The organism is Saccharothrix luteola, assembly GCF_020859565.1.
GTDB classification, from domain to species: Bacteria; Actinomycetota; Actinomycetes; order Mycobacteriales; family Pseudonocardiaceae; genus Actinosynnema; species Actinosynnema luteola.
Genome location: NZ_JAJHUO010000022.1, coordinates 83,886 through 139,880 on the forward strand (window position 1 = coordinate 83,886; position 55,995 = coordinate 139,880).

54 protein-coding genes and 1 pseudogene (1 of these 55 cut by a window edge) are annotated in these 55,995 nt (G+C 73.6%); 35 read left to right on the top strand and 20 right to left on the bottom strand.

All coding sequences use genetic code 11. The annotated features are described in order from the left end of the window. The 4 genes from LNK82_RS29130 to LNK82_RS29145 form a co-directional block, all read right to left on the bottom strand. The coding region (locus LNK82_RS29130) for an acyl-CoA dehydrogenase family protein (protein WP_504947829.1) at positions 1-1,552 on the bottom strand (1,552 nt) is incomplete at its 3' end. Continuing rightward, entirely contained in the window at positions 1,549-3,726 is a 2,178-nt protein-coding gene (locus LNK82_RS29135) for a xanthine dehydrogenase family protein molybdopterin-binding subunit (RefSeq protein ID WP_230570137.1), read from the bottom strand. The genes LNK82_RS29130 and LNK82_RS29135, both read right to left, overlap by 4 nt. Next, the gene (locus LNK82_RS29140; RefSeq protein WP_230570138.1) at positions 3,723-4,718 is read right to left on the bottom strand and encodes an FAD binding domain-containing protein; all 996 of its coding nucleotides are present in this window, start codon (positions 4,716-4,718) and stop codon (positions 3,723-3,725) included. The genes LNK82_RS29135 and LNK82_RS29140 overlap by 4 nt, the downstream gene beginning before the upstream one ends. Next, positions 4,715-5,197: a (2Fe-2S)-binding protein gene (locus tag LNK82_RS29145; RefSeq protein ID WP_230570139.1), complete on the bottom strand. Its 483-nt coding sequence runs from the start codon at positions 5,195-5,197 to the stop codon at positions 4,715-4,717. Before LNK82_RS29145 ends, LNK82_RS29140 begins: the two co-directional genes overlap by 4 nt. A gap of 178 nt (positions 5,198-5,375) precedes the next feature. Here LNK82_RS29145 and LNK82_RS29150 point away from each other — a divergent pair, with 178 nt between their 5' ends. Genes LNK82_RS29150 through LNK82_RS29160 form a run of 3 tightly spaced genes read left to right on the top strand, consistent with a single transcriptional unit; the run spans position 5,376 to position 8,037 of the window. Then, entirely contained in the window at positions 5,376-5,825 is a 450-nt protein-coding gene (locus LNK82_RS29150) for a GNAT family N-acetyltransferase (RefSeq protein WP_230570140.1), read from the top strand. A gap of 38 nt (positions 5,826-5,863) precedes the next feature. Then, positions 5,864-6,952, top strand: a complete 1,089-nt coding sequence (locus LNK82_RS29155; RefSeq protein ID WP_230570141.1) for an epoxide hydrolase family protein — start codon at positions 5,864-5,866, stop codon at positions 6,950-6,952. Beyond that, complete coding sequence (locus LNK82_RS29160) at positions 6,949-8,037, top strand: winged helix DNA-binding domain-containing protein (protein WP_230570142.1); 1,089 nt, start codon at positions 6,949-6,951, stop codon at positions 8,035-8,037. Before LNK82_RS29155 ends, LNK82_RS29160 begins: the two co-directional genes overlap by 4 nt. Positions 8,038-8,088: 51 nt before the next feature. Here the strand turns inward: LNK82_RS29160 and rox are convergent, their stop codons facing one another. Further along, positions 8,089-9,513, bottom strand: a complete 1,425-nt coding sequence (gene rox, locus LNK82_RS29165) for a rifampin monooxygenase (protein WP_230570143.1) — start codon at positions 9,511-9,513, stop codon at positions 8,089-8,091. 244 nt (positions 9,514-9,757) lie between these two features. Between rox and LNK82_RS29170 the strand changes: the two genes are divergently transcribed. The 4 genes from LNK82_RS29170 to LNK82_RS29185 all read left to right on the top strand — a co-directional run bounded on the left by LNK82_RS29170 (position 9,758) and on the right by LNK82_RS29185 (position 12,873). Further along, on the top strand, positions 9,758-10,198 hold the full coding sequence (locus LNK82_RS29170; protein ID WP_230570144.1) for a MarR family winged helix-turn-helix transcriptional regulator: 441 nt from the start codon (positions 9,758-9,760) through the stop codon (positions 10,196-10,198). An 8-nt stretch (positions 10,199-10,206) separates the two neighbouring features. Next, a complete protein-coding gene (locus tag LNK82_RS29175; protein WP_230570170.1) occupies positions 10,207-11,169 on the top strand; it encodes a zinc-binding dehydrogenase in 963 nt (320 codons plus the stop codon). Between the two features lie 95 nt (positions 11,170-11,264). Next, on the top strand, positions 11,265-11,621 hold the full coding sequence (locus tag LNK82_RS29180) for a YciI family protein (protein ID WP_230570145.1): 357 nt from the start codon (positions 11,265-11,267) through the stop codon (positions 11,619-11,621). Position 11,622: 1 nt separating this feature from the next. Continuing rightward, complete coding sequence (locus LNK82_RS29185) at positions 11,623-12,873, top strand: RNA polymerase sigma factor (RefSeq protein ID WP_230570146.1); 1,251 nt, start codon at positions 11,623-11,625, stop codon at positions 12,871-12,873. Here the strand turns inward: LNK82_RS29185 and LNK82_RS29190 are convergent. Beyond that, positions 12,830-13,873, bottom strand: a complete 1,044-nt coding sequence (locus tag LNK82_RS29190) for a threonine aldolase family protein (protein WP_230570147.1) — start codon at positions 13,871-13,873, stop codon at positions 12,830-12,832. The genes LNK82_RS29185 and LNK82_RS29190 overlap by 44 nt on opposite strands. Before the next feature lie 96 nt (positions 13,874-13,969). Here LNK82_RS29190 and LNK82_RS29195 point away from each other — a divergent pair, with 96 nt between their 5' ends. From LNK82_RS29195 to LNK82_RS29250, 13 genes and pseudogenes are all read left to right on the top strand, one after another. After that, on the top strand, positions 13,970-14,524 hold the full coding sequence (locus tag LNK82_RS29195; RefSeq protein ID WP_230570148.1) for an antibiotic biosynthesis monooxygenase: 555 nt from the start codon (positions 13,970-13,972) through the stop codon (positions 14,522-14,524). Next, positions 14,508-15,083: a pyridoxamine 5'-phosphate oxidase family protein gene (locus LNK82_RS29200; RefSeq protein WP_230570149.1), complete on the top strand. Its 576-nt coding sequence runs from the start codon at positions 14,508-14,510 to the stop codon at positions 15,081-15,083. Before LNK82_RS29195 ends, LNK82_RS29200 begins: the two co-directional genes overlap by 17 nt. A gap of 62 nt (positions 15,084-15,145) precedes the next feature. After that, entirely contained in the window at positions 15,146-15,649 is a 504-nt protein-coding gene (gene ybiA / locus LNK82_RS29205) for a riboflavin biosynthesis intermediates N-glycosidase (RefSeq protein WP_230570150.1), read from the top strand. A 134-nt stretch (positions 15,650-15,783) separates the two neighbouring features. After that, positions 15,784-17,067, top strand: coding sequence for a GlnX family signal transduction membrane protein (locus LNK82_RS29210; protein WP_230570151.1), 1,284 nt, complete (start codon positions 15,784-15,786; stop codon positions 17,065-17,067). Further along, positions 17,064-18,026, top strand: coding sequence for a glutamate ABC transporter substrate-binding protein (locus LNK82_RS29215; protein ID WP_230570152.1), 963 nt, complete (start codon positions 17,064-17,066; stop codon positions 18,024-18,026). Before LNK82_RS29210 ends, LNK82_RS29215 begins: the two co-directional genes overlap by 4 nt. Position 18,027: 1 nt before the next feature. Further along, complete coding sequence (locus tag LNK82_RS29220) at positions 18,028-19,089, top strand: hypothetical protein (RefSeq protein WP_230570153.1); 1,062 nt, start codon at positions 18,028-18,030, stop codon at positions 19,087-19,089. Positions 19,090-19,790: 701 nt separating this feature from the next. Beyond that, positions 19,791-21,800, top strand: coding sequence for a serine/threonine-protein kinase (locus tag LNK82_RS29225; protein WP_443706264.1), 2,010 nt, complete (start codon positions 19,791-19,793; stop codon positions 21,798-21,800). A 2-nt stretch (positions 21,801-21,802) separates the two neighbouring features. Next, a complete protein-coding gene (locus LNK82_RS29230; RefSeq protein WP_230570155.1) occupies positions 21,803-22,771 on the top strand; it encodes a PP2C family protein-serine/threonine phosphatase in 969 nt (322 codons plus the stop codon). After that, a complete protein-coding gene (locus tag LNK82_RS29235) occupies positions 22,761-24,041 on the top strand; it encodes a vWA domain-containing protein (protein WP_230570156.1) in 1,281 nt (426 codons plus the stop codon). Before LNK82_RS29230 ends, LNK82_RS29235 begins: the two co-directional genes overlap by 11 nt. 4 nt (positions 24,042-24,045) lie before the next feature. Beyond that, positions 24,046-24,666 (top strand): FHA domain-containing protein, encoded by a 621-nt coding sequence (locus LNK82_RS29240; protein ID WP_230570157.1) that lies wholly within the window; start codon positions 24,046-24,048, stop codon positions 24,664-24,666. A 266-nt stretch (positions 24,667-24,932) separates the two neighbouring features. Next, positions 24,933-25,400 (top strand): annotated as a pseudogene (locus LNK82_RS48405) (nSTAND1 domain-containing NTPase); the annotation flags it as partial. 34 nt (positions 25,401-25,434) lie between these two features. Then, a complete protein-coding gene (locus LNK82_RS29245; RefSeq protein ID WP_230570158.1) occupies positions 25,435-25,848 on the top strand; it encodes a WD40 repeat domain-containing protein in 414 nt (137 codons plus the stop codon). A gap of 202 nt (positions 25,849-26,050) precedes the next feature. Further along, positions 26,051-26,536 (top strand): MarR family winged helix-turn-helix transcriptional regulator, encoded by a 486-nt coding sequence (locus tag LNK82_RS29250; RefSeq protein ID WP_230570159.1) that lies wholly within the window; start codon positions 26,051-26,053, stop codon positions 26,534-26,536. Positions 26,537-26,585: 49 nt separating this feature from the next. On the opposite strand, the gene hrpA is transcribed toward LNK82_RS29250, so the two are convergent. From hrpA to LNK82_RS29265, 3 genes are read right to left on the bottom strand one after another with little or no spacing between them, the layout of a single operon-like run. After that, entirely contained in the window at positions 26,586-30,488 is a 3,903-nt protein-coding gene (gene hrpA / locus LNK82_RS29255; RefSeq protein ID WP_230570160.1) for an ATP-dependent RNA helicase HrpA, read from the bottom strand. A gap of 41 nt (positions 30,489-30,529) precedes the next feature. Next, on the bottom strand, positions 30,530-31,321 hold the full coding sequence (locus LNK82_RS29260) for a thioesterase family protein (protein WP_230570161.1): 792 nt from the start codon (positions 31,319-31,321) through the stop codon (positions 30,530-30,532). Between the two features lie 34 nt (positions 31,322-31,355). Further along, positions 31,356-32,114, bottom strand: coding sequence for an isocitrate lyase/PEP mutase family protein (locus tag LNK82_RS29265; RefSeq protein ID WP_230570162.1), 759 nt, complete (start codon positions 32,112-32,114; stop codon positions 31,356-31,358). 235 nt (positions 32,115-32,349) lie between these two features. On the opposite strand from LNK82_RS29265, the gene pdxR reads away from it, so the two are divergent. After that, complete coding sequence (gene pdxR / locus LNK82_RS29270) at positions 32,350-33,708, top strand: MocR-like pyridoxine biosynthesis transcription factor PdxR (RefSeq protein WP_230570163.1); 1,359 nt, start codon at positions 32,350-32,352, stop codon at positions 33,706-33,708. On the opposite strand, the gene LNK82_RS29275 is transcribed toward pdxR, so the two are convergent. After that, a complete protein-coding gene (locus LNK82_RS29275) occupies positions 33,698-34,132 on the bottom strand; it encodes a YybH family protein (RefSeq protein WP_230570164.1) in 435 nt (144 codons plus the stop codon). The genes pdxR and LNK82_RS29275 overlap by 11 nt on opposite strands. A gap of 94 nt (positions 34,133-34,226) precedes the next feature. Here LNK82_RS29275 and LNK82_RS47095 point away from each other — a divergent pair, with 94 nt between their 5' ends. The 5 genes from LNK82_RS47095 to LNK82_RS29295 all read left to right on the top strand — a co-directional run bounded on the left by LNK82_RS47095 (position 34,227) and on the right by LNK82_RS29295 (position 36,580). Further along, complete coding sequence (locus tag LNK82_RS47095) at positions 34,227-34,358, top strand: hypothetical protein (RefSeq protein WP_268997248.1); 132 nt, start codon at positions 34,227-34,229, stop codon at positions 34,356-34,358. Then, positions 34,355-34,552 carry a YciI family protein gene (locus LNK82_RS29280; RefSeq protein WP_230570165.1) on the top strand — a complete coding sequence of 66 codons (198 nt, stop codon included), beginning with the start codon at positions 34,355-34,357 and terminating at the stop codon, positions 34,550-34,552. Before LNK82_RS47095 ends, LNK82_RS29280 begins: the two co-directional genes overlap by 4 nt. Further along, positions 34,549-34,740, top strand: coding sequence for a hypothetical protein (locus tag LNK82_RS29285; protein ID WP_230570172.1), 192 nt, complete (start codon positions 34,549-34,551; stop codon positions 34,738-34,740). Before LNK82_RS29280 ends, LNK82_RS29285 begins: the two co-directional genes overlap by 4 nt. A 129-nt stretch (positions 34,741-34,869) precedes the next feature. After that, positions 34,870-35,832 carry a hypothetical protein gene (locus LNK82_RS29290; protein WP_230570166.1) on the top strand — a complete coding sequence of 321 codons (963 nt, stop codon included), beginning with the start codon at positions 34,870-34,872 and terminating at the stop codon, positions 35,830-35,832. A gap of 31 nt (positions 35,833-35,863) precedes the next feature. Next, positions 35,864-36,580: an MBL fold metallo-hydrolase gene (locus LNK82_RS29295; RefSeq protein WP_308257304.1), complete on the top strand. Its 717-nt coding sequence runs from the start codon at positions 35,864-35,866 to the stop codon at positions 36,578-36,580. Positions 36,581-36,598: 18 nt separating this feature from the next. Here the strand turns inward: LNK82_RS29295 and LNK82_RS29300 are convergent, their stop codons facing one another. Next, the gene (locus LNK82_RS29300; RefSeq protein WP_230570167.1) at positions 36,599-37,885 is read right to left on the bottom strand and encodes a polysaccharide biosynthesis protein; all 1,287 of its coding nucleotides are present in this window, start codon (positions 37,883-37,885) and stop codon (positions 36,599-36,601) included. Positions 37,886-38,040: 155 nt separating this feature from the next. Here LNK82_RS29300 and LNK82_RS29305 point away from each other — a divergent pair, with 155 nt between their 5' ends. From LNK82_RS29305 to LNK82_RS29315, 3 genes are all read left to right on the top strand, one after another. Beyond that, positions 38,041-38,949 carry a glycosyltransferase family A protein gene (locus LNK82_RS29305; RefSeq protein WP_230570168.1) on the top strand — a complete coding sequence of 303 codons (909 nt, stop codon included), beginning with the start codon at positions 38,041-38,043 and terminating at the stop codon, positions 38,947-38,949. Positions 38,950-39,066: 117 nt separating this feature from the next. After that, a complete protein-coding gene (locus LNK82_RS29310; RefSeq protein WP_230570169.1) occupies positions 39,067-40,629 on the top strand; it encodes a hypothetical protein in 1,563 nt (520 codons plus the stop codon). 207 nt (positions 40,630-40,836) lie between these two features. Continuing rightward, positions 40,837-41,202, top strand: coding sequence for a VOC family protein (locus LNK82_RS29315; RefSeq protein ID WP_372470682.1), 366 nt, complete (start codon positions 40,837-40,839; stop codon positions 41,200-41,202). 7 nt (positions 41,203-41,209) lie between these two features. Here LNK82_RS29315 and LNK82_RS29320 read toward each other — a convergent pair whose 3' ends face one another. Further along, a complete protein-coding gene (locus tag LNK82_RS29320; protein ID WP_230568548.1) occupies positions 41,210-41,485 on the bottom strand; it encodes an ArsR/SmtB family transcription factor in 276 nt (91 codons plus the stop codon). Positions 41,486-41,604: 119 nt separating this feature from the next. Between LNK82_RS29320 and LNK82_RS29325 the strand changes: the two genes are divergently transcribed. Next, positions 41,605-42,759, top strand: coding sequence for a site-specific integrase (locus tag LNK82_RS29325; RefSeq protein ID WP_230568547.1), 1,155 nt, complete (start codon positions 41,605-41,607; stop codon positions 42,757-42,759). Positions 42,760-43,103: 344 nt separating this feature from the next. Here LNK82_RS29325 and LNK82_RS29330 read toward each other — a convergent pair whose 3' ends face one another. From LNK82_RS29330 to LNK82_RS29340, 3 genes are read right to left on the bottom strand one after another with little or no spacing between them, the layout of a single operon-like run. Then, positions 43,104-43,799 (bottom strand): histidine phosphatase family protein, encoded by a 696-nt coding sequence (locus LNK82_RS29330; protein ID WP_230568546.1) that lies wholly within the window; start codon positions 43,797-43,799, stop codon positions 43,104-43,106. Positions 43,800-43,808: 9 nt separating this feature from the next. Continuing rightward, complete coding sequence (locus LNK82_RS29335; protein ID WP_230568545.1) at positions 43,809-44,633, bottom strand: undecaprenyl-diphosphate phosphatase; 825 nt, start codon at positions 44,631-44,633, stop codon at positions 43,809-43,811. After that, positions 44,630-45,679, bottom strand: coding sequence for an LLM class F420-dependent oxidoreductase (locus LNK82_RS29340; RefSeq protein ID WP_230568544.1), 1,050 nt, complete (start codon positions 45,677-45,679; stop codon positions 44,630-44,632). Before LNK82_RS29340 ends, LNK82_RS29335 begins: the two co-directional genes overlap by 4 nt. 140 nt (positions 45,680-45,819) lie before the next feature. Here LNK82_RS29340 and LNK82_RS29345 point away from each other — a divergent pair, with 140 nt between their 5' ends. Next, complete coding sequence (locus LNK82_RS29345; RefSeq protein WP_230568543.1) at positions 45,820-46,785, top strand: aldo/keto reductase; 966 nt, start codon at positions 45,820-45,822, stop codon at positions 46,783-46,785. 13 nt (positions 46,786-46,798) lie between these two features. On the opposite strand, the gene LNK82_RS29350 is transcribed toward LNK82_RS29345, so the two are convergent. Further along, the gene (locus tag LNK82_RS29350) at positions 46,799-47,890 is read right to left on the bottom strand and encodes a M48 family metalloprotease (protein WP_230568542.1); all 1,092 of its coding nucleotides are present in this window, start codon (positions 47,888-47,890) and stop codon (positions 46,799-46,801) included. A 171-nt stretch (positions 47,891-48,061) separates the two neighbouring features. Between LNK82_RS29350 and LNK82_RS29355 the strand changes: the two genes are divergently transcribed. Beyond that, the gene (locus tag LNK82_RS29355; protein ID WP_230568541.1) at positions 48,062-49,024 is read left to right on the top strand and encodes a YncE family protein; all 963 of its coding nucleotides are present in this window, start codon (positions 48,062-48,064) and stop codon (positions 49,022-49,024) included. After that, entirely contained in the window at positions 49,024-49,236 is a 213-nt protein-coding gene (locus LNK82_RS29360; protein ID WP_230568555.1) for a DUF5703 family protein, read from the top strand. The genes LNK82_RS29355 and LNK82_RS29360 overlap by 1 nt, the downstream gene beginning before the upstream one ends. A gap of 152 nt (positions 49,237-49,388) precedes the next feature. On the opposite strand, the gene LNK82_RS29365 is transcribed toward LNK82_RS29360, so the two are convergent. From LNK82_RS29365 to LNK82_RS29380, 4 genes are all read right to left on the bottom strand, one after another. Next, the gene (locus LNK82_RS29365) at positions 49,389-50,231 is read right to left on the bottom strand and encodes a class I SAM-dependent methyltransferase (protein WP_230568540.1); all 843 of its coding nucleotides are present in this window, start codon (positions 50,229-50,231) and stop codon (positions 49,389-49,391) included. An 84-nt stretch (positions 50,232-50,315) separates the two neighbouring features. After that, positions 50,316-51,413 carry an SWIM zinc finger family protein gene (locus LNK82_RS29370; RefSeq protein WP_230568539.1) on the bottom strand — a complete coding sequence of 366 codons (1,098 nt, stop codon included), beginning with the start codon at positions 51,411-51,413 and terminating at the stop codon, positions 50,316-50,318. After that, a complete protein-coding gene (locus LNK82_RS29375) occupies positions 51,410-54,097 on the bottom strand; it encodes an SCO1167/SCO6262 family helicase (protein ID WP_230568538.1) in 2,688 nt (895 codons plus the stop codon). Before LNK82_RS29375 ends, LNK82_RS29370 begins: the two co-directional genes overlap by 4 nt. A gap of 24 nt (positions 54,098-54,121) precedes the next feature. Then, the gene (locus tag LNK82_RS29380; protein ID WP_230568537.1) at positions 54,122-54,703 is read right to left on the bottom strand and encodes a PadR family transcriptional regulator; all 582 of its coding nucleotides are present in this window, start codon (positions 54,701-54,703) and stop codon (positions 54,122-54,124) included. A gap of 76 nt (positions 54,704-54,779) precedes the next feature. Between LNK82_RS29380 and LNK82_RS29385 the strand changes: the two genes are divergently transcribed. Beyond that, positions 54,780-55,937: a winged helix DNA-binding domain-containing protein gene (locus LNK82_RS29385; RefSeq protein WP_230568536.1), complete on the top strand. Its 1,158-nt coding sequence runs from the start codon at positions 54,780-54,782 to the stop codon at positions 55,935-55,937. Next, a protein-coding gene (locus LNK82_RS29390) for a GNAT family N-acetyltransferase (RefSeq protein WP_230568535.1) crosses the window boundary here: on the top strand, positions 55,934-55,995 show its beginning. 862 nt of this gene lie beyond the right edge of the window; only the first 62 of its 924 coding nucleotides appear in the window; it begins with the start codon at positions 55,934-55,936; its stop codon lies beyond the right edge, outside the window. Before LNK82_RS29385 ends, LNK82_RS29390 begins: the two co-directional genes overlap by 4 nt.

A 55,995-nucleotide genomic window follows, 5' to 3' on the forward strand; every position in this document is an offset into this window, starting at 1 on the left:
ACCCGCGGGGGTGCCCGCCCACCCGCTCCCCGCAGTCCTGCTCTAACCGGGCGCCCCCCCGCGGCCGGGACTCCTCCGGCAGCGCCGGGGCGTGCCACTCGTCGTGCAGGATCTCGGCCGCGCCGCGGGCCGCGTGGGCCTCGGCGTACCGCTGCGCCAGTTCGGTCCGGTCGTTCCAGGTGTCGAAGGGGACGGCGCCGTCCACGCGGTCCACGCGCAGACCGGCGGTGAGCTCGGCGTGCAGCAGCCGTTCCCGGCCGCGCAGGAGCCTCCCCCAGTCGTCCGGCGCGTCCTGCTTCCGCGGCGGGACGTGGTCCGGGTCGGTGGCCATCGCCCAGGCGGCGTCCATCAGGAGCAGTCGGTTGTCGCCGCCGGCGGACTGGAAGGCCATCGTCAGCCCCTGGTAGCCGATCAGGCGGTTCTCCGAGAAGAAACCGATGGCGCCGCTCGCCGACCGGCACCGGTTCACGGCCGCGTCGGCGAGCACGCTGACCGTGACCTTGTTCAGCCCCAGCTCGCGCTGCGCCGCGGCGGACAGGCCGGTGCGCGGACCACCCGCCGGTGGGATCGTCCAGCACCGCTCGGTGTCCCGCCGGGCGATGACGGTCGCCGCCAGGGCGGCGGCCAGGGCGCCGAACAGCAGGCGTTGCTGGTTGAGGTGGTCGACGGCGGCGACGTTGCCGGCCAGCCGGTCGAGCGTGCGGCGGTGGCGGGCGCGGGTCAGCGCGAGCGCGGAGCCGGCGCGGGCCACGGCGGCCAGCCCGGCCGTGATGGCGCCCCAGCCGAACCGGCCCATGCTCATGCTGCGCCGGCTGCGGGCTTCGGGCCCGTCCAGCGGGTCGTGGAACGAGCCGTCCTCGGCGATGGTCGCGCCGTCGGCGAGCCAGCGCCGGTACGGCACCCGGACCCGGTCGAACCGGACGGTCGCGTAGTCCAGCGGGAGCAGCGCGGTCGGTGGTCGCGGCTCGATCGTGACGCCCGGGCACGGGCCGTGCTCGTCGCGCAGGGCGACGAGGAACAGCGCGGTCCCCCGGTCCGCGCCGTCGACCACGAGCCTCGCGCTGACCGCGGCGAGCCGGGCGATGCCGGGCGCGCCGGCGGTGGCCGGGTACTTCGCCGCCTCCGCGACCGGGGTGGACAGCACGAACTCTCGGGTGGCCGGGTCGTAGACCGCCTCGGTGTGGGTGCGGGAGTTGCTGTTGCCGTGGCCGAGCTCGGCCAGCAGCGCGCCACCGATCCACCGGCCCGAGGCGAGCGCCGCCACGTCTTCCCGGTCCGCGCCCTGGTCCAGGGCGGCGCCCAGGGCCATGCAGTGGTGCAGGAACAGCGCGAAGAACAGGCTCGGGTCGACCATCGCGGACAGTTCCAGCAGCGTCCGGAGTCGAGCGGGGTCGGCCAGCAGCAGCGGCCCGTCGTCGCCCGACTCGGCGTGCAGTCGGCGCAGCCGCAGGTACGGCGAGGCCAGGTCCCCCGCCGGCTGCGCCGAGGTCGGCTGCGCGTCGGCGACCAGCGCGGCGAGGACGCGGTCCGACTGTTCCGGAGCGCCGCTCACAGCAGCTTGTCCAGGGTGATCGGCAGGTCGCGGACGCGCTTGCCGGTGGCGTGGTGGACGGCGTTCGCCACCGCGGCGGCGGCGCCGGTGATGCCCACCTCGCCCGCGCCGCGGATGCCGAACGGCATGGTCGGGTCCGGTTCGTTCAGGAACGACACGTCGATCGGCGGCACGTCGGGGTGCACCGGGACGTGGTACTCGGCCAGGCTGGGGTTCATGATCCGCCCGGTGCGCGGGTCGACGAGCGACTGCTCGGACAGGGCCATGCCCAGCCCCATCACGATCCCGCCGCGCAGCTGGCTGCCCGCCGTCTTCGGGTTGACCACGGTGCCGATGTCGAACACGCCGACCCACCGCGACACCCGCACCTCGCAGGTGTCCGGGTCGACCCGCACCTCGCAGAAGTGCGCGCCCGTCGCCGCCCGCACCAGGTGCGAGTCGCGCATCATCATCGCCATGAACCGCTCCGGGCCGGTCATGCGGCCGGCCGGGGTGTCCGGTCCGACGGAGGCCTCGACGTGGGGCACGCCGGCCTTGGCGATGATCTCGGCGCGGCCGTCGCCGCCGGTCCGCTCCGCCATGGCCCGCAACGTCCGCTCGATCTCCGCGGCCGCCTCCAGCACCGCGCCGGCGATGCTCGCGGTCTGGATCGACACGTTCGCGCCGGGGGACGGCGGCAGCGCCGAGTCGCCGTACTCCACGCGGACAGCGTCGACCGGCACGCCGAGCGCGTCGGCCGCGACCTGGGCCAACGCGGTCGCCGCGCCCATGCCCATCTCCTGGAAACCGCAGCGCACCAGCACGGTCCCGTCGGCCGACAGCCGCACGGTCACGTCCGCCGGGAACTGGTAGGACGGGTGGTAGGCCGACGCCACGCCCATGCCGACCAGCCACCGCCCGTCCCGCATCGAGCCCGGCCGCGGGGTCCGCTCGTGCCAGCCGAACCTGGCCGCGCCCCGCGCGTACACCTCGCGTTGCCGCCGGCGGGCGAACGCCCGGCCGTCGAGCGGGTTCACGTCCGGTTCGTTGCGCATCCGCAGCTCGACCGGGTCGACGTCCAGCTCGTGGGCGAGCTCGTCGATCGCGGACTCCAGCGCGAACGTGCCGATCGCCGCGCCCGGCGCCCGCATGAAGGCGTTCGACACCAGGTCAAGCTGCACCAGGAGCTGGCGGGTGAGGATGGTGTCGGCGGCGTAGGCGTGGCGGGACTGCTCGGTGATCTGCTCGGGGATGCCGCCGACGTGGCCGATGCGGCTGGTGCTGGTGTGCACCAGCGCGGTCAGCCTGCCGTCCCGGGTCGCGCCGAGGGCGACCCGCTGGATCGACGGCGTCCGCCCGCCCACGGTGCGGTACACGCCTTCGCGGGTGAGCGCCAGCCGCACCGGCCGGCCGGTCGCGCGTGCCGCCAGCGCGGCGAGGACGGTGCCGGCCCAGATCGAGCCCTTGCCGCCGAACGCGCCGCCGACGAACGGCGCGAGCACCCGCACGTTCTCCACCGGGACGCCGAAGCTCACCGCGAGGTGGGTGCGGAACCAGTCGATCGACTGCGTCGAGTCGTGCACGGTCAGCCGGTCGCCGTCCCACACCGCGGTCGTGGCGTGGGGTTCGATCGCGTTGTGCTGGTGCTGCGGCGTGGTGTAGCGCCGGTCCACCGCGACCGGGGCGGCCGCCAGCGCCGCCTCCGCGTCGCCCTTGCCCGCCTCGCCCTGCGTCAGCGGGCTGTTCGGTTGCGGCCACGCGCCCGGCTCCGCCGCCGCGAAGTCCACGGCGGCGTCGACGGTCTCGTACTCGGCGCGGACGAGGGCGGCGGCTTCCTGCGCGGCGGCCAGCGTCTCCGCGACGACGACCGCGATCGGCTCGCCGTCCCAGTGCACCTCGTCGCTTCCCAGGTACCGGACGAAGGTGCCGGTGAAGAGCGTGTTGAAGTCGAGGGGGTTGAGCTCGGGCGGCGGTTGCAGCGGCGGCGCGTTGCGGTGGGTGAGCACGGCCACCACGCCCGGCACCGCGCCCGCCGCGGCGGTGTCCAGGGCGGTGATCCGGCCGCGGGCGATCGTCGCGTGCACGAGCGCCGCGTGCGTGAGGCCGGGGTGGGTGTGCTCGGCGGCGAACCGGGCCGTGCCCGTCGTCTTGACGTCGCCGTCGACGCGGTCGAGCGGTTGTCCGATGACGGTCATGCCGCGCTCCCACCGGTGAGCAGTCGCCGCAGCGTCGTCACGATCGTGCGCCGCGCGAGTTCGACCTTGAAGGCGTTCTGCTCGGTGGCGGTGGCCGAACCCAGCTCCGCGTCGGCGGCCAGGCGGAACGACTCGTCGGTCGCCGGCCTGCCGAGGAGCGCCCGTTCGGCCTCCGTGGCCCGCCACGGTTTCGTGCCCACGCCGCCCAGCGCGAGCCGGACCTCGGTGACCACGCCGTCGTCGACGCGCAACGCCGCGGCGACCGAGACGAGGGCGAACGCGAAGGCCGCCCGGTCGCGCACCTTCCGGTAGCGCGAGTTCGCGGCGACGGGCGCGGGTGGCAGTTCGACGGCCGTGATCAGCTCGTCCGCGGCCAGCGCCGTCTCGACGTGCGGCGCGTCGCCGGGCACCCGGTGGAACTCGGCGATCGGGATGCGCCGGACGCCGCGCGTGCTCTCCACCTCGACGGTCGCGTCGAGCAGCACCAGCGCGACGGCCATGTCGGAGGGGTGGGTCGCGATGCAGTGGTCGCTCACGCCGAGCACGGCGCTGCCCCGGGAGAACCCGCCGATCGCGTCGCAGCCGCTGCCGGGTGCGCGCTTGTTGCACCTGGCGGCCTCGTCGTAGAAGTACAGGCAACGGGTGCGTTGCAGCAGGTTCCCGCCGACGGTGGCCATGTTCCGCAACTGCGGGGACGCGCCGTTGAGGATCGCCTGCGCCAGCACGGGGTAGCGGGTCCACACCAGCGGATCGGCGGCGACGCCGCTGTTGGTCGTGAGCGCGCCGATGCGCAGCCCGCCGTCGGGCAGTTCCTCGACACCGGCCATCGGCAGCCTGCTGATGTCCACCACGGTGTCGGGCTGCTCGATCCGCTCGCGCATGAGGTCGACCAGGTTCGTCCCGCCGGCGAGGAACTTCACGCGGTCCCCGTCCGCGATCGCCCGCAGCGCGGTGGCCGTGTCCGGCGCGGCGACGTAGGAGAACGACTTCATTCCGCGACCTCGCGGATCGCCGAGACGATGCCGTTGTAGGCGCCGCACCGGCACAGGTTGCCGCTCATCCGCTCCCGGACCTCCTCGTCGGACAGCTCCGCGCCGGGCAGCTCGTCGGTGACCGCGCTGGGCATGCCGTTCTTGTGCTCGTCGAGCATCCCGATCGCCGAGCAGATCTGGCCGGGCGTGCAGTAGCCGCACTGGAGCCCGTCGGCCCGCACGAACGCCCGCTGCAACGGGTGGTCGACGCCTTCGATGGTGGTGATCTCCCGGCCGGCGTACTGGACCGCGAGCGCCAGGCACGAATTGATCCGCTCGCCGTCGGACAGCACCGTGCACGCGCCGCACGCGCCCTGGTCGCAGCCCTTCTTCGTGCCGGTCAGCCCGAGGTGGTCGCGCAGCGCGTCGAGCAGGCTCACGTGTGGCTGGATGTCCAGCCGGTGCTCGGATCCGTTGATCCGCAGCGCGATCTCGACCATTTCTTCCCCTCCGGGCGGCTCGTCGCACGAAGCTAGTTCGGGACGCGGGAGGGGGTCTACTCGCAGCTTGCGCAATCTCGGAGTAGACCCGGGGTCGACGCCCACCGGCGAACACGGCGTTCCGCGGTCGATCGGACCGGGTAACCGGGCGGATCACCTCGTGGGAAAGGATGACCGCATGATCGTTCCCCTGGACCTCACCGACGACGACACGGCGAAGGCCGTGCACCGGATCGCCGCGCAGTCGTACGCGGTCGAGGCGGAGTTGATCGGGAGCACGACGATACCCGGGTTGCACGAGTCGGTGGACGACATCCGGAGACTGCCGCTGCGGTGGCTCGGCGGGTACGTCGACCACGACCTGGTGGCGTTCGTCGGCTACGCGAAGGTCGACGGCGTGCTGGACATCGACCGGCTGTGCGTGGCGCCGAGCCACTTCCGGCTCGGGTTCGCCAGACGGCTGGTGGAGCAGGTGCTGGCCGAGGGCGGGCCGGCGATCGTGTCGACGGGTGCGGCGAACGCGCCCGCCATCGCCTTGTACGAAGGGCTGGGGTTCCGGTTGGTCGACACGGTGGTGGTCGAAGGCGGGCTGCGGATCGCCCAGTTCGGGCACCCAGGGTCGATCTAGGACGGATCCTGTCCTACCCGGCTCCTAGGGTCGGTGCCGTGACCGAGATCGAAGAGTTCCGCATCGCCGTCCCGCAGGCCGACCTGGACGACCTCGCCGACCGCCTCGCCCGCGCCCGCTGGGTGGAGCCGCTGCCCGGCGAGGGGTGGGAGCGCGGGGTGCCGGTGGACTACCTGCGCGACCTGGCCGAGCACTGGCGCACGGGGTTCGACTGGCGGGCGCACGAGGCGCGGTTGAACGCCTTCCCGCAGTTCACCGCGGAGGTCGACGGGCTGGACGTGCACTTCCTGCACGTGCGCAGCGACGACGCCGACGCGCTGCCGCTGCTGCTGGTGCACGGGTGGCCGAACACGTTCGTCGAGTTCGTGGACGCGCTGGAGCACCTGCGGGACTTCCACGTGGTGGTGCCGAGCATCCCGGGCTTCGGGTTCTCCGGGAAGCCGACCGGGCCGTTCGACGTCGCCCGCGCGGGCCGGGTGTTCGCCGGGCTGATGGCGCGGCTGGGGTACGGGCGGTACGGCGTGCAGGGAGGTGACCTCGGCGCCTACATCGCGCCGGAGGTGGCGAAGGCCGCGCCGGAGCACGTGGTCGGGGTGTTCGTGAACGGTGGTCTGGGGTTCCCCACCGAGGCGGACCTGCCCGAGCTGACCGAGGATGAGCGGGTGTTCTACCACCGGATGCAGGAGTGGGCCGGCGGGGGCGTCGACCACCACGCGCTGCTGCGGGCCGCGCCGCAGACCTTCGCGCTGGGGTGGCACGACTCGCCGGTGGCGCTGCTGGCGTGGCTGATGCAGAAGTTCCAGGAGTTCACGATCACGGTGGACTCCCCGGAGCTGGCCATCGACCGCGACCTGCTGCTGGTCAACGCGACCTTGTACTGGCTGACCGGCACGGCGGGGTCCTCGTCGTGGTTCATGTACGACAACGAGCGGTTCGGGTGGCCGGAAGGGCAGGAGCTGGTGCCGACGGGCGTCTACAGCGGTCCGCCCGCGATCCGGCGGCTGGCCGACCGGCACAACGACATCGTGCACTGGCCGGGGGAACGGCCCGGCGGGCACTTCGTGGCGATGGAGGTGCCCGGGGTGTTCGCGGCCGAGGTGCGCGCGTTCTTCGGGAAGGTGCGATGAACCGGGTGATCGGCCGGCGGTTGCGCCGGCACTCGTTGCTGGCGCGGTCGGCCGACCCGGCGGCGGTGGTGCGGGCGATGTGCGGCGCGCACGCCCAGGTGATGTCGGCGGCGGAGATGTCGATCGGGGTCCGCACGACCCTGACCCGGCAGCAGGTGCGGGACGCGCTGTGGGTGGACCGCACGGTGGTGAAGACTCGCGGGCCGCGCGGCACGGTGCACCTGCTGCCCGCGGCGGACCTGCCGATGTGGACGGGTGCGTTGGCGCAGTTGCCGCAACGGCTGCAGTTGCTGACCGAGCAGCAGACGGCCGAGGTGGTGGCGGCGATCGCGGACGCGTTGCGGGACGACGAGCTGACCGGTGACGAGTTGACCGAGGCGGTGGTCGCGCGCACCGGCGCGTGGGCGGGCGACCGGGTGATGGAGGCGTTCGGCGGGACGCCGTGGCCGCGGTGGGTGGAGGCGATGGGCGTGGCGTCGAACCTCGGCGCGATGTGCTTCGCGCCGAACAAGGGCCGCAAGACCGCCTACACGAGCCCGCAGCGGTGGCTGCCGGGTTTCGCGCCGGCCGCGGACGGCGCGGTCGCCCTGCTGCACGCCTATCTGAGGTCCTATGGGCCGGCGACGCAGGCGCACTTCGCGAAGTGGCTGGCCGCGCCGAAGCGGTGGGTGGACGCGGTGTTCGAGCGGGCGGACCTGGAGCAGGTGGACGGCGGGTGGGTGGTGCGCGGCGACACGTCGTGGCCGGAGGAGCCGCCGGCCGGGGTGCGGCTGCTCCCCTACTTCGACGCGTACGTGGTGGGCAGCCACCCGCGCGAGGTGGTGTTCCCTGGTCGGGCGGCCGAGCGGGCGTTGTGGGGCGGGCAGGCGGGGAACTTCCCGGTGCTGCTGGTGGACGGCGTGGTGGCCGGGGTGTGGCACCAGAAGCGGTCGGGTCGGCGGATCGTGGTCACGGTGGAGCCGTTCGCGCCGCTGTCCCGGGCGCACGCCGCCGAGCTGGACCGCGAGGTGGCGTGGGTCGGCGAGTTCCTGGAGGGACGGCCGGAGCTGACCGTCGGCACGGTGTCGGTCGGCGGGCACGCCTGACCGGGCGTCGGGCAGGCCACGTCGCGGGGTGCCTGCCCGACGCCCGGGTGCTCAGGCGGCGGCGCCGAACCACGTGGGCAGGTGGCCGACCAGGTCGTCCTGGTCTTCGCCGACCCACGCGACGTGCCCGTCCGGGCGCAGCAGCACGGCGGGCGCGTCGAGTTCCTCGCTGACGTCCACGACGTGGTCGACGCGGTCCGCCCAGCCCGCGGCGGAGAGCCGGCCGGTCTGGTCGAGCAGCAGGCCGCGGCCTCCGTGCATCAGCCCGTAGAGGCGCCCGTGCTTGAGCTGCACGTCGCGCAGACGTCGGCCGAGCAGTTCGTGCCCCTCGCCGAAGTCGTAGCGGATCGCGGTCGCGGTGATCTTCTCGGTCAGGTGGCGGTTCACCTCGTCGAAGTCCATCAGCTCCGACAGCAGCCGGCGCACCGCCTGCGCACCCGGTTCGAGGGACATCAGCTGCATCTGCGCGCGCGTGTTGTCCAGCACGGCGGCGGCCACCGGGTGCCGTTCGGAGTGGTAGCTGTCCAGCAGCCCCTCCGGCGCCCAGCCGTCGACCTCGGCGGCCAGCTTCCAGCCCAGGTTGAACGCGTCCTGGACGCCGAGGTTGAGCCCCTGCCCGCCGACCGGCGGGTGGACGTGCGCGGCGTCGCCGGCCAGCAGGACCCGGCCGGTGCGGTAGCGCTCGGCCTGCCGGGTGGCGTCGCCGAAGCGGGAGAGCCAGCGCGGCGAGTGCACGCCGAAGTCGGTGCCCGCGACCGCCAGCAGCTGCCGCTTGAACTCCTCCAGGGTCGGCGGCACGGTGCGGTCCTCGGCCACCCCTTCGGCGGGCACGATGACGCGGTGCGCCCCGTCCCCGAGGGGCATGAGGCCGAACCGGGTCTGCGTCTTGCGGACTTCGGCCACCACGGCGGCCACCGTCTCCGGCGGCGCCGTCACCTCCATCTCGCCCAGCAGCGTCTCGGTCCTGCTCGGCTCGCCGGGGAAGTCCACGCCGAGCAGCTTGCGCACCGTGCTGCGACCGCCGTCGCAGCCGACGAGGTAGCGGGCGCGCAGCCGGGCGCCGTCGGCCAGCCCGACGGTCACGCCGTCGTCGTCCTGGCTCAGCCCGACCAGTTCGCTGCCGCGTCGGATCTCGGCGCCCAGTTCGGTGGCGCGCTCGGCGAGCAGGCGGTCGGTGGTGGGCTGCGGGATGCCGAGGACGTACGGGTGTGCGGTGTCGAGCCCCTGCGGCGGCGGCTTGGGGATGCCGGCGAAGAACCCGCCGACCGGGTGCCGCTGCCCGAGGGCGAGGAACCGCTCCAGCAGCCCGCGCTGGTCCATCACCTCGACGCTGCGGGCGTGCAGGCCGAGCGCCCGGACGACGGTCGTCGGCTCGGTCGCCTTGTCCAGCACGAGCACGTGCACGTCGTGCAGCCGCAGTTCGCCGGCCAGCATCAGGCCGGTCGGTCCGCCGCCGACGACGATCACGTCGATCATGAAACCCCCTGGTTGACCACGAGTCGCATTTCGGTCGATTCCGCTTTTCCGCCGAACCCCCGCGTTTTCGCAGGTCCCGGCGTCGAGTGGAGAGTGTGCGGCACGACCCGGGTCTTGCCGCAAGACCCCCGGTGCGCTATAAGTTGGCAATGGCGAGGAGTGGTTTTCCTCCTTGCCATTGCCTCGCGCGGGCCTGCGGCCATTCATTGTTGGCAGGGCCAACAAGTCGGTAGGATGCGGTCGCATGGAGACCTCAGGCGCGCCCCGGCGGCTGCGCGGCGCGACGAGTTGGCTGCTCGGCCAGGCCACGACGCACGCGGCGCGGCTCGTGTCGGAGGCGTTGGGCGCGGTCGGCGCGCGGCGCTACCACTACTCGCTGCTGGCCGCGTTGGACGAGTTCGGCCCGGCCAGCCAGGCGGAGCTCGGGCGGCGGGGCGGGCTGGACCGCAGCGACGTGGTGGCCACCGTGAACGAGTTGGCCGAGAAGGGCGCCGTGGAGCGCCACCCGGACCCGGACGACAAGCGGCGCAACATCGTGACCATCACCCCGTCGGGGGTGGCACACCTGCGTCACCTGGACCGCGTGGTGGGGCAGGCTCAGGAGACGCTGCTGGCGCCGTTGTCCGCGGCCGAGCGCGAGGAGTTGGTCCGCGTGCTGAACGTGGTCCTGGAGCACCAGGGATGACCGGGTCGATGCGCGCGGTCGTGCTGAGCGGGCCCGGTCCGGTGGAGAACCTGGCCGTGGCGGAGCTGCCGGTGCCGCAGCCGCCGCCGGGGTGGGTGCGGGTGAAGGTGGGCGCGTTCGGCCTGAACCGGTCGGAGCTGCACACCCGGTTGGGCCTGGCGGAGGGCGTGACGTTCCCGCGCGTGCCGGGCATCGAGGCGGTGGGCGTGGTGGACAGCGACTGCGACCTGCCGACCGGGCAACGGGTGGCGGCGATGATGGGCGGCATGGGCCGGGTGTTCGACGGCGGGTACGCCGAGTACACCGTCGTGCCGCGCGAGCTGCTGATCCCGTTCGCCTCGGACCTGCCATGGGAGGTGCTGGGCGCGGTGCCGGAGACGTTGCAGACCGCGTACGGCTCGCTGACCACGGGCCTGGACCTGCGGGCCGGCCAGTCGCTGCTGATCCGCGGCGGCACGTCGGCGCTCGGCTTCGCCACCACCGCGCTGGCCAACGACATCGGCGCGACGGTGCTGGCCACGACCCGCCGCGCGGACCGGCTCGACGTGCTGCGCGAGCACGGCGTGGCGCACCCGCTGGTGGACGACGGCGCGGTGGCCGGCCGCGTGCGCGAGCTGTTCCCCGACGGGGTGGACGCGGCGTTGGAGCTGGTCGGCACGCCGACGTTGCCGGACACGCTGGCGGCGACGAGGGTGCACGGCACGGTGTGCTTCACCGGGATGCTGTCGAACGAGTGGGTCGTGCCCGACTTCTACCCGATCGGGTACCTGCCCAAGGGCGTGCGGCTGACCGCGTACGGCGGCGAGAGCTCCGACCTGCCCGCGGAGGTGCTGCAACGGTTCCTCGACCAGGTCGCGGGCGGTGAGGTGTCGCTCGGCCCGACCACGGTCTACCGGTTGGAGGAGATCCGGCAGGCGCACGACGACCTGGAGCACGGCCGCCGGGTCGGCAAGCTCGTCGTGCTGCCCTGACGATTCGTCCCGAGAATGTCCCCCGCGTCGTGTCGATGTGGTGCTCCGCCGTTCGTGTAGGGGGTGCGGAGACACCCCGACCTGAGGAGCACGAGATGACCCAGTACCTGATCAGCGTGATCGAGCCGGCCGGCTACGACATCCCCGAGCCCGAGGCCCTGGAGCGGATCATGAAGGACGTCCAGGCGGTGGACGCCGACATGCGGCAGGCCGGTGTGTGGGTGTTCGCGGGCGGCCTGCACGCCCCGGAGACGGCGACCACGCTGCGGCCGGACGCGAACGGCGAGCTGGTCGTGACCGACGGGCCGTTCACCGAGAGCAAGGAGCACATCGGCGGGTTCAACATCATCGACGTCCCGGACCTGGACGCGGCGCTGGAGTGGGGTCGGCGGATGAGCGTGGCGTGCACGCTGCCGGTCGAGGTGCGGCCGTTCCAGGACTTCGTCGGCTGACGTGACGGCGGTCGAACGGGTCTTCCGGGCGGAGTACGGCCGGTCGGTGGCGGTCCTGGTCCGCGTCTTCGGTGACATCGACGTCGCCGAGGAGGCGGTCCAGGACGCGTTCGCCGAGGCCGTGCGGCGGTGGCCGGAGACCGGTGTGCCGCCGAGCCCGGCGGGCTGGATCATCACCACCGCCCGCAACCGGGCGATCGACCGGCTGCGCCGGGAGTCCACCCGGGACTCCCGGCAGGCCCAGGCCGCGTTGCTGCACGCCCGGGACGAGCGCGTGGAGGTGGACGCGGTGGGTGACGACCGGCTGCGGTTGATCTTCACGTGCTGTCACCCGGCGTTGAACCAGGCGGCCCGGGTGGCGTTGACGTTGCGGCTGCTCGGCGGGCTGTCCACGGCGGAGATCGCGCGGGCGTTCCTGGTGCCGGAGGCGACGATGGCGCAGCGGCTGGTGCGCGCGAAGGCGAAGATCCGGGACGCGCGGATCCCGTACCGGGTGCCGGGCGAGGCGGAGCTGCCCGACCGGCTGCGTGCCGTGCTGGCGGTGGTGTACCTGGTGTTCAACGAGGGGTACTCGGCCACTTCGGGCGGCGAGCTGGTGCGCGGGGACCTGTGCGCGGAGGCGGTGCGGCTCGGGCGGGTGCTGGCGGAATTGATGCCCGACGAGCCGGAGGTCGTCGGGCTGCTGGCGTTGATGCTGCTGGTGCACGGTCGGAGCCCGGCGCGCACCGGCCCGGACGGCGGCCTGGTGCGGTTGGCCGACCAGGACCGCTCGCGCTGGGACCGGGCGATGGTGGCCGAGGGGCGGGAGCTGGTGCGGCGGTGCCTGCGCCGCAACCGGCCCGGCCCCTACCAGGTGCAGGCGGCGATCAACGCGGTGCACAGCGACCCGCCGCCGACGGACTGGCGGCAGGTCGTGCTGCTCTACGACCACCTGCTGGCGTTGACGCCGAGCCCCGTGGTGGCGTTGAACCGGGCCGTCGCGGTGGCCGAGGTCGACGGGCCGGCGGCGGCGTTGGCGCTGGTCGACGGCCTGGCGACGACGGGTGGCGCGACGGGTCGCCCGTCGATGGCGGGGTACCACCTGTTCCACGCCGTGCGCGCCGACCTGCTGCGCCGCCTCGGCCGGGATCCGGAGGCGGCGCGGGCGTACCGGCGGGCGTTGGAGCTGGCGGGCAACGACGCCGAGCGCGATTTGCTGCGCCGTCGGCTCAGCGCAGTCGCCGGATCAGCTCCGCCACCTCCCGCGGGGTGAAGTCGAGCGACACGACGCCGACGGTCAGCTCGATGCTGCACCGCGTCGGGTCGGGCGAGGACCTGGGCCGCCGCGGCAGCTCGACGCCGGTCTCGGCGAGGATCCGCTCGGCCGCGGCGGCGACGGCGTCCTTCGGCGCGGGGAGGTGGACGTGGAACATCGGCGTCTGCGGCACCAGCGGGCGGGTGGTCGCGTACCCGTCGGCGTTGATCGCGGCGGCGACGGCCACCGCGTGGTCGCGGAACTCGGCCATCCTGGGCAGCACCTCGTCCAGGCCCATCAGGGCGGTCACGGCGGCCGGCCACGAGTCCGGTGTCGCGCCGCCGAGCCTGCGCCGCCACACCGACGCGGCGTCGACGGTCTCCCGGTCGCCCGCCAGCACCGCGCCGCGCACGCCTTCGAGGCCCTTGTAGAGGGACACGTAGACGGTGTCGAACAGGTCGGCGATCTCGGCGAACGGCCGGTCGTAGTAGGTCTGCGCCTCCCACAGCCGGGCGCCGTCCATGTGCGCCGCGGCGCCGCGGTCACGTGCCCACTTCGTCTGCGCGACCAGGTCGTCCCAGGTGGGCAGGAGGCCGCCGAGGTCGCGTTGGGGCAGTTCGAGGAGCAGGGCGGCGAGCGGTTCGCGGACCTCGGCGAGGTCGTCCAGGGTGATCAGGCCCTCGCGGTCGCCGACGGCTTTGTGGCGCAGGCCGTGCACCGCGCTGTGAGCCTGTTCCTCCCAGACCGCGAGGTGGCTCTGGGGGTGGGCGGCGAACGTGCGGCGGCCGGTGCGTTCGAAGTGCACGCGCAGCGCGGTCTGCTGCGCCATGGTGCCGGTGGGGAAGAACAGGGCGGCGGGTTTGCCGAGCAGGTCGGCGATCCGCTGTTCCAACCGCGTGGTCGGCTCGTCCGGGGTGAGGCCGGGTTCGACGCGGTCGAGCATGCGGCGCAGCACCGCGTGCGGGTCCCGGCGGAGCCGGGAGTGCTGGACCAGGGAACGCCGGATCTCGGAGGTCATGGCGGGAGTCTGGGCGTTGTCGCCTCATATGTGCAACAACGTTCCCGGTCATCCGACTGATTCGGGCGTCGGCGCGCCGCGCCTAGCGTCGCCGGCATGGAGCTGACTCGACCTGATGCCGAACTCGTGCTCGTCCACCGCGGCCGCGTGCCGTTCGAGCCCCGGCCGGACGGTTTGCTGGACGCGCGGTGGCTGGAGCAGGTGGACGGTGGCGGTGTGGTGACCTATTCGCAGTGGTCGGACGCGGTGGAGGCGGGCGACGCGGTCGCCTACCGGCGCTATCGGTCCGGTCGTGAGGCCGCGGACGACCGGACGGTCGGGTGCGTGGTGCTGGTGTCGGTGGAGTTCGACCGGCCCCGGGTCGCCGAGGAGTGGGTCGACCTGGTGTTCACGGCGTTGGCCGCCGAGGAGGACCTGCACCCGGGCGGGATCTCGGCGCACTTCCACGTGAGCCTGGACGGGCTGCGGGTGCTGAACTACGCGGAGTGGACCTCGGCGCGGGCGCACGAGGAGGCGATGGCCCGCGGCAACGGGTCGGTCGGTGTGTCGGAGCCGTGGCGACGGGTGCACTCGTTCGCCGGCCTGAAGCACAGCGACGTCCGGCGCTACCGGGTCGTCGGCGATACTGGCGGCCATGGGGAAGACCTATGAACGGATCGAAGGACGCCTGCGCGAGTTCATCGAGGCGCAGCCGGTGTTCTTCACCGCCACCGCGCCGCTGGCCGCCGACGGGCACGTGAACCTGTCGCCGAAGGGCCGCCGCGGCACGTGGCGGGTGCTCGACGAGCAGCGGGTGGCGTACCTGGACTTCGGCGGCAGCCACGCCGAGACCATCGCCCACCTGCGGGAGAACGGCAGGATCACGCTCATGTGGTGCGCGTTCGACGGCCCGCCGAACATCGTGCGCGTGCACGGCACGGGTGAGCCGGTGTTCCGGGACGACCCGAGGTTCGCGGAGCTGGTGGCGGGGTTCGGTGACGCGGACGGGCCGGCGTTGCGCGCGGTTGTCGTGGTGACCGCGAAGCTGATCAGCGACACGTGCGGCTTCGCCGTGCCGTTCATGGACTACCGGGGCGAGCGGACGCTGCACGAGGAGTACTTCGGCCGCAAGACGGACGAGGAGTTCGCCGCGTACTGCGAGGGCAAGGACTTCAACGCGGTCAGCATGGACGGGCTGCCCGCGCTGCCCCTCCCCCTGCCGCCGCGCTAGTCCCCGCGCCCGCCGCCGGAAATCATGCCGTCGTCGGAGGAGACTGTGGCACCGTCTGCGCCGTGACCGAGTACCTGTTCTTCTGGGGGCACGAGGCGCGGCCGGGCGCGCCGGTCGGCAAGCAGTGCCTGAGCCAGTGGTGGGAGGCGCCGTTCACGGTCGACGGGCACTCCTACCGGACCGCCGAGCACTTCATGATGCGCGGCAAGGCGCTGCTGTTCGGCGACGAGGACACCGCCGACCGGGTGCTCGCGGCGCGCACTCCCGGCGAGGCGAAGGCGCTGGGCCGCCGGGTGCGCGGGTTCGCCGAGGACCGGTGGGTGGCGCACCGGCTCGACATCGTGGTGCGGGGCAACCTGGCGAAGTTCGGCGCGCACGACGACCTGCGCGAGTTCCTGCTGGCCACCGGCGACCGGGTGCTGGTGGAGGCGAGCCCGCTGGACCGGGTGTGGGGCATCGGCCTGGCCGCCGACGACGAGCGGGCGGCCGACCCCGCGTCCTGGCTGGGGCTGAACCTGCTCGGCGAGGCCCTCATGGAGGTGCGCGCCCGGCTCCGGCAGGGGTGATCGCGTCACCCGATGAGCTCGAACCGGTGGGCGCGTGCCGACCGGTTGAGTCCGTTCGCGTCCCGATTGGTGGAATTTCGATCTACGCTGTCTGAGCGGCGAGTGGCGCCGATCACCTCGGGAAGGGGGCGGTCGTGCTGGTCGAGGCTCAGCGCAACCGCGGCGCCCTGCGCCGGGTGACGGGTCTTGCGCGCAGCACGCCGGGCAGGTTGAGCATGCTGGCCCTGCTGCTCGTGGTGGTGAGCCTGCTGGTCGGGGCGTTGACCGCGACGTCGGTGCAGCGCCGGTCGGACGCGCTGGAGGCGTTGGCCGACCGCAGCGAGCCGCTGGCGTTCGCCGCCCAGGAGGTCTACCGGGCGATGGCGGACGCGGACGCCACGGCGTCGAGCGCGTTCCTGTCCGGCGGGGTGGAGTCGACCACGCTGCGCGGCCGGTACGAGGCGGACGTGGCGAAGGCCGCCGCGGCGTTGTCGGCGGCGACCAGCGAGATCACCCGCTCCCCCGAGCTCACCGAGGCGCTGTCGACGTTGTCGGGCCAGTTGCCGGTGTACACGGGCCTGGTCGAGACGGCCCGCGCGCACAACCGGCAGGGCAACCCGGTGGGCGCGGCGTACCTGCGCGAGGCCTCGGCGCTGATGCAGACGCGGCTGCTGCCCGCGGCGCGTGAGCTGTACGGGGTGGAGACCGGCAAGGTGGTGCGCGACCTGGAGGACGCCGGGTCGCTGCCGTGGCCGGAGCTCCTGCTGGGCGCGCTCGTGCTGGTGGTGCTGGTGCTCGTGCAGCGGTACCTGACCCGCCGGACGAACCGGGTGCTCAACCCGGGGCTGGTGGTGGCGACGGTGTTGACCGCGGTCTCGCTGCTGTGGGTGCTGGCGGCGAGCCTGCTGGTGGTCTACAACGCCTCGGCGAGCAAGAACGAGGCCACCCTGGTCGACCTGCTCGCGCGGGCCCGGATCGCGACGCTGACCGCGCGCGGCGACGAGACGTTGACGCTGGTGGCGCGCGGCAGCGGCACGACCTACGAGGCGGAGTACGTCGAGGCCGACAAGGTGCTGGACGACCTGCTGGGCCGGGTGCGGGTGATGAACGGGACGCCGCCGGTGGTCGAGGCGGTGGAGCACCACGCGCGGTGGCGGGAGGCGCACCACGAGGTCCGCCGGGCCGATGACGACGGCGACTACACGGCGGCGGTGGCGCTGGCGCTGGGTCGGGACGGGCAGGGCGCGGCCACGGCGTTCGACGCGTTGGACTCGGACCTGGTGGAGGCGATCGGCGCGGCGCGGGCGGAGCTGACCGACGCGATCGGACGGGCGCGGGCCGCGTTGGGCGGCGTGGTGCCCGCGGTGGTGGTGCTGGCGTTGTTGGCGGCGGCGGCCTCGGTGTCCGGGTTGTGGCAGCGGCTGAAGGAGTACCGATGAAACGGCTGCTCGCGGTGCTCGTGGTGGTGCTGGCGGCGTCGTGCGCGCCGGTGCCCAGTGGCGCGCCGCCGATCGGCGGCGGGTCGCCGATGCCGCCACGCCCGGCGGACGCGGTGGAGCTGACCGAGCCGCCCGGCACGGCCGACGTGCCGCCGGCGTCGTGCGACCCGACGGCGAGCCTGCGCCCGACCGGGCCGCTGCCGCCGCCGGGGCAGATGCCGGCCGGGTCGACCATGGCGGACATCCAGGCGCGCGGCCGGCTCGTCGTCGGCGCGGACCAGAACACCTACCTGATGGGGTTCCGCAACCCGTTCTCCGGCGAGCTGGAGGGCTTCGACGTCGACCTGGCGCGCGAGGTCGCGCGGGCGGTCTTCGGCGACCCGGGCGCGATCCAGTTCAAGGTGCTGACCTCCGAGCAGCGGATACCGACGTTGGAGCGCCACGAGGTCGACATCGTGGTGCGGACCATGACGACGACCTGCGAGCGTTGGCAGAAGGTGAACTTCTCGACGGTGTACCTGCAGGCGGGGCAGCGGGTGCTGGTGCCGTCGAACTCCGACGCCACGGGCATCGAGTCGCTCGGTGGCAAGCGGGTGTGCGCGACGAAGGGGTCGAGCTCGCTGGCCAACGTGGCCGCCGCCGCGTCGCGGCCCGTGCCGGTGTCGGTGACGCACTGGACGGACTGCCTGGTGATGCTGCAGCAGGGCCAAGTGGACGCGATCTCCACCGACGACACGATCCTGGCCGGGTTCGCCGCGCAGGACCCCTACACGAAGGTGGTGGGCCCCCAGTTCGCCGCCGAGCCGTACGGGATGGCGTTCCCGAAGGCCGACGAGGACTTCGTGCGGTTCGTGAACGCGCTGCTGGAGCGGCTGCGGGCGGACGGCACGTGGGCGCGGATCCACGAGCGGTGGCTCGGCGATCCCCCGGTTCCGCCCGTCGCGGTGTACCGGGACTGACATGGACGCCCTGGGCGAGGAGCTGGCGGCGTTCCGGCGGGAGAGCGACCGGGTGGCCGAGTCGTTGCTGGCGATGGAGGACCACCCGGGCCACCGGTTGCTGCGCGGCGCCGTGCTGACGGGCGGGTCGGCGCGGCGGTGGGAGGCGGCGAACGCCGGGATGGTGCGGCTGTGGGAGTGGTTCGACGCCTACCGGGCGTTGCTGCGGCAGGCGTCGGACGCGCGCGACCCGGCGGAGTTGGCCCGGTTGCTGCGCGAGCCTGCGATCGCGCTGCCGGAGGCGTCGGTGCGGACGTTGACGGGGCCGGTGGCGCGGCGGGTGACGTTGCGCGCGCTGGTGGAGCGGATGAAGTCGGAGTACGCGCAGGTCACGGCGGTGCTGACGGAGGCGCACGAGGCGTGGGGGCGGCGGCTGGCGGTGCTGGAGCCGTTGGCCGGGCAGGTGGCGGGGATCGACTCGCCGGCGGCGGACGGGCTGCGCGCGGAGGTGGCGCGGGCGCGGGCCCGTGCGGCGGCCGACCCGTTGACCCCCGATCCCGCGGTGGCGGATCTGGTCGCGCGGGTGGCCGAGGTGAGCGCGCTGCACCGGACGTTCTCGTCGCGGGTGGCGGCCCTGGCGCGGCTGGTCGCCGAGGTGGAGTCGGTGCGGGCGCGGGCGGCGGAGGTGCGGGTGGAGGTCGTGGCGAAGATCGCCGGCATCCACCCGCCGGTGCCTGCCGAGGATGTGGCCGGGGCACTCGACGGGCTGCGGGGACGTTTCCCGGACGTGGCGGAATCGGACGTGGCGGCCGTGGAGGCGGCGGTGGGCGCGGCGGTGACGCGGGTCCGGGAGGTGGAGGCGCACCTGACCGGGTCGCTGGACCGGCGTGCGGAGCTGCGCGGCCGGTTGGACGCCTACCGGGCGAAGGCGGCCGGGCGTGGGTTCGCCGAGGACGCGGAGCTGCTGGCGCTGCACCGGCGGGCTCGGGGCGTGCTGTTCGGCGCGCCGTGCGACTTGAACGCGGGGACGGTGGCGGTGCTGCGGTACCAGCGGGCGGTGCTGGCCAGGACGGAGGCCCGATGAGGACGTGTCCACGTGCCGGCTGCGGCGGGGCGATCGACGACGACGGTTTCTGCGACGTGTGCGGCCTGGAGGCCCCGGTCCTGGCGTCCACCGCGACAGCCGCCGCGCCGGGACGCGGTCCTGCGGCCGGTGACGCGGGTGGTGAGGCAGGCATCGGTGCGGGTGCGGGCGGGCAAGGGGCCGGTGCGGTGGGTGGCAGGCCCGCCGGCCCGGGAGGCGGTGCGGCGGGTAGCGGTGCGGCGGGCGGTCGGCGTGGTGGGGCGGGAGCCGGCGGTAGGGCCCAGGTCGGTGCGGCGGGCGGTGGGTCGGGAGTCGTCGGTGGAGCCGACAGCGGGCCTGCCACCGGCGCATACCCCGGACCTGAGGCGCCCAGCGGTTCCGACATCGGTTCCGACAGTGGGCAGGCCACGGGCGCTTACCCCAGGCCTGGTTCCGACATCGGAGCGGCCACCGGCGCGTACCCCGCACTCGGTACCGACAGCGGGCCCGCGACCGGCGCATACCCAGCGCCCGGTACCGACAGCGGGACTGACAGCGGGCCCGCGACGGGCGCGTACCGCGCGACCGGTCCCTCGACGGGGCCGGGCACGGCACCGTGGTCGATCGCGGGTGCGTCGGCGGCGCGGGCGCGGCGGGCCTCGGCGTCCACCCGGTCGTCCGGGCGCGGGCGGTTGGGGGCGGGGTTGGTCGAGGTGCCCCGGGTGCCCTACCGGGATCCGAAGACCGCCGTGCTGACCGATCCGGAGGTGCCGGAGGCGAAGCGGTTCTGCTCCAGCTGCGGCAAGGAGGTCGGGCGCGGTCGGGACGGCAGGCCCGGTCGGGTGGAGGGGTTCTGCGCGCACTGCGGTCACCACTACTCGTTCACGCCGAAGCTGGTGCCCGGCGAGGTGCTGCACGACCAGTACGAGGTGCTGGGTTGCCTGGCGCACGGGGGTCTCGGCTGGATCTACCTGGCCGCCGACCACGCGGTCAGCGACCGGTGGGTGGTGTTGAAGGGCCTGTTGGACTCCGGTGACGCGGACGCGATGGCGGCGGCGATGGCGGAGCGCCGGTTCCTGGCCGAGGTGGAGCACCCCACCATCGTCAAGATCCACAACTTCGTGCGGCACGCCGATCGGGCCAGTGGCGAGCTCGTGGACTACATCGTGATGGAGTACGTGGGCGGCACGTCGGTCAAGGACATGATCAAGCAGTTGCGGGCGGACGGCACGGGCACCGAGTCGCTGCCGGTGGCGCAGGCGATCGCCTACGCGCTCGAGGTGCTGCCCGCGTTGGGCTACCTGCACGACGTCGGCCTGCTGTACTGCGATTTCAAGCCGGACAACGTGATCCAGACCGAGGAGCAGTTGAAGCTGATCGACCTGGGCGCGGTGCGGCGCATCGACGACCGGCACTCCCCCATCTACGGCACGATCGGCTACCAGGCGCCGGAGATCGGCACGGACGGCCCGTCGGTGGCCTCCGACCTGTACACGGTGGGTCGGGCGTTGGCGGTGATGAGCTTCCAGTTCGACTTCCGCGGCCGCTACAAGGAGTCGTTGCCGTCGCCGGAGGAGCAGCCGTTGCTGCGCCGGCACGACTCGTTCCACCGGTTCCTGCTGCGGGCCGCGCACCGTGATCCGGAGCAGCGGTTCGGGTCGGCGGAGGAGATGGCCGAGCAGTTGACCGGGGTGCTGCGGGAGGTGTTGGCGCAGCAGGACGGCACACCGCGGCCGGGTGTGTCGCGGCAGTTCACGCCGGAGCGGCGGGCGTTCGGCACGGAGGGCGGGCTGGACGTGCGGGCGGCGGCGACGGGCCTGCCGGTGCCGCAGGTGGACACCTCCGACGCGGCGGCGGGGTTCCTGGCGACGGCGGCGACGACGGGTGACCCGGACCAGGTGGTGGCGGCGTTGCGCGCGGCGCCGGTGCAGACGGTGGAGGTGCGGTTGCAGGTGGTGCGGGCGTTGATCGAGGCGGGTCGGGTGCGGGAGGCGGTCGGCGAGTTGGACGCGTTGGCCTCGCCGTTCGACCCGGACGACCCGTGGACGCCCGCGCCGGACGACTGGCGGCCGGGCTGGTACCGGGGTGTGGCCGCGTTGGTGGACGGCGGGGGTGATCGGGCGCGGGCGGCGTTCGAGCGGGTGCGCGACGCGTTGCCGGGTGAGGCGGCGCCGAAGCTGGCGGTGGCGGTGTGCGCGGAGGCCTCCGGCGACGCCGACGCGGCGGCGGCCGGGTACGAGGTGGTGTGGCGCACCGATCACGCGTACGTGTCGGCGGCGTTCGGGCTGGCCAGGGTGCTGGTGGCGCGGGGCGAGCGGGAGGCGGCGGTGCGGGTGCTGCACTCGGTGCCGGACACGTCGATCCACCACGTGGCGGCGCAGGTGGCGGCGGTGCGGGCGCAGTTGGGCGCGGCGCGGGAGTGCGCGGCGGGTGACGGGGCGGAGGCGTTGGCGGAGGTGATGGCGGCCGGTGCGAGGCTGTCGGGGTTGGAGTTGGACGTGGCGAGGCGGGCCGGGTTGACCGTGGAGTTGTTGGGTGTGGCGTTGGAGTCGTTGCCGGGCGCCGGCGCGGCGCCCGGCGGGAGGCTGCTGGACTGCGAGGTGAGCGAGTCGGGGCTGCGGTCGGGCCTGGAGCGCTGCTACCGGCAGTTGGCGCGGCTGGCCGACACCCCGGAGGAACGCATCGCTCTCGTCGACCGCGCGAACGCGGTCCGGCCCAGGACGTTGGTGTGATCATGGAATCCTGTCCCGAGTGCTCGTCGCCGGTGGCGTCGCAGGACCGCTTCTGCGAGGCGTGCGGGCGCAACCTGCGGTTGCAGCGGACACCGGTGGGTGGTCCGGGGTCGCAGTGGCCGCCGATGTGCGCGTGCGGCGGTGAGGAGTTCGACGCGGACGGGTTCTGCGAGCAGTGCGGTCGGGCGCGGCCGTCGGCGCGGGACCGCGTGGAGTTCGTGCTGCCCGGGGTGGCCGGGGTGAGCGACCGGGGCAAGCGGCGGCAGCGCAACGAGGACTCGATGGCGTTCGGGCGGGTGCGCGGGCGCGGTGTCGCGGTGGTGGTGTGCGACGGGGTGGCGTCGTCGGAGCGGGCCGAGCAGGCGTCGCAGACGGCGGTGGACACGGCGGCGGACGTGCTGTTGACGGGGTTGCAGGCGGGGATGGACGCCGAGTCGTCGACGACGGACTCGGTCGTGGCGGCGAACGAGGCGGTGGGCCGGTTGGCGCGTCCGGAGGCGGCGGAGGTGGCGCCGTCGTGCACGTTCGTGTCGGCGGTGGTGACCGACGACTCGGCGACCGTGGGGTGGGTCGGCGACAGCCGCGCCTACCTGGTGGCAGAGGCGGGCGCGGCGCGGTTGACCACGGACGACACGTGGGCGGCGCAGCTGGTCGCGGAGGGCGTGCTGACCGAGGAGGAGGCGCTGACCGACCGGCGGGCGCACGTGCTGTCGCGGTGGTTGGGCGCGGACTCCGGGGTCGAGGCGCCGCAGACGGTGACGTTCAAGGTGGAGACGCCGGGGCTGCTGGTGCTGTGCAGCGACGGGTTGTGGAACTACGTGCCGGAGCCGGAGGACCTGTTGGAGGTGCTGCCGCGCGGGGTGCCGCCGGTCGAGGTGGCGCGGGAGCTGGTGGAGGTCGCGTTGAAGGCCGGCGGGCACGACAACATCACGGTGGTCGTCGTCCAACTGCGGGGTGGGCATGGCGCTTGAGTTCGCGGTCGAGGTGTTCCAGAACGAGTACCTGCCCGAGGGCGCCGCGGACGTCGACGCGATCGTCACGGTGACCGCGACGGGCGCCGCGGCGCAGGTGGTGCCGGCGGACGCGGCCGAGGTGGTCATCGTGGACACGTCGGCGTCGATGGCCTACCCGCCGTCGAAGCTGGCCGCGGCGAAGCAGGCGACGGCGGCGGCGATCGACGCGTTGCGCGACGGGGTGTGGTTCGCGGTGGTGGCGGGCACGGACACGGCGCGCACCGTGTACCCGCGGGCGCGGAAGCTGGTGGTGGCGGATGCGCGGACGCGGGCGGCGGCGAAGCAGGCCGTGCGGATGTTGCGGGCGGATGGCGGCACGGCGATGGGTCGGTGGCTCACGTTGGCCGACGAGTTGTTCGCCGGGTTCGAGGGCGGACCGAGGCACGCGATCCTGTTGACCGACGGCGAGAACCAGCACGAGTCGCCGCGCCGGTTGACGGCGGTGCTCGACGCGGTGGCGGGCCGCTTCACGTGCGACTGCCGCGGTGTGGGCACGGACTGGCAGGTGGCGGAGCTGCGCCGGATCGCCGAGGCGATGCTGGGGACGGTGGACATCGTGGCCGACCCGGAGGGGCTGGCCGCCGACTTCCGGTCCATGGCGGCGTCGGCGATGGGCAAGGCGGTGGCGGACGTGTCGCTGCGGTTGTGGACACCGGAGGGTGCGCGGGTCGTGTCGCTGAAGGAGGTGTCGCCGGGGTTGCGGGACCTGACCGGGCGGCGGGTGGAGTCGGGGCCGCGGACGGGCGAGTACCCGACGGGCGCGTGGGGTGGCGCGGAGAGCCGCGACTACCACCTGCGGGTGCGGGTGCGGCCGGCGGGAGTGGGCGACCGGATGCTGGCGTCGAGGGTGGGCCTGGTGGGTCCCTCGGGTGACGTGCTGGGGCGGGGTCGGGTGTTGGCGGTGTGGACCGAGGACTCGGCGTTGTCGACGCGGATCAGCTCCGAGGTGGCCCACTACACGGGGCAGGCGGAGCTGGCGGAGGCGATCCAGGACGGCTTGGAGGCGCGCAAGTCCGGTGACGTCGATCGGGCGACGGCGAAGCTGGGCCGCGCGGTGCGGCTGGCGCACGAGTCGGGCAACAGCGACACGGCGAAGCTGCTGGCCAGGGTGGTGGAGGTGGAGGATCCGCGGACGGGGACGGTGAAGCTGCGCGCGCGGGTGGCCGACGCGGACGAGATGACGCTGGACACCCGGTCGACGGTGACCAAGCGGGTCGGGAAGGGCTAGGAGGATGGCGACCTGCCCGGCCGGCCACGACTCGGAGACCGACGACTACTGCGACGTGTGCGGCGCGCCGATGCCGTCCGGGCCCGAGCCGTCCGCGTCGGCGCGGGTCGTCGAGGAGACGTGCGCGGCGTGCGGCGCGGTGCGGGTGGGTCGGTTCTGCGAGGAGTGCGGGCAGGACTCGTTGAACCCGGTCGTGGCGCCGCCGGTGCCGTCGCAGCCGGTGTCGTGGCACGTGACGGTGGAGGCGGACCGGGCGTACTTCGAGCGGGTGGTGGCGGTGGGCGGGCCGGACGCGGCTGCGATGGCGTTCCCGCCGTTCTGCCCGCCGCGCCGGTTCGAGCTGTCGGGCCGGCAGGTGTCGGTGGGGCGGCGCAGCCGGTCGCGGGGCATCTTCCCGGAGATCGACCTGGTGGGTCCGCCGGAGGACCCGGGCGTCTCGCACCACCACGCGCTGCTGGTGGCGTCGGACGGTGGGTGGGCCGTGGTGGACCTGGACTCGACCAACGGGACCACGGTGAACGAGGGCGCGGAGCCGCTGCGGCCGAACCGCCCCCACCCGCTGGAGCCGGGTGACCGGGTCCACGTGGGTGCCTGGACCACGATCACCCTGCACCGATCGGGCTGACGCCGGCGCTGCTGTCGGAAGCAGACCGCGGCCCCGCCGGAGCGTTCCGGCGGGGCCGCGGTGGGTGTGCGCGGGTGGAGAGCAAGCGGGCCGGGGCGAGCGGCGGCCGGTGGCCGGAAACTGCCCAGTCTGACGATCGCGTTGGCTTATGTCCGTGCCTGTGACGGGGATTCCGTGGATGGGAGAGACGCTGGCACGAGGTCGCCGCCGAACTCGCACGGCGGACGGAACCCGAGCCGCTCGATTCCGAAGATCGTGCTCCTTATGTGGGTTTGAGCGCATTCCAGGAGAGTGATGCGGACCTGTTCTTCGGCAGAGAAGATCTGCTCGGGAGGCTGAGCGCGAGGGTCCGCGCGAACCGTCTTGTCGCGGTGGTCGGAGCCTCGGGCGCGGGGAAGAGTTCGCTGTTGCGGGCAGGTCTGCTGCCGCAACTCCGGGCCGGGACGTCGGTGGTCATCATGATGACGCCGGGGCGGCACCCGATCGAGGAGTGCGCGATCCAGCTCGCCACACCGCTCGGGACCAGCCCGGCCAGGTTGTCCGACGACGTGTCCGACGTGCGCGGCCTGCACCGGCTGGTGCGGCAGGCGCTCACCGGCCGGACCGACGACGCCGAGCTGATCCTCGTCGTGGACCAGTTCGAGGAGGTCTTCACGCTCTGCGGTGACCAGCGGGAACGCTCGCGGTTCATCGAGCTGCTGGTGACCGCGGCGCGCGCGGAGAACAGCCGGGCGCGGATCGTGCTGGAGGGCGGGGCAGGACCGGATCATGTGGAGCGTCGAGTTCAGCCGGGACGGAACCGGAATCGTTGCCGGGACGCAGGACGGGACCGTGCTGCTGTGGGCGGCGGACGGGTCCGGGCAGCCGGTCGTCCTGCGCGGTCACGAGGGCATGGTGTGGGACGTGGCCTACAGCCCGGACGGCCGGTGGGTGGCCGGCACCGGCAGTGACAAGACGGTCAGGTTCTGGCCCGTCGGCGACGGTCAGGCGGCGATCGTCGTCCGCTGGAGCGGGCCGATGGCGCTGTCGTTCACCTACGGCCGGAACGCGCAGCGGCTGGTCAGCGCCCACGCCGACGGCGTGACGCGGCTGTGGACCTGCGAATCCTGCGCGCCGATCGAGCAGGTCCGGGCACTGGCCGCGCAACGAACCGAGCGCGGCCTCCCGCCCATCGACCCCTGAGCACGGTGGGCGCACGCGGGCGGGGTCCGCGACTGGGCCGGGCGCGCGGGCGGCGGTGGGCCGTCGCGCGGGTTTTCGCCGGGACGCCCGCACGCGTTGTCGATCACGAATACGGTGGGTGGTGCGGATCGAAGGGGGCCCGCGGTCGGTGCGGCGCCGGGCGGCGGGTCGTCCGGCACGGCGCCAGGGGGCAGGAGGGGTGATGGCGGACGCGGTCGACCAGGTGTTGGCGCAGTGGTCGGTGCTGCGCCCGGACGTGGACACCTCGCCGATGGCGGTGCTGTCGCGGGTGACGCGGCTGGCGCGGCTGCTGGAGCGCGAGTTGCGGGAGTTCGTCGGCCGGTTCGAGCTGGAGCCGGGCGAGTTCGACGTGTTGACCACGTTGCGGCGGGCGGGTTCGACGGAGGGCATGACGGCGGGCGCGTTCCTGTCCGCGTCGCTGGTGACGGCGGGCGCGATCACCAACCGGATCGACCGGATGGAGGCCAAGGGCCTGGTGGAGCGGGTGCCCGACGCGACGGACCGGCGGCTGGTGCGGATCAAGCTGACCGACCGGGGCGGCCGGCTGGTGGACGGGATGCTGGCCGAGCACATGCGGCAGTACGCGCGGCTGCTGGAGCCGTTGGACGAGGACACGAGAGCGGTGGTCGCCGACGCGTTGCGGACGTTGCTGGAGCAGTGCGAGTAGCGCCGGGTCCGGGCGGGTCGACGTGGGTCGGCCCCGGACCCGGCGGCTGCTAGCGGGGCACGGCGTCGAGGGCTTTGAAGATGCGCTTGTCGGAGACGGTGTAGCGGGTGCCGATGGTCTGGGCGAAGTAGCTCAGCCGCAGTTCCTCGATCATCCACCGCACCTCGTCGAGTTCGGGGTGCGGTTCGTCGGCGGGCAGGGCGGCGCGCAGGTCGCGGTACTCGGCGTGCACGGCGTGCACGCGGTCCATCCACTCCTGGTCGCGGCGGACGTTCTCGGGCAGCTTCTCCAGCCGGCGGGCGATGCCCTGCAGGTAGCGGTGCACGTCGCCGAGGCGGTCGGCGCCGGCCTCGGTGACGAAACCGGCGTGCACCAGGCCGGTGAACTGGGCGCGGACGTCGGCCAGGGACTCCTCGAAGACTCCGCCGCGCACGCCGTTGATCCGCAGTTCGACGTCCTGGGCGGCTTCCAGGACGCGGCGGACCTTGTGCACGACGTCGAACGTGGTCTCGCCGAGGCCGCGGCGGACGTGGTCGGTGAGCTTGGCGAACGCGGCCTCGGTCCACACCGGGCCGCCGGCGTCGAGCAGGAGCTTGTCGACGGCGGCGGAGATGCAGTCGGTCAGCAGCGGGGCGACACCGCCGTGGGGGTTGCGGGTCAGCGCGAGCTTCTCGGCGTTGTTCAGACCGCGTTGGAGGGACTTGACCGGTGACGGGGTGGTGAGCAGGAGCAGCCGGCGGGTGCCGCGCCACATGGCCTGCCGCTGGCGGCCGGGGGTGTCGAGGATCTCCACCGCGACGGTGTCGCCCTTGTCGACCAGGGCGGGGTAGGCGGTGACGACGATGCCGGACCGCTGCCGCTGCACGGTGCGCGGCAGGTCGCCGACGTCCCAGGTGGTCAGGCCGGTGCGGGCGAGGTTGCTCGCGGCGGCGGCGAGGGTTTCGCGCAGCTGTCCGCGCAGGCGGGCCTTGAGCGCGGCGAGGTCCTTGCCGCGGGCGAGTTCGCGGTCGTTCTCGTCGACGATCTCGAAGGTGAGCTTGAGGTGCTCGGGCACCTGGTCGAGCTGCCACTCCTCCCGGGGCACGACGACGCCGGTGAGGGTGCGCAGTTGCCGTTCCAGGGCGGGCAGCAGGGGCTCGTCGGGGTCGATGCCGGTCAGCGCGGCGGCGGCGACGTCGGGCACGGGCACGAAGTTGCGGCGCAGCGGTTTGGGCAGCGACCGGATGAGCGCGACGACGAGTTCGGTGCGCAGACCGGGGACCTGCCAGGACAGCGAGTCGTCGGGCAGGGCGGTGAGCGCGGGCAGGGGCAGCTTGACGGTGACGCCGTCGACGGCCGCGCCGGGTTCGAACCGGTAGGTCAGCGGCAGGGTGAGGCCGCCGCGGCGCAGTTCGTCGGGGTAGGCGTCGGGGGTGACCGCGGCGCGGTCGTTGACCAGCATGGCCTTGTCGAAGGTGAGCAGGTCGGGCTGGGTGTGGCGGGCCTTCTTCCACCAGGTGTCGAAGTGCCGGACGGACACGACGTCGGCGGGCACGCGCTGGTCGTAGAAGTCGTAGACGGTCTCCTCGTCCACGACGATGTCGCGGCGGCGGGCCCGGTTCTCCAGTTCCTCGACCTCGGCGAGCAGGTCGCGGTTGTGGTGGAAGAACTTGTGGTGGGTGCTCCACTCCCCCTGAACGAGCGCGTGCCGGATGAACAGCTCGCGGGACAGCTCGGGGTCGATGCGCCCGTAGTCGACCTTGCGCGAGGCGACGATCGGCACGCCGTAGAGGGTGACCTTCTCGAGTGCGACGACGGAGCCGCGCTTGGCTTCCCAGTGGGGTTCGCTGTAGGTGCGCTTGACCAGGTGCTCGGCGAGCTTCTCGGCCCACTCGGGTTCGATCTTCGCCACGGTCCGGCCCCACAGCCGGGAGGTCTCCACCAGTTCGGCGGCCATCACCCACTGGGGCGGTTTGCGGAACAGGGAGGAGCCGGGGAAGATCGCGAACTTCGCGTTGCGGGCGCCGAGGTACTCGGTGGCCGCCCGCTTGCCCGGGTCGCGTTTGGGCACGTCCTTGACGCCGATGTGGGACAACAGCCCGGACAGCAGCGAGATGTGCACGTTGCGCGGGTCGGCGGGCTGGTCGTTGACGTGCACGCCGAGGGTCTTCGCGACCTGCCGCAGCTGCTGGTAGATGTCCTGCCACTCGCGCACGCGCAGGTAGTTGAGGAACTCGGCGCGGCACAGCCTGCGGAACTGGTTGCTCGACAGCTCCTTCTGCTTCTCGCGCACGTGCTGCCACAGGTTGAGGAACGCGGTGAAGTCCGAGTCGGGGTCCTTGAAGCGGGCGTGGAACTCGTCGGCGGCCTGCTGCTTGTCCGAGGGGCGTTCGCGGGGGTCCTGGATGGACAGCGCGGAGGCGATGACCATGACCTCGCGGACGCAGCCGTTGCGGTCGGCCTCGATGACCATGCGGGCCAGGCGGGGGTCGACGGGCAGCTGGGCGAGCTTGCGGCCCAGCGAGGTGAGCTTCTGCTCGGCGGGCAGGATCGCGCCGAGTTCCTGCAGCAGCTGCACGCCGTCGGCGATGTTGCGCGCCTCGGGCGGGTCGATGAACGGGAACGCGGCGATGTCGCCCAGGCCGATGGAGGTCATCTGCAGGATGACCGAGGCGAGGTTGGTGCGCAGGATCTCCGGGTCGGTGAACTCCGGGCGCGCGTCGAAGTCGTCCTCGCTGTAGAGGCGCACGCAGATGCCTTCGGAGACGCGTCCGCAGCGGCCCTTGCGCTGGTTGGCCGACGCCTGCGAGACGGGTTCGATGGGCAGCCGCTGCACCTTGAGGCGGTGGCTGTAGCGGGAGATGCGGGCGGTGCCGGGGTCGACGACGTACTTGATGCCGGGCACGGTCAGCGACGTCTCGGCGACGTTGGTGGCGAGCACGACGCGGCGGGCGGTGTGCGGCTGGAACACGCGGTGCTGCTCGCCGAAGGACAGCCGCGCGTACAGCGGCAGGATCTCGGTGTTGCGCAGCTCCAGGGCGGCGAGGGCGTCGGCGGTGTCGCGGATCTCGCGTTCGCCGGACAGGAACACCAGCACGTCGCCGGGTCCTTCGGCCTGCAGTTCGCGCACGGCGTCGCAGATGGCCTGCGTCTGGTCGCGGTCCGGGTCGGCGTCGGGGTCCTCGGGGTCGACGATCGGGCGGTAGCGGACCTCGACGGGGTAGGTGCGGCCGGAGACCTCGATGACGGGGGCGTCGCCGAAGTGCCGCGAGAACCGCTCGGGGTCGATGGTCGCGGAGGTGATGACGACCTTGAGGTCGGGCCGCTTGGGCAGCAGCTGCTTGAGGTAGCCGAGCAGGAAGTCGACGTTGAGGCTGCGTTCGTGCGCCTCGTCGATGATGATCGTGTCGTAGCGCGACAGCATCCGGTCGGTCTGGATCTCGGCGAGCAGGATGCCGTCGGTCATGAGCTTGACCAGGGTGTCCTCGCCGGACTGGTCGGTGAAGCGGACCTTGTAGCCGATGGCGCTGCCCAGCGGGGTGTCCAGCTCCTGCGCGACGCGTTCGGCGACGGTGCGCGCGGCGAGGCGGCGGGGCTGGGTGTGCCCGATCTGGCCGAGCACGCCGCGGCCGAGCTCGAGGCAGATCTTGGGCAGCTGGGTGGTCTTGCCGGAGCCGGTCTCGCCGGCGACGATCACGACCTGGTGGTCGCGGATGAGCGCGGCGATGTCGTCCTTGCGGGCGCTGACGGGCAGCTCGGCCGGGTAGGTGATCTTCGGCACGGCCTCGCGGCGCAGGGCGACGCGCAGCTCGGCGGCCTCCAGTTCGGCCTCGATCTCGGCGAGGACGGCGGCGCGGGCGGAGTCGTCGCGGACCTTGCGCGCACCCTCGAGCCGGCGTGCCAGCCTCCGCTGGTCCCGCGACATCAGTTCGGACAGGCGTTGGCGCAGGTCAGCGTGCGACATCTGGTTCATTTGGGTCAAGGATATCGAGGGTGGGCCGGCGGGGCTGCCGATTATCGCGCGGCGGACAGGGCGAGTTGGCGTGACTGGGCGACCAGCTGCCCGGTCGCGTCCCACAGGTCGACGTCCTCCTCGTGGTAGCCGCCGGCGACGTGCCGGGTGCAGACGCGGGCGGCGAGCCAGTCCGAGGCGGGCCGGGCGCGGACGTGGACGGTGAGCTCGATCGTGGAGGCCTCGGTGACGCCGAGTTCGAGGACGGCGGGCGCGGCGGTGTCGACCAGGGTGGCCAGGCTCGCGGCGTCGGCGGGGCGGCCGTCGGCGAAGCGGAGCCAGAACTCGGCGCGCGGCGTGCCGGTGGGTCGGCCCCGGGCCCAGCCCTGCGGTTCGGGCGCGCGCACCTCGACGCGGTCGGTGACGGTGACGTCGGGCAAGCGCAGGCCGCCGTAGGCGTCGACGCACTCGTCGGGCGGCGGCAGGTCGGGGGCCTCGCCCAGCACGTGGGTGCGGCCGGTGGCGACGCCGAGGTCGGCGTAGGTCGCCACGACGCGGAGCACTTCCCGGTCGCCGCAGCTCAGGCGCGCCTCGCCGGTGGACAGCCGCCAGCCGGCGCGCACGACCTCGGTGTCCACGCGGGCCGGTCCGACGACGCCGGGGCGCAGGAAGTGGGCGCCGACGACGAGCGGGTCGGGGTGCGGCAGCACCTCGCCGAGCGCCCGCAGGCAGAACGCGACGAGGTAGCCGCCGTTGGGCCGGCCACCGCCGCCCGCCCAGCGGTCGGTGAGGTCGGCGGTGAACCGCCCCTCCCCCGTCGCGTCCACCCGCGTGTCGGTGTCCCACTCGTGCATGGGCTCACCCTAGTGGGCGTTACCGGTGGGTAGGTCAGCCGCGGTACGGGCTGCCGCCGTCGAGCATGTCGGTGGCCGTCTTCTTGAGCTGCTTCAGGATCAGCACGTTGTGCAGGCCGGGGCCGAAGCTGACCCGCGCCACGCCCAGCGGGGCCAGGTCGTTCGGGGTGGGCGAGCCGGGCCCGTGCGCGATGTTCACCGGACGTCCCCCGACCGCCTCGACGAACGCGGCGACCTGGTCGCCGGGCAGCCGCATCGGGTACACGCAGTCCGCGCCCGCCTCGAAGTAGGCCTGCGCGCGGCGCACCGCGTCGTCGAACGACTTCGCGCCGTGGAGGAACTCGTCGATCCGGGCGTTGATCACCACGTCGGCGTCGGCGGCGCGCACGGCGGCCAGGAAGTCGGCCTGCTCGGCGACGTCGACCATGGCCTTGGTGCGGGGGTCGGAGTCCTCCAGGTTGCAGCCGGCCGCGCCCGCCTCGGCGAGGCGTTCGGCGATCCGCGCGGGCGGCAGGTCGTAGCCGCGTTCGATGTCGGCGGTCACCGGCACCTCGACCGCGGCGGCGATCCGGCGCACGGCCTCGAACGCCACGTCGGTGGGCATGTCGTGCCCGTCGGCGAACCCTAAGGCGGCGGCCACGGCGACGCTGGTGGTCGCCACCACCGGGTGGCCCGCCTCGGCGAAGACCCGCGCGGAGGAGACGTCCCACGCGTTGGGCACCACCAGCGGCTTGCCCGGCACGTGCAGCGCGCGCAGCGCCTTGGCCGCCTCGGTCACATCGGTCCTGGTCACATCGACTCCCGTCACGACAGGGGCCGGCGACCCGACCCCGTTGCACCGGTGATCACTTGATCACCCGTGCCGATACTGCCAGTTCCCCGCGCACCTCGAACACCGCGTCCGACCGCGCCGCGAAGGCCGCCTGACGTCGGGTTTCGGGTGTGTCGCGAGGTTTGTCCACCGTGCCCGGCCGGCGACGCGGCGGGCTGGGATCCGGTGGGCCGGGTCCGTGGTTGGGGTCCGGTCCGTGTCGAACGAGTGGGCCGTCGCGGGTGTGGACCTGCACCTGGAGCTCGACCCGGCGTCGTCGCGGCGCGGCGGGGTGGAGCGGGCGTTGCGGGAGGCGATCCGGGCGGGCCGGTTGGCGCCGGGCGCCCGGTTGCCCGCGACCCGCAGGTTGGCCGTCGAGCTCGGGGTGGCCCGCAACACGGTGGCCGCCGCCTACGACCATCTGGTGGCGGAGGGCTACCTGACCGCGCGCCGGGGCGCGGGCACGCGGGTCGCGCCGCTTCCCCAAACCGACCCGCCCGCCGCGGCGCCCGCACCGGTCGCGCCGAGGCCGCGGCACGACCTGACGCCGGGCAGCCCGGACGTGTCGGCCTTCCCGACGGCGGCCTGGTTGCGCGCGACGCGCCGGGCGTTGGCCGCGGCGCCGGCGAGCGTGCACGGGTACGGCGACCCACGCGGCCGGGTGGAGCTGCGCACGGCGTTGGCCGAGTACCTGGGCCGCACGCGCGGTGTGCGGGCCTCGCCGGAGCGGATCGTGGTGACCTCCGGGTACGTGCAGGCGTTGGCGCTGGTGGCGTCGGTGGTGGACGGGCCGGTGGCGATGGAGGACCCCGGGCTGCCGTTCCACCGCGACGTGGTGGCGCGGACCGGGCGCCGGGTGGCGCCGTTGCCGGTGGACGACCGGGGCGCGACGACACCGGTCGACGCGGCGGCGGCCGTGGTGACGCCCGCGCACCAGTACCCGACCGGTGTGCCGCTGCACCCGTCGCGGCGGCACGCGTTGACCGCGTGGGCGCGCGAGTCGGGCGGGGTGCTGCTGGAGGACGACTACGACGGCGAGTTCCGCTACGACCGGCAGCCGTTGGGCGCGGTGCAGGGCACGGCCCCCGATCACGTGGTCTACGCGGGCAGCGCGTCGAAGACCCTCGGCCCAGGCGTGCGGTTGGGGTGGCTGGTGCTGCCGCCGCGCTGGGTGGACCCGGTCGTGGACGCGAAGCTGCACGCCGACCACCACACCGAGGTCGTGGGCCAGCTGGCGCTGGCCGACCTGATCGGCACGCACGCCTACGACCGGCACATCCGCGGCTGCCGGCTGCGCTACCGGCGTCGTCGCGACCTGCTCGTGCGGCGGCTGGACGACCTCGGCCTGCCTGCGCGCGGCGTGTCGGCGGGACTGCACGTGCTGGTGGAGCACCCCGACGAGGCCGCGGTGCCGGCCCGCGCCGCCGGGCACGGCCTGGCGCTGTCGGGGCTGCGCGAGCACTGGCACGACCCGGACCGCGCGACGCGGCAGGGCGTGGTCGTGGGGTACGCGACCCCGGCCGAGCACGCCTACCGCGCCGCGCTGGACGCGCTGGCCCACGCCCTCACGGCGTGAGGTCCAGGGCCGCCCTGAAGCTGCCGTCCATGTGGAACGGGGTCGAGGTGTGCTCGTGGGCGATGCGCCACGCGCCGTCCACCCGCCGCAGGCACACCGTGGAGCGGAACCACAGGTCGAACGCCTCGTGGTGGCCGCGCGGCACGGCCGACATCCGGTTGAGGCTGCGGCAGAACGCGAGGTCGCCCTCGGCGGTGATGTCCAGGTCGCGGATCTCGTAGTCCACGGCGGAGTCGAACGACGCGAACCAGGCGCGCATCGCCTCCGGGTCGACCACCTCGGGCGCGGTGTGCGCGAGCGGCGGCGCCAGGGTGAAGGTGACGGCGTCGGGCAGGTAGTCGGCGACCAGGCGGTCCGCGTCGCCGGAGCGCATCGCGGCGGCCCGCCGGTCGAGCAGGTCGGCGATGTCGGTGTGCTCGGTCATGGTGGTTCCTCTCCGGTGGGGCGCCCGTCACGGGGGACGTAGAAGCTGGACGCCCGGTCTCGACATCCCCGGACCGGTTTTCCCGGAGGTTCCGGTGCAGTACCTCGTCCTGATCTACAGCAACCCGGAGTCGCGCGCGATCCGGGACCGGATGGCCGACGTGACCGGACCGCCGGCCTGGACGCCTACGCGGCGCCGGCCGACCCGGCGCACACCACGCGGGTGACCGTGCGCGACGGGCAGACCTTCACCACTGACGGGCCGTTCGCCGAGGCCAAGGAGCTGCTGTCCGGGATCTACCTGGTGGACGTGCCGACGCGGGAGCGGGCGGTGGAGATCGCGGCCCGCCTCCCGGACGCCGCCCTGGGCCTGGTGCAGGTGCGGCCGGTGCTGTCGTCGCCGGACGACTTCTTCCTGTGACCGCGATCGACCCGCTGCTGCGGGACCTCGCGCCGCGCGTGCCGGGCGCGGTCGTGCGCCACCGCGCGCACCTGCTGAAACCGGCGGGCGACCGCGACGCGGCCCGCGATCACCACGCCCGCGCCGCCCGCACCACGCTGAGCCTGCCCGAACGCCGCTACCTCGAAGAACGGGCCCGACAGCGGTAGCCGGCGTGCTGTTGCGCCAACGACAACCCGCCGTTCGGCGGCTGGCGCGGCGGCACCCCGGCCGATGAGCTGGACCACGCGATGAGTCGGGGGACGACCCATCGAGGGGGAGTCGGTTTGTTCCTACCCGTGCCGGTGCCCGTGCTGCCGCCCAGCACCGCACTGGCCGAGCTGGCGACCGCGGGCGAGCACCACGCCTGGCTCGCGGGCACCACCGGCGTGTTCACCAGCCGCCCGTCGGCGCCGCTCGTGCTGAGCTGGACCGGCGAGACCTGGCGCGAGGAGCCGCTGCCCCGCCTGCCCGCCGCGGCGAGCCTGTCCGGGGTGTCCGCCACCGCGCCCGACGACGTCTGGGCGGTCGGCAACAGCGCCGGCCGCCCACTCGTGCTGCACTACGACGGCACCACCTGGCAGGTCGTCGGCACACCCCGCATCACCTGGGCCAAAGCCGTCACCGCCGTCCGCCACGACGACGTCCACGTCGTCGGCACCGGCCGCGACGCCCTGCACTACGACGGCACCGCCTGGCGGCTGCGCGCCGCCCTGTCCTCGGCCCGCGAAAGCCTCCAGACCATCACCGCCGCCGGACCACGCCACGTGTGGGCGGGCGGCGGCGGCCTCGCGGGCGCCGGACCCGCCACCTACTCCTACCCCGTCCTCGTCCGCTGGGACGGCGCCGCCTGGACCGAGGTCGCCGGACCGCGCACCGAACGCGGCCACGTCGCCCGCCTCGCCGCCACCGCGTCCGACGACGTGTGGCTCGGCCACGTCCGCGACACCGAAGGACTGCGCGTGCACCGGTGGGACGGCACGCAGTGGAACCCCGTCCCCGCACCCGAGGACACCGGCAGGCTCAGCGTGCACGGCGTCGCCGCCGGCTGGACCTGGGGCGTGCGCGCCACCCGCGGCACCTTCGAGACCCGACCCGCCTTCCACCGCTGGACCGGCGCCGGCTGGACCGCCGTGGCCCTGCCCGACGACCTCGCCCGCGCCTCCGCCTCCCACGTCGGCCTCGCCACCACCGGCGCCACCACCTGGGCCTACCTCAAAACAGCCGCAGGCGTGCACGTGCTGCGCCACACGCTCCCGTGACCACCCACCACACCCTGGGTCACACTGTCGCGTGACCTTCCGCCTCACCGTCCTGGGCACCGCCACGCCCTACCCCCGCCCCGGCAACCCCTGCTCCGGCTACCTGCTGCGCACCGAGCACACCGCCGTGTGGGTCGACGCCGGCCCCGGCACCCTCGCCGAGCTGCAACGCCACCACCGCCCCGACCTCCTCGACGCGGTCTGGATCTCCCACACCCACGCCGACCACGCCGCCGACCTGCTCCCCTACTACTACGCGCTGCTGTTCGCCGACCGACAACCGCACGCGCCCATCCCGCTCTACGGCCCACCCGGACTCGCCGACCGGCTCGAGACCTTCCTCGCCGGCGCCTCGCCCAACCCGGCCTCCGCCGCGTTCGACGTGCACGAACTCCACGACGGCCACCACGCCGAGATCGGCGACCTCACCCTCGCCACCCGCGCCGTCGACCACGGCCTGCCCGCCTTCGGCCTGCGCGCCACCCACGGCGACGCCACCTTCGCCTACTCCGGCGACACCGGCCCCTGCCAGGCCCTCGACGACCTCGCCGACGACGCCGACCTGTTCCTGTGCGAAGCCGACGGCGCCGGACCGCACCACTGCTCCCCCGAGGACGCCGCCGCGGCCGGCCGCCGCGCCCGACGCCTCCTGCTCACCCACGTCGGCCACACCGTCGGCACCGTCCACGCCGCCGAACGCGCCCACGCCCCCGTCGCACGACCAGGTGAAACATTCACGATCAGGTGATCCCAGCCGGGTGAAGCCTCACGCCTCCCGCACCACACCCACCCGCGCCAACCGACGCGCCAACGCCACCCCCATCCCCGCCGCCACCAGCAACGGACCCACCAACTGCGCCACCGTCGCCACCACCACCGGCGACCCCGGCAACACCAACACCACCAACAACACCACCGTGCCCACCACCCACGACCCGGTGATCGCCGACCGCGCACCCAACGCGATCAACGCCGGCTGCAACACCTGAGCCACCATCAACAAGAGCGTCCCCACCCCCAACGCACCCATCAACACCCACGACAACCCCGCCTCCGCCCCGAAGAACACCCGCACCGCCCACGGACCCAACACCGCCGACCCCACCGCACCCACCACACCCACCACCAACACCCACACCGTGATCCGCCGCAACACCGCCCGCACCGCACCCAGATCACCGCGCGTCGCCGCCTCCGTCAACCCCGGCAACAACAACGCCTGCACCGGCGAGAACACGAACAACGGCACCCTCACCAGGATGAACGCCGACGAGAACGCCAACGCCAACGCCGCGTCCTGCGGCAACCGCGCCGTCACCACGATCGGCGCCACGTTCGCCACCGCCTGCACCAACAACCCCGCCAACACCAACAACGCCAAACCCTCCACCCGCGCCCCCGACCCCTCCGGAGCCACCACCCCACCCACCGCCGACGCCGACCGCGACCGCAACCACACCAACCCCGCCACCACACCCACGACCGTCCCCAACGCGAACGTCAACCCGAACACACCCGCACCCGCCACACCCACCGCCACCACCACGACCGCACCCGACAACCGGGCGAAACCCTCACCCGCCAAAGTCGCCGCATAACCCGAGAACCGCTGCATTCCACCCAACACACCACGCACCAGGTAAATAGCCGCCGAAGTCACCACCGCCACCACCACCGCCACGAACAACGGCCACGACCCTTTCAACGACCGCTCCACCAACACCGGCGACACCACCACCAGCACCGCCACCACGCCCAACGTCAGCACCACGCCCTCACGACCCACCCGACGCACCGCCCCACCAGGCCGTTCACCCCTCGCCAACGCCCGCGACGTCGCATGACTCGCCTGCTGCTCCAACGCCGAGAAGATTCCCGGACCCACGATGTTCGCCAACAGGTAGAACGCCGCCACCGCCGCCGCGTCCGACGCCGACAACGAATGACCCCCGATCGCCACGAACGCGTAACCCGACGCACCGAGAACCAACGTGCCCAACCCCACGACGACAGCAGGGCTCAACCGACGCGGGGGCATGATGTCTGCGCTCACCGCCAACACAGTAGGCTGCCTCGTCGCCACCTCCTGACAGCCGGTATCCCCGGTGCTCGGGTGGAACCACGAGGGGCAGCGCGCAAGGGGAAGGGTCGTGGCAAGGGGATGGGCGTTCCGCACCGCAGCCTGATCGTCGGTCGTGCGAGGTGACCATGAACGGCATCGACATCATGCTCCCCCACTACGGGGACATCTCGTACCTGAAGACCGCCGTGCGCAGCGTCATCGCCCAGGACGACGGCAACTGGCGCCTCACCGTCGTCGACGACAGCGTCACCGACAACGACCTCCCAGAGTGGTTCGACTCGCTGCGCGACGACCGCGTCCGCTACCAGCGCAACGACCACAACATCGGCATCAACGCCAACTTCCAGAAGTGCCTCGACCTCGCCGAACGCGACTTCCTCGTGGTCATGGGCTCCGACGACGCCATGCTGCCCAACTACGTCAGCACCATCCGCCGCACCACCCAGCGCTACCCCGACGCCGACGTCGTCCAAGCAGGCGTCGAAGTCATCGACAGCACCGGCCAGGTCGTCCGACCCCTCACCGACCGCGTCAAGCGCAACCTCTACGCCCCCGACACCACCACCCCCAAGGTCATGGGCGGCGAAGACCTCGTCGTCAGCCTCCTGCGCGGCAACTGGACCTACTTCCCCTCCCTGTGCTGGCGCCGCGAAGCCCTCAAAGACCTCAGCTTCCGCCCCGGCCTCAGCGTCGTCCTCGACCTCGCCCTCATGCTCGACCTCCTCGAACGCGGCGGACAACTCGTCGTCGTCCCCGACCTCTGCTTCCAGTACCGCCGCCACGACGCCAGCGTGTCCTCCTCCCTGGCCTCCCTCGGCGGACGCTTCACCGAAGAACACGACTTCTTCCTCGACGTCGCCCGACACATGGACGACATCGGCTGGCACCGCGCCGCCAAAGCCGCCCGCCTGCACCTCTCCTCCCGCCTCCACGCGCTGCTCATGCTCCCCGGAGCCGTCAGCTCCCGGCAGACCGCCAGCGCCAAACTCCTCGTCCGCCACGCATTCGGAACCACCAAACCCGTGAGGAAGTGATCGACGGTGCTGTCGACCGCGCCAGAACAACCGCCGCGGCCCAGCCCCGAGCACACCCCGCCGCCGCCCCACACCGCACAACCCCGCCGAGGATGGCTCTTCGCCACCGAAGCCGTCGTGTCCGTGGCCGCCGCCGCGCTGATGGTGCTCCTCGCCCGCGGCATCGAGGTCAACCCCCTCGACCGGATCGGCCAGATCAGCGGCCTCGCCGCACTCCAACTCCGGTTCGCCCTCATCGCCGTCGTGCTGCTGGCCCTCGCCGTCGTCACCGCACGCGTCCGCTGGGTCGCCCACGCGCCACTCGCCCGCAGGATCGCCGCCGCCGCCGCGGCCGGCCTCTACGGCGGACTCGTCGCCGGCGCCGTCCTCGTCGCCCTCCGCGGCGCCTCCTGGGGCCTCAACGCCAACGGCGGCGACTCCGGCGCCCTCACCCGCTGGGCCCAGACCCTCATCGACACCGGCACCATGCAAGCCGACTACCCACCCGGCTGGGTCCACGCCCTCGCCTGGTACTCCCAACTCACCGACACCACACCCGGCTACAGCCTCAAAGTCCTCCAGATCGCCGGCACCGCCCTCTTCGGCCCCATCGCCTACCTGTCCTGGCGACTGCTGCTCCCACCCCTGTGGGCACTCGGCCTCGGCGTCATCCCCGCCATAGTCCTCATCGACCCGTACAAGCCCTACACCAACCTCATGCTCGTCGCGATGGTCCCGCTCCTGCTCGTCCTGCTGCGCAGGCTCCGCCGCGCCGGCGACACACCCTGGCGCGGCATCGTGCTGCACGGCATCGGCGTCGGCATCGCCCTCGGCCTGGTCTTCCTCATCTACTCCGGCTGGTTCGTCTGGTCCGCCCCCGGCGTGCTGATCGCAACCCTCGTGCTGTTCCCCTGGCGCACCGGCCCGCTCAAGGGCCTCGCCCTGATCGCGATCACCGCCGCCGTCTTCGTCGCCGTCTCCTCCCGCCACCTCTTCGGCCTGCTCACCGCCTCCGGCTCGGTCAAGGACCGCTACTTCTACTGGGACACCTGGACCGAACCCACCTACCTCGCCATGTGGCGCAGCGACCTGCCCGGCAACACCGGACCCTGGCCACCACCCGGCGAACTCGGCGGCGTCGGCCTGTTCACCATCCTCGCCCTCGTCGGCCTCGCCGCCGCCATCGCCGTGGCACGCAGCCGCACCGTCGTCATCGTCCTCACCTCGGTGTTCACCGGCGCCTGGCTGCTGCGCTTCTACTTCGGCTCCCAGATGTACGCCGCCGACGCCGTGCAGCTGTGGCCGCGCAGCACCGCCGAACTGCTCTACTGCCTGCTCCTGCTCACCGGCTTCGCCGGCTACTACGCCGTGCGCCGCTTCGACGGCGTCGCCCGCGTCCGCGACGCGATCACCTCCCCGTCCACCGGCATCGGCGTGCTCGCCGCGCTGTTCCTGCTCATCGCCTCCGCCGGCTCCTCCACCGGCGACCGGTACATGCCGCGCACCGACAACTCGCTCGGCTACCTCGCCACCAGCGCGCACCTGATCAAGCAGCCCGACGGCAGCTGCTCGGCCTACGCGCACACCCTGGGCCGGGGCTGCTTCGAGTCGACCGACCCCCGGTTCGGCGAGACGCTGCTCGAACTGGCCGAACTCGGACCCAAGCGCGGCGAGCTGCCACACCCGCCCCCGGGCGGCTGATCACCGCACGTGACGGTGGGGGGGGGGGGGGGGGCCGCCCCCCCCCCCCCCCGCGGTGGGGGGCGGTGAGGGGGCGGCGGGGGGTGGCCCCGCCCCCCGCGGGTGGGGGGGGGGGGGGGGGCCACCCCCCCCCCCCCCCCCCACCGCTGTCTCGGCCGAAGAGCGCCGGACGTGCGGACGCCACCCGGCGGGGTGAAAATCAAGACCGTGCTGAAGCTGACCGCGACGGTGCTCGACGCACCCGACGCCCAAGCCCTCGCCCGCTTCTACCGCGACCTGCTCGGCTGGACCCTCGACGCGGACGAACCCGGTTGGGCCACCCTCCGCCCGCCCGACGGCGGCGCCGGGCTGTCGTTCCAGACCGAAACGCGCTACCGCCGCCCCACCTGGCCCGCGGCCGACGGCGACCAGCGGATGATGGCGCACCTGGACATCGAGGTGGACGACCTGGAGACCGCCGGCGCGCACGCGGTCGCGACAGGAGCCACGCTCGCCGAGCACCAACCGCAGGAGAACGTGCGCGTCTACCTCGACCCGGTGGGCCACCCGTTCTGCCTGTACGTGGACGCCTGAACCCGGATCACGGCGGCCCGATCGCCCGGGTGATCGAGTCCAGCACGCCGGGGAACCGGTGTTCCATCTCCGCGCGCCGCAGCTCGTGGGTGCGGTAACTGCCCTGGGGCGTCACGCGCAGCACCCCGGCTTCGCGGAGCACCTTCAGGTGGTGCGACAGCGTCGACATGCTGACCGGCACGTCGAACTGGCCGCACACGATCCCGCCCGATCGGGCCAGCTCGGCCACTATCCGCAGTCGGACCGGGTCCGCGAGCGCGCTGAGCACGGTCGCGAGACGCATGTCTTCCACGTCCGGGTGTTGTAGGGCGCGCACGGTTTCGCATAGTAGCGACCACGGTCAAGTGGTCTATTAATCCACACTGAAGATATTAAGGTTATCGACGGTGTTAGGGTGATGGGGTGACCTTGCCGGAGCCGGTGCGCGCGGAACTCGACCGCGTGCGGCACGCGCCCCTGGTGGACTTCGCCGCGCTGGAGCAGGTCCGCCGCCGGTTCGACGAGGAGCAGGCCGAAGCGCTGTCGGGTTACCTGCGGGCCGCGCAGTCGACGAACACCCTGCGGGCCTACCGCTCCGACTGGGTGGGCTGGGCGGCGTGGTGCGAGGCCGAGGGGCGCGTGGCGCTGCCCGCGGACCCGGTGGACGTGGCGGTGTACCTGGCGGTGGCGGCGGACCTGGCGAAGGCCGACGGCTCCCCCGCGTTCGGTCCGTCCACATTGGAGCGCAAGGCGGCGGCGATCGCGGCGGTGCACGCGGCGGGCGGGCTGCCCTCGCCCACGCGGTCGGACGTGGTGCGGTTGACGCTGCGCGGCATCCGCCGCACTCGGCAGGCGCAGCCGCGGCGCAAGCGGCCGGTGCTGCTGGGCACGTTGGAGGCGTTGTTGGCGGAGCTGCCGCCGCCGGGCTGGCCGACGGGCGTGGCGCGGCGGCGTGACGCGCTGCTGCTGCTGGTGGGGTTCGCGGGCGCGTTGCGGCGCAGCGAGCTGGCGGCGTTGGCGTTGCAGGACGTCACGGTCGACGTGGACCCGCGCACGCACGAGCCGCTGCTGCTGGTCGAGCTGGGCGTGACGAAGACCGACCAGACCGGCGCGCAGCGCCAGCGCGTGGTGCTCCCCCGCGGCGCCCGCCGGCCGACGTGCCCGGTGTGCGCGTACGCGGACTGGGTGGACGTGCTGACGGCGCCGCAACCGCGGGCGGTGACGGAGGACGAGGGAGAGCCGTCGTCGACGCACCGCTGCCACTCCTACCGGCCCGGTCCGCTGCGGGGCCCGTTGTTCCCGTCGGTGAGCCGGCACGGGCGCCTGGGCGGCCGGTCGATGTCGGACCGGGCGGTGTCGGACGTGGTGAAGCGGTACGCGGAGCGGGCCGGGCTGGACCCGGCGCTGTTCGGCGGGCACTCGTTGCGGGCGGGGTTCGCCACGCAGGCCGCGCTGGGCGGCGCGAGCGACCGGGAGATCATGCGGCAGGGCCGCTGGACCAACCCGCGCACGGTGCACCGCTACATCCGCACCGCGAATCCGTTGGAGGACAACGCGGTCACCCGCCTCGGACTGTGATCAAGGGCGCACCGCGGGTTGTTAACTTCTAACACGCCCCGTTCTTCCGGGCGGAGCCGAACGGGCTAACGGGTTAGGGCGTCGGCTCGCTTGCGCCATTTGTTTCCACGGTGTTTCCACGTGCGTTGAGCTGCGGTTTTGGCTACTTCATCGACGTGGGCGGACGTGCTGACCTGCGCAGGCGACGCGGCGCCGCCGGACGTCCAGCCCGCAGGAGGGCGTTCACCCGCGCGGTGACGCCAATACGATCGTCCCCACGAGGCCGCCCGCCCCGGCCAAGCGCACCGTGGCCCCCGGACTACCCTGCACTGTCCGGGGGCCACGCGCTGCTCGCACCGCCCGCGTCAGGAGCCGGTCGCGCCGCCCACGACGGCGTCGGAGGACGGCGGCTCCTCGGTCTTCTCCGGCGGTGGCGCCAGCACGGACAGGTCGCCGCCGTTGTCGTTGACCCGCAGCACGAACGGCCGGGTCTCGGTGTACTGCACGACGGACACCGAGGCGGGGTCCACGACGATGCGCTGGAACCCGTCGAGGTGCACGCCGAGCGCGTCGGCGAGGACGGCTTTGATGACGTCGCCGTGGCTGCACGCGAGCCACACCGCGCGGGGTCCGTGCTCGGCGGTGACGCGGGCGTCGTGGGCCCTGATCGCGGCCACGGCGCGGGCCTGCACGGTCGCGAGCCCTTCGCCGTCGGGGAACACCGCGGCGGACGGGTGCTGCTGCACGACCGACCACAGGGGTTCGGCGTACAGCTCCTTGATCTCGCGCCCGGTCCACTGGCCGTAGTCGACCTCGGCGAGGTCGGGTTCGACGACCGGGTCGAGGCCGAGCCGGTCGAGCAGCGGCGCGAGGGTCTGCCGGCAGCGTTCCAGCGGCGAGGTCACCACGGCGGCGACGGGCACGCCGGCGAGCCGGTCGACCAGCGCCGAGGCCTGCTCCACGCCCCGGTCCGAGAGCGTCACGCCGGGTTGCCGGCCCGCGAGGACGCCCGCTCCGTTGGCGGTGGAGCGGGCGTGTCGCAGCAGGATCACGGTAGCCACGTGGCCACCCTATGTCGGGTTGATGAGCCCCATCGACAGCAGCCCCATCAGGACGATGCCCAGCAGCAGCCGGTACCACACGAACGCCGAGTAGCTGTGCTTGGAGACGTAGCGCAGCAGCCAGGCGATCGTGGCGTAGCCGACGACGAACGCGACGACCGTCGCGGCGATCATCTGCGGCACCGACGCTGCGTTGGGCTCGGAGCGGTCGAGCACGTCGGGGATGCTGAACAGCCCCGCGCCGAACACGGCGGGCAGGGCCAGCAGGAACGAGTAGCGCGCGGCGGAGGCGCGGTCCAGGCCGAGGAACAGACCCGCGGTGAGGGTCCCGCCGGAGCGGGACACGCCGGGGATCAACGCCATCGCCTGGGCCAGGCCCATGCCGACGGCGTCCTTGAGCTGGAGCTTGGTGCGCAGGTGCTGGGCGAACTGGTCGGCGAGGCCGAGCAGCAGGCCGAACACCACCAGCACGGTGGCGGTGATCCACAGGTTGCGCAGCGACGAGCGGATCTCGTCCTTGAACAGGTAGCCCAGCACGCTGATCGGGATGGACCCGATGATCACGTACCAGGCCATGCGGTAGTCCTCGGTCTTGCGCGCGGCCTTGCTGAACAGGCCGCGGAACCAGGCCGCGATGAAGTTGCCGATGTCCTTGGCGAAGTAGATCAGCACCGCGACTTCGGTGCCCAGCTGGATCACGGCGGTGAACGACGCGCCCGCGTCGTTGCCGAAGAACAGCGTGGAGACGATCCTCACGTGCGCCGACGAGGAAATGGGCAGGAATTCCGTGAGTCCTTGGACGAGTCCTAGGACGAGGGCCTGCAACCAGCTCAACTACCCACTCCTGCCAGATCCAGAGCTTCGGTCGCCGTGCGGAGCGCGGCGATCCCCTGCTCGAGATCTTGCAGCATGGGCGAAAGGGTGAGCGTGGTGACCCCCGCTTCGGCGTAGGCGCGCATCTTGTCGGCGATGCGCTCCTTGGTGCCGAGCAGGGACGTGCCGTCGAGGAAGCCGAGCGGCAGCGCGGCCATGGCGCCGTCGTAGTCGCGGGCGAGGTAGCGGTCCTGGACCTCGGCGGCCTCGGCGGCGAAGCCCATGCGCGCGGCGTTGTCGTTGTAGAAGTTCTTCTGCCGGCTGCCCATGCCGCCGACGTAGAGCGCGGCGTAGGGCCGGATCCGGTCGGCGCAGGCGCGCCAGTCCTCGCCGACGACCATCGGCACGGTGGCGGCGATGTCGTAGCCGTCGAGGGTCTTGCCCGCCTTGGCGCGGCCGGCCTTGAGCGAGGCCAGCGCGTCGGCGGAGTGCTCGGGCGAGAGGAACAGCGCGAGCCAGCCGTCGGCGATCTCGCCGGCCAGCTCGACGTTCTTCGGGCCGACCGCGGCCAGGTAGACCGGGATGTGCTCGCGCACGGGGTGCACGGTCAGCTTGATGGCCTTGCCGGGGCCGTCGGGCAGCGGCAGCGTGTAGTGCTCGCCGTCGTAGCTCAGCCGCTCGCGGCGCAGGGCGGTGTTGACGATGTCGACGTACTCCCGGGTGCGGCCCAGGGGCTTGTCGAACCGCACGCCGTGCCAGCCCTCCGACACCTGCGGCCCGGACACGCCGAGGCCCAGCCGGAACCGGCCGCCGGACAGGGAGTCCAGGGTGGCGGCGGTCATCGCGGTCATCGCCGGCGTCCGCGCGGGGATCTGCAGGATCGCGCTGCCCACGTCGACGCGCTCGGTCTGCGCGGCCACCCACGCCAGGACCGTGGGCGCGTCGGAGCCGTAGGCCTCGGCGGCCCACACCACCGAGTAGCCCAGCCGGTCGGCAACCCTTGCCAGTTCGAGGTTCGCGGCGTCGTTGCCCGCGCCCCAGTACCCGAGGTTCAGTCCCAGTCGCACGAACCGTGACCCTACCGGTCGGTAACCTGGTTGGCCAGGCGACACCCCGGCCGGCGCGTCCCGGATCGTGACGTGATTCGGCCTTGACAGGCGCGTGCCACGGGCCGCCGGAATGTCGATCACCCTTTAGGCTCCCCCGCGTGGAACAGCGATACCTCGGGCGCAGCGGACTGCGGGTCTCCCGGATGGCCCTTGGCACGATGACCTGGGGCCGGGACACCGACGCGGACGAGGCGGCCACCCAGCTGCTCGCCTTCACCGAGGCGGGCGGCACGCTGGTGGACACCGCCGACGTGTACGTGGAGGGCGAGAGCGAGCGGATCCTGGGCGGCCTGCTGGGCGAGGTCGTGCCGCGGGAGGAGGTGGTGATCGCGACGAAGGCGGTGGCGCGGCGCAACGACGGCCCGTTCGGCGGCGGCGCGTCGCGCGGCGCCCTGCTGCACGCGTTGGACGGGTCGCTGCGCCGGTTGGGCGTGGAGCACATCGACCTGTGGCAGCTGCACGCGTGGGACCCGAACGTGCCGCTGGAGGAGACGCTCTCGGCGCTGGACGCGGCGGTGGCGTCGGGCCGGGTCCGCTACGCGGGCGTGTCGAACTACTCGGGCTGGCAGCTGGGCACGGCGGCGGCGCTGCCGGGGCACACGCCGCTGGTGTCGACGCAGGTGGAGTACTCGCTGCTGGAGCGGGGCGTGGAGCGCGAGGTGGCGCCGGCGGCGCAGCACCACGGTGTCGGCCTGCTGCCGTGGGCGCCGTTGGGGCGGGGCGTGCTGACCGGCAAGTACCGCAACGGCACGCCGTCGGACTCGCGGGGCGCGTCGGCGCACTTCGCCGGGTACGTGGAGCAGCACCGCACGGAGCGGGCGGCGCGGATCGTGCAGGCGGTGGCGACGGCGGCGGACGGGCTGGGCACGAGCGCGCTGTGCGTGGCGCTGGCGTGGGTCCGCGACCGGCCGGGCGTGGTGGCGCCGGTGGTGGGGGCGCGGGACACCGCCCAGCTGCTGGGGTCGTTGGCGGCGGAGGAGCTGACGTTGCCGCCGGCGATCCGGGCGGCGCTGGACGACGTGAGCGCGGTGGAGTTCGGCTACCCTGAGCGACCGCTCGGCTGAGCGCGATCCCGCCTCACCCGCCCGGGGTGGAGCCGCCGAGCAGGGAGTCGTCCACGAGCCGGAACCACTCGCGCACCCCGTCGAGCCGGTCTTCGAGCCAGGTGGCGACCTCGGCGGCGAGGTCGAGGGCACGGGGGGTGCGGACGTGGCCGGCGAGGTGTTCGACGAGGGTCTGGATGCGCCGCACGGGCGGCGGGTGGTTGCCCGCGAACGGGACGGTGAGGCCGAGCTGGTCGGCGAGCCGGTCGGTGACCTCGTGCAGGAACAGCACCAGCAGCACCGCGCCGACCACGTACGGCTCGTGCGCTTCGAGTTCGCGGTGCCCGAGGCCGTCCAGGGTGCGCAGCATGATCGTGGCGGCGACGCGGTCGGCCTCGTGCTCGCGCGGCCAGCCGACGGACTGCGCGTCGAGCGCGCCGACCGGCGTGTGGGGGTCGGTGAGGCGGCGGGCGTGCCGCAGGTGCCCGGACAGCACGTGCCCGACCTCGTGCGCCAGCGTGAACTGGGTGCCGCGACGCGCCATCAGCGAGACCAGCGCGGCGCGTTGCCCGGACAGCTCGGGCAGCCGCCGCGCCTGGACCGCGCCGTTGCCGTACAGGTGGGCGTTGACGGCCTCGGCCAGGGCGTAGGTCGCCTGGTCGGTGCTCAGCAGGGCCGGGGCGCCGTAGTCCGGCAGCGCCCCGGTCATGATCTTCAGCACGGTGCCGAGCAGGTCCAGCAGCGAGGTGTTGACCAGCACGAGCACGCCGCGGCCGGGCACGGGGACGCTGAGCGCGTCGAGGGTGCCGGTGGGGAACACGCCCGCCAGCACCGGGATGGTGGTCTCCCAGCCCGCGGTGCGGGCCAAGTGCAGCACCTCGGGTTGCAGCGCGTCGAGGGTGTGCTGCTGTTCGCGCAGGTGCGCGGGCCGGTAGGCGGCCGGCCGGACCCGCACGTCGACCAGCCGCGCGAGCAGCGCGGACGGCGGCTCGGCGGCCACCTGGGTCCACGTGTGGTAGCGCGCGGCGGTGTCGCCGCCGGGGTGTGCCGGCGGGTCGAGGTGGTCGACCACCCGCCGGTCCCGCAGCAGTTGCACGTGCCGATCCCGCAGCTCCTCGACCGTCATCGCGACGCCTCCCCGTTCACCTGGGATAGTCGCCGGGAAGGGCTCGGAGGTACGGGATCGGCGCGACTATCACCTTCCCAGACCAACGACAACACCCGCCCCCTGCGTGACGATGGTGGTTCGGTGATGGATGCTGGGAGGGCTGAACGGGGTCGACTGGGAGGTCCGACGTTGCGCCGACTGGCGGCGGTAGTGCTCACCGGGGTCGCGTTGGTCTCGGGCTGTGCGACGGAGGAGAACCCGGCCGACCCGTTGCAGCTCGCGGCGACGTTGGAGCCCGCGCGACCTGCGGCGTCGCCTGATCAGGCGGGCGTACCGCAGGGCCGGGTGGTGCCGCTGGGGCGGGCGGTCGCGGTCGCGGTCGCGGGCGGTCGGGTGGCGGTGGCGCTGGCCGATCCGCCGTCGGTGGCCCTCTACCCCGCCGACACGCTGGGTGATCCCGTGGTGGTGCCGTTGCCCGGTCCGGCGGAACGGCTGGTGACGGTCGGTGACGCGGTGGAGGCGGTGGTGCCCGCCGGTGTCGTGGTGACGATCCAGCCGGACGGCTCGACGTCCCAGCGCGCGGTGGACGGCGCCCCGGTGGACGTGGCGCGGGTGGGCGACCGCACGTTGGTGGCGCAGCGCGACCTGCGGCAGGTGTCGGTGGACGGGCACGTGGTGCGCGGCATCTCCAGCCCGGACCGGCTGGTCGCGGTGGACGGCGCCGCGGTGGTGCTGGACCGGCCGCGCAGCGCGGTGTTCGACCTCGACCCCGGTGCCGACGGCCCGGGCGCGGGGTTGCGCGCGGGCGAGGGCGCGACGAACGCGGTGGCCGACCGGTTCGGCCGGGTGCTGGTGGTGGACACGCGCGGCGGTGAGCTGATGGCGTTCTCCACCGCTCCGTTGATCATGCGGTTGCGCTACCCCGTGCCGGGCGCGCCGTACGGGATGGCTTACGACGCGACGCGTGACCTGGTGTGGATCACGCTCACCGAGCGCAACGAGGTCGTGGCGTTCGACGTCGCCGGCGCGGAGCCGGTGGAGAGGCACCGGTTCGCCACGGTCCGCCAGCCGGACTCGGTGGCGGTCGATCCAGGCAGCGGGCGCGTGTTCGTCGCGTCCGGGGACGGCGCAGGGATGCAGGTGATCGGATGATGGGCGATGGGGTGATCGACGGGGACTGGGAGTACCGGCCGCTGCGGCTGCCGGCCGGTGTCTCCCGTCGCACGGCGACGACGCAGCTGGCGATCCACGCGGAGTTCGCCGGGTGGGAGCTGTCGCGGACGTTGTTGTTCGGTGACGGTTCGCGCAAGGTGTGGCTGCGCCGCAAGCGGTCGGCGGCCGTGATGCCGGGTGTGATCACCTAAAGGCAGGCGCGGGCTCGGAGGGCGCGACCGCCGAGGCGGTGGCGGCGGAGCCGTTCGGCGACCACCACACCTGTGGTACCACAGGTGTGGTGGAGCGGGCTCGAACTGCGGATTCCCCCTGCTTCCGTCCGCTGTGGACGGTGTGGTCGAGGTCAGGGGCGGCGGGCTTCGATGAGCCAGGCGGCCGAGTCGTAGCGGACGCCCCGGTCGGTGTGGTGGGCGGCCAGGTCGGTGCGCAGGTCGGCCACGGCGCGGTCCCGCGCCTCGGGGTCGAGGCCGGCGAGCAGCCGGGAGAACTGGCCGGTGACGAACCGGCAGGCGTCGTCGACGTCGCGGCCGAAGTACATGGGTTCGGTGAGGCCGTGGACGCGCACGTCGGTGAACCCGGCCGAGGTCAGCAGGGGCCGCACCTGGTCGGGGTCGTGGAGCGAGCCCGGTGTGGTCGGTGGTGCGGGCAGGTCGCGGCCGGCGGCCAGGGCGGTGCGGAAGGCCGTGAGCCAGGCGTTGCGCTCGAACGGCTGCCAGGACAGCAGCGCCAGGCGTGCGCCGGGGCGCAGCGCGCGGGCGATGTTGGCGAACGCGGCGTGGGGGTCGCCGAAGAACATCGCGCCGTGGCGGCTGAGGGCCACGTCGAAGTGCCGTTCGGGGAACGGGTGGATCTGGGCGTCGGCGTGCAGGAACCGCGCGTTGGGCACGTGGTCGCGGTCGGCCGTGCGGCGGGCGAGTTCGATCATCGCCGAGGACAGGTCCACGCCGAGCGCCGTGCCCTCGGTGGCGCGGCGGGCGGCGTCGCGGGTGGTGAGCCCGGCGCCGCAGCCGATGTCGAGCACGTGCGAGGTCGGTTCGATCCGCGCGGCGTCCAGCAGCCGGTCGTGGTAGCCGGCGACGCCCTCGTCGATGCGGTCGGCGCGGGCCGCCCAGAAGTCGCCGTCGTCGCCGTTCCACGCGCGCAGCTGGTCCACGTTGGACGGATGGACCGCCGGTACCGCGTTCATGACCCTGTCCCCCAGTCGTCGTTCCCCGGCCGCAGGACCTTAGTCGGGTGACGGCGGGTGGACGACGCGTTTCGCGGAACCCGGTCAGTCGGTGTCGGTGAGGGCGGCGGTGGGGTCGCGGTGCGGTGTGCCGGTGGGCCACCAGTCGCCGTCGGTGGCGCGGTAGGGGTACCAGCGGCCGTCGCGGCCGTAGCGGAGTTGTCGGTCGTGGACGGTCCAGCGGTTGCGCCACACGGCGGGTTCGGGCAGTTCGCCGCTCTCCCAGGCGGCGCGGGCGCGGGCGGTGTCGGTCTTGCCGGGTGTCCAGGGGTGTTCGAGGACGTCGAGGGCGCCGGCGCCGCCTTGCTGCCAGGCGCGGACGGCGCGCGGGTCGGCGTCGAGGCGGTCGCGCAGGGCGGGGTGGGTGGCGGCCATGCGGATGTGGTCGCGGCGGTCGTCGGGCGCGGGCCACCGCCCGGTGGCGAGCACCTCGCGGGCCTTGGCGGCGGCGTCGGCGACGAGCAGCCGCAGCACGTCGACGTCGATGCCGGGCGCGGGTTCGAACTCGGGCAGGGGGCCGAGCTCGGCGGGCGGTGGGTCGTCGGGCAGGTCGGGGACGGGCTGGGCGTAGGCGGTGGTGGCGAGGACGCCGGTGGTGGGTCGGACGCCGGCGACGACCTCGTCCTGGTCCCGTCCGCGCAGGAGCAGCAGGACCCACGGATCGGCGTCGAGCAGCCAGGACGCCTGGTGGCACAGGGCGGCGGCGTGGCGGCAGGGAAGTTCCCAGCCGGGGCAGGTGCACTCGGGGTCGAGGTCGCCGATGCCGGGCAGCAGCGGGACGCCCGCGTCGGCGGCGGCGTCGGCGAGTTCGCGGGGCATCTCGCGGTCGAGCAGCGCGGCGAGGTGCCCGGCCTTGGCGGCGATCTGGCCGAGGAACCGGTTCCACTCGGCGTCGGTGAGCGGGGTGAGGTGGACGGAGGTCTGGTAGGTGTCCTCGGTGTCGTAGACGGTGGCGGCGATGCGGCCTGGGCTGACGGTGATGGTGCCGACGAGCCCGGCGTGGGCGTACTTGCGGCCCTGGCGCAGAGGCGCCTGGTCCAGCGAGGTGTCCTCCAGGGCCTGCAGCCACGCCTTGCCCCACCAGGAGCCGGCGCGGCGCACGCCCTTGCCGAACGCCGGGAAGCCTTTGACGCGATCGCTCATGTGCCGCTCCGGAGTTCGACCAGGTTGCCCAGTTCGTCGTCGGACAGTTCGGTGAACGCGGCGTCGCCGCGGGCCAGGACGGAGTCGGCGAGGTCGCGCTTGGCGCGCAGCATCGCGGCGATGCGGTCCTCGATGGTGCCTTCGGCGATGAGCCGGTGCACCTGCACGGGCCGGGTCTGGCCGATGCGGTGCGCGCGGTCGGTGGCCTGGTCCTCCACGGCGGGGTTCCACCACCGGTCGTAGTGCACGACGTGGTCGGCGCGGGTGAGGTTGAGGCCGGTGCCCGCGGCTTTGAGGGAGAGCAGGAACACCGGGCACTCGCCGTCCTGGAAGCGGCGCACCATGTCCTCGCGGGCGGGGACGGGCGTGCCGCCGTGCAGGAGTTGGCTGGGGATGCCGCGGCCGGCGAGGTGGCGTTCGATGAGGCGGGCCATGGCGACGTACTGGGTGAACACGAGCACCGCGCCGTCCTCGGCGAGGATGGTGTCGAGCAGCTCGTCGAGCAGTTCGAGCTTGCCCGACCGGCCGGCGAGCTTCGGCGAGGTCTCCTTGAGGTACTGGGCGGGGTGGTTGCAGACCTGTTTGAGGCCGGTGAGGAGCTTGACGATCCGGCCGCGGCGGGCGATGCCGTCGGCCTCGCGGACCTCGGCCATGAGCTCGCGCACGACGGCCTCGTAGAGGGCGGCCTGCTCGCGGGTGAGGGCGACGGGCTGGTCGGTCTCGGTCTTGGGCGGCAGCTCGGGCGCGATGCCGGGGTCGGTCTTGCGGCGGCGCAGCAGGAAGGGCCGCACGAGCCGGGCGAACCGCTGCGCGGCCTCCTGGTCGTGGTCGGCCTCGATGGGGCCGGCCCACCGTGCCTTGAACTGGGCCATCGTGCCGAGCAGGCCGGGGGTGGTCCAGTCGAGGATCGCCCACAGCTCCGAGAGCGTGTTCTCCACGGGGGTGCCGGTGAGGGCGACGCGGGCGCGGGCGGGGATGCGGCGCAGGGCCTTGGCGGTGTCGGAGGCGGGGTTCTTCACGTGCTGCGCCTCGTCGGCGACGACCATGCCCCAGTCGACGTCGGCGAGCCGGTCGGCGTCCAGGCGCATGGTGCCGTAGGTGGTGAGCACGAAGCCCTCGTGCGCGACGTCGCGGCGGGGGCCGTGGAAGCGGCGGACGGGCACGCCGGGCGCGAAGCGCTCGATCTCGCGCTGCCAGTTGCCCATCAGCGACGCGGGGCAGACCACGAGGGTGGGTCCGGGGTGGTGCCGGTCGCGGTGCAGGTGCAGCGCGATGAGGGTGATGGTCTTGCCCAGGCCCATGTCGTCGGCCAGGCACGCGCCGAGGCCGAGCGAGGTCATGCGGTCCAGCCAGCGCAGGCCGTGCAGCTGGTAGTCGCGGAGGGTGGCGCGCAGCGCGGGCGGTGCGGCGAGCGGCTCGTCGTCGAGGTCGGCGAGCCGGGACTTCAGCTCGTCCAGCCAGCCGGTGGCGGCGACCTCGACCTCGACCCCGTCGACGTGGGTGGTGCCGGTCAGGGCCGCGCCGAGCGCGTCGATCGCGGTGACGGGTTTGAGGGCGCGTTCCCGGGCGCGGCGGGCGAGTTCGGGGTCGACCAGGGTCCAGCGGTCGCGCAGCCGCACGACCGGCCGGGTGGCCTCGGCGAGCCGGTCGAGCTCGTCGGGGGTGAGCGGGTCGTCGCCCAGGGCGAGCTGCCAGTTCACGGAGGTGAGGTGGTCCGGGCCGAAGAATGCCGGCCGGTCGGCGGGGCGTTCGCCGATGACGACCTTGGCCGACAGGTCCCGCACGAGGTCCTTGGGCCAGTGCACGTCCACGCCCGCGGCGGCGAGCCGGACGGCGCCGGTGGCGAGCAGGTGCTCCACGTCGGAGTCGAGGAGGGCGACCTCGTCGGGCACGGGCTGGTCGAGCAGCCGTTCCAGCGGCGCCCAGGCGCGGGCGGCGCGCCGCAGGGCGACCATGGCGTCGGCCCGGGACCGCTGGTTGGCCGACGCCCACAGCTCGACGGCGTCGACCACGCGGGCGGGGTCGGCGAGGCTGTGGACCTGCACGACGGCGCGGAACGGGCCGAAGCCCTCGATCCGCAGCGAGATGCGCACGCCCTGGTCGGCCCAGTCGCGCAGGTGCGGCACCCGCTGGGGCGCGGTGGCGGCGAACGCGGGCGCACCCGCGGCGTGCACGGCCGCCGCGCCACGCGGCATGGTGTCGGCGACGGCGTCGAGGAACGCGCGCAGCAGCGGCTCGGCGTCGGGCAGTTCGAGCGGCTCGCGGCCCGGCAGCGGCACGGCCCGGGCGTGCGCGGGCATCGCGTCGGCCAGGTCGCGCACGCGGGCGTGGTCGGCGGCGTCGAGGGGACCGAGCAGCCAGGCGTCGAAGTCGCCGTCGGTGACCGCGGGCCGCACCCGACCACGTGCGACGAGCTGCAACGCCACGACGACGGCCGCGCCCCAGAACGCGGCGGCGGGGTGGGCGTGCGGTGCGCGACGGGCGCGGCTGAGCAGCGGCACGGCCTCGGACACGGGCAGCCGCAGGGCGGGCACGGTGCGCGCGGCGCCGTCGGGGGTGGCGATGGTGAGCCGGTCGGAGCCGGGAGCGCCGTCCGGTCCCGGCGGGTCCTGGGCCGGGTAGAAGGCGACGGTGGACGTGCGTGGCGGGTCGGCTGCCTCGAAGACGGCCGCGTACCGCTCCAACCCTGTGTTCAGCGTTCCCCCTCGCTACTCAAGTTTGAGCATACCCCAGCTGCCGGGCGCGCCGGGCGATCCCGGCTCGCCCGCCATGGGGTAGGCGCCCGCTTCGAGGCGTTCGACCAGGCCCCGCGTCCACTCCGCCCCGCCGGCCGCGGTGTGCTCCCACAGCCCGAACAGCTCCTTCACGTGCGACGGCTCGTCCCACTCCCCCGCCTGCTTGCGCGCCGCGTCACGCCGCGCCTCCAACGCGGCCAACCGCTCGGTGAGCAGACCCACGGCCTCCTCCCGCGACAGCGACGGCAGCAGCGCCAGCCCGGCGGCCAGCAGGTCGGGCCGCGTCTCCGGGCGGCGCAGCGCGTCGCGCAGCAGCCTGCGGTACTCGGCCTCCCCCTTGGGGGTGATCTCGTAGTCCGTGCGGCCCGGCGGCACGGAGTGGTCGGCCAGGCAGCCGTCCTTGGTGAGCTGCTTGAGCGCGTGGTAGATCGAGCCCCACTTGACGTTGGCCCACTCCCCCGCGCCCCACGACATCAGGTCGTTGCCGATCAGGTAGCCGTGGGCGCGCCCGTAGCCGCGCACCACCCCGAGCACCAGCAGCCGTGTTGCCGACATCGCGTCCTCGTCCAGCGGTCTCCGGGTTCCGCGATCCCGGTTTCGCCGATCAGGGTAGAGCGCCGAGGATGGACCGGTGACCCTCGCCAAGATCGACGACGCCGCGCGGCGGGCCCGCCTGGGCACCCGGCACCTGCTCTCCACCCGTGCCGCCGCGGTCGAGGACGTGGTCGACGCGGTGGTCGGCCTGCACGCCACCGACCCCGCGACCGCGTTCCTGTCCGCGTGCGCCCGCCTGGAGCGGCCCTCGGTGGCCGAGGTGGAGGCCGCGTTCTACGAGCGGCACACGCTGGTCCGGTTGCTGGCCATGCGCCGCACCATGTTCGCCGTCACCGCGGCGACCGCGCCCGTGGTGCAGGCCGCCGCGGGCGCCGCCGTCGCCGCGAAGGAGCGGCAGAAGCTGCTCGTCTACCTGGCCGAGGGCGTCGGCTGGGACGCCGACCGCCTCGCCGCGGTCGAGGAGACCACCCTGGAGGCGCTGCGCCGGCGGGGAGCGGCGACCACCGTCGACCTCACTCGCGACGTGCCGGACCTGCTCGAACAGGTCGTCGTCGCGGCCGGCAAGCCCTACGAGACCCGCCAGAACGTGTCCAGCCGCGTCGTCCGCGTCCTGGCCGCCGAGGGCCGGATGCGCCGCGGCCGTCCCCTCGGCACGTGGCTGAGCACCCGGTTCCGCTGGGAGCCCGCCACACCGTGGCCCGAGCTCGACCCCGCCGACGCCCGCGCCGAGCTGGCCCGCCGCTGGCTCGCCTCCTACGGGCTCGGCTCCGAGGCCGACCTCAAGTGGTGGACCGGCTGGAACCTCGGGCACACCCGCAAGGCCCTCGCCGCGGCGGGCGCGGTCGAGGTCGAGCTGTCCACCGGCCCCGGCTACGCCCTGCCCGACGACCTCGACCCGGTCGAGGACCCCGAGCCGTGGGCCGCGCTGCTGCCGGCACTGGATCCGACGCCGATGGGGTGGCAGGCTCGCGGCTGGTACCTCCCCGACCGGCACCGGCCACGCCTGTTCGACACCGCGGGCAACGTGGGCCCGACCGTGTGGTGGAACGGCGCGGTCGTCGGCGGGTGGGCCCAACGCGCCGACGGCGGACTGGTGTGGGAACTCCTCGAGGACGTCGGCGCGGACGCGGAGGCCGCGATCGCCCGGGAGGCGGACCGGTTGGCGTCCTGGCTCGGCGGGGTGCGCGTGATCCCCCGCTTCCGGACACCGTTGGAGAAGGAGTTGGCGACATGATCCTGTTGCGGAAGGTGGACGACTGCGCGGTCGAACGGCTGCTGGGCCTCGCGGTGGC

Bases quoted from the DNA above. Each gene is read 5' to 3' on its own strand.
- LNK82_RS29135 (WP_230570137.1), bottom strand. From the start codon at position 3,726: ATGACCGTCATCGGACAACCGCTCGACCGCGTCGACGGCGACGTCAAG.
- LNK82_RS29140 (WP_230570138.1), bottom strand. From the start codon at position 4,718: ATGAAGTCGTTCTCCTACGTCGCCGCGCCGGACACGGCCACCGCGCTG.
- LNK82_RS29145 (WP_230570139.1), bottom strand. From the start codon at position 5,197: ATGGTCGAGATCGCGCTGCGGATCAACGGATCCGAGCACCGGCTGGAC.
- LNK82_RS29150 (WP_230570140.1), top strand. From the start codon at position 5,376: ATGATCGTTCCCCTGGACCTCACCGACGACGACACGGCGAAGGCCGTG.
- LNK82_RS29160 (WP_230570142.1), top strand. From the start codon at position 6,949: ATGAACCGGGTGATCGGCCGGCGGTTGCGCCGGCACTCGTTGCTGGCG.
- rox (WP_230570143.1), bottom strand. From the start codon at position 9,513: ATGATCGACGTGATCGTCGTCGGCGGCGGACCGACCGGCCTGATGCTG.
- LNK82_RS29170 (WP_230570144.1), top strand. From the start codon at position 9,758: ATGGAGACCTCAGGCGCGCCCCGGCGGCTGCGCGGCGCGACGAGTTGG.
- LNK82_RS29175 (WP_230570170.1), top strand. From the start codon at position 10,207: ATGCGCGCGGTCGTGCTGAGCGGGCCCGGTCCGGTGGAGAACCTGGCC.
- LNK82_RS29180 (WP_230570145.1), top strand. From the start codon at position 11,265: ATGACCCAGTACCTGATCAGCGTGATCGAGCCGGCCGGCTACGACATC.
- LNK82_RS29190 (WP_230570147.1), bottom strand. From the start codon at position 13,873: ATGACCTCCGAGATCCGGCGTTCCCTGGTCCAGCACTCCCGGCTCCGC.
- LNK82_RS29195 (WP_230570148.1), top strand. From the start codon at position 13,970: ATGGAGCTGACTCGACCTGATGCCGAACTCGTGCTCGTCCACCGCGGC.
- LNK82_RS29200 (WP_230570149.1), top strand. From the start codon at position 14,508: ATGGGGAAGACCTATGAACGGATCGAAGGACGCCTGCGCGAGTTCATC.
- LNK82_RS29215 (WP_230570152.1), top strand. From the start codon at position 17,064: ATGAAACGGCTGCTCGCGGTGCTCGTGGTGGTGCTGGCGGCGTCGTGC.
- LNK82_RS29220 (WP_230570153.1), top strand. From the start codon at position 18,028: ATGGACGCCCTGGGCGAGGAGCTGGCGGCGTTCCGGCGGGAGAGCGAC.
- LNK82_RS29230 (WP_230570155.1), top strand. From the start codon at position 21,803: ATGGAATCCTGTCCCGAGTGCTCGTCGCCGGTGGCGTCGCAGGACCGC.
- LNK82_RS29235 (WP_230570156.1), top strand. From the start codon at position 22,761: ATGGCGCTTGAGTTCGCGGTCGAGGTGTTCCAGAACGAGTACCTGCCC.
- LNK82_RS29240 (WP_230570157.1), top strand. From the start codon at position 24,046: ATGGCGACCTGCCCGGCCGGCCACGACTCGGAGACCGACGACTACTGC.
- LNK82_RS29245 (WP_230570158.1), top strand. From the start codon at position 25,435: ATGTGGAGCGTCGAGTTCAGCCGGGACGGAACCGGAATCGTTGCCGGG.
- LNK82_RS29250 (WP_230570159.1), top strand. From the start codon at position 26,051: ATGGCGGACGCGGTCGACCAGGTGTTGGCGCAGTGGTCGGTGCTGCGC.
- hrpA (WP_230570160.1), bottom strand. From the start codon at position 30,488: ATGAACCAGATGTCGCACGCTGACCTGCGCCAACGCCTGTCCGAACTG.
- LNK82_RS29260 (WP_230570161.1), bottom strand. From the start codon at position 31,321: ATGCACGAGTGGGACACCGACACGCGGGTGGACGCGACGGGGGAGGGG.
- LNK82_RS29275 (WP_230570164.1), bottom strand. From the start codon at position 34,132: ATGACCGAGCACACCGACATCGCCGACCTGCTCGACCGGCGGGCCGCC.
- LNK82_RS29305 (WP_230570168.1), top strand. From the start codon at position 38,041: ATGAACGGCATCGACATCATGCTCCCCCACTACGGGGACATCTCGTAC.
- LNK82_RS29320 (WP_230568548.1), bottom strand. From the start codon at position 41,485: ATGCGTCTCGCGACCGTGCTCAGCGCGCTCGCGGACCCGGTCCGACTG.
- LNK82_RS29350 (WP_230568542.1), bottom strand. From the start codon at position 47,890: ATGACGGTCGAGGAGCTGCGGGATCGGCACGTGCAACTGCTGCGGGAC.
- LNK82_RS29360 (WP_230568555.1), top strand. From the start codon at position 49,024: ATGGGCGATGGGGTGATCGACGGGGACTGGGAGTACCGGCCGCTGCGG.
- LNK82_RS29365 (WP_230568540.1), bottom strand. From the start codon at position 50,231: ATGAACGCGGTACCGGCGGTCCATCCGTCCAACGTGGACCAGCTGCGC.
- LNK82_RS29370 (WP_230568539.1), bottom strand. From the start codon at position 51,413: ATGAGCGATCGCGTCAAAGGCTTCCCGGCGTTCGGCAAGGGCGTGCGC.
- LNK82_RS29380 (WP_230568537.1), bottom strand. From the start codon at position 54,703: ATGTCGGCAACACGGCTGCTGGTGCTCGGGGTGGTGCGCGGCTACGGG.